At 72.0% G+C, this 57671-nt stretch carries 46 protein-coding genes (2 of these 46 cut by a window edge); 27 read left to right on the top strand and 19 right to left on the bottom strand.

Features of this window, described 5'->3' with window-relative positions; all coding sequences use genetic code 11:
• The 4 genes from ABZ823_RS21125 to ABZ823_RS21140 all read left to right on the top strand — a co-directional run.
• Window positions 1-1159, top strand: partial view of a radical SAM protein gene (locus ABZ823_RS21125; protein WP_361662363.1) — the 3' portion only. 212 nt of this gene lie to the left of the window's left edge; 1159 of the gene's 1371 nt are visible here — the last part of the coding sequence; its start codon lies off the left edge, out of view; the stop codon is at window positions 1157-1159.
• Between the two features lie 228 nt (window positions 1160-1387).
• Window positions 1388-2881 (top strand): cellulose binding domain-containing protein, encoded by a 1494-nt coding sequence (locus tag ABZ823_RS21130; RefSeq protein ID WP_361662366.1) that lies wholly within the window; start codon window positions 1388-1390, stop codon window positions 2879-2881.
• Window positions 2882-3402: 521 nt separating this feature from the next.
• On the top strand, window positions 3403-4512 hold the full coding sequence (rsgA, locus tag ABZ823_RS21135) for a ribosome small subunit-dependent GTPase A (RefSeq protein WP_361662369.1): 1110 nt from the start codon (window positions 3403-3405) through the stop codon (window positions 4510-4512).
• A 264-nt stretch (window positions 4513-4776) separates the two neighbouring features.
• Window positions 4777-5991, top strand: a complete 1215-nt coding sequence (locus ABZ823_RS21140; RefSeq protein WP_361662372.1) for an SGNH/GDSL hydrolase family protein — start codon at window positions 4777-4779, stop codon at window positions 5989-5991.
• A 188-nt stretch (window positions 5992-6179) separates the two neighbouring features.
• On the opposite strand, the gene ABZ823_RS21145 is transcribed toward ABZ823_RS21140, so the two are convergent.
• A complete protein-coding gene (locus ABZ823_RS21145) occupies window positions 6180-7160 on the bottom strand; it encodes a helix-turn-helix transcriptional regulator (protein ID WP_361662375.1) in 981 nt (326 codons plus the stop codon).
• Window positions 7161-7723: 563 nt separating this feature from the next.
• On the opposite strand from ABZ823_RS21145, the gene ABZ823_RS21150 reads away from it, so the two are divergent.
• Window positions 7724-9580, top strand: a complete 1857-nt coding sequence (locus tag ABZ823_RS21150) for a protein phosphatase 2C domain-containing protein (protein WP_361662378.1) — start codon at window positions 7724-7726, stop codon at window positions 9578-9580.
• A gap of 54 nt (window positions 9581-9634) precedes the next feature.
• Entirely contained in the window at window positions 9635-11377 is a 1743-nt protein-coding gene (locus ABZ823_RS21155) for a pyruvate dehydrogenase (protein WP_361662380.1), read from the top strand.
• Window positions 11378-11414: 37 nt separating this feature from the next.
• Here ABZ823_RS21155 and ABZ823_RS21160 read toward each other — a convergent pair whose 3' ends face one another.
• Window positions 11415-12083, bottom strand: coding sequence for a hypothetical protein (locus ABZ823_RS21160; RefSeq protein ID WP_361662383.1), 669 nt, complete (start codon window positions 12081-12083; stop codon window positions 11415-11417).
• Window positions 12084-12635: 552 nt separating this feature from the next.
• On the opposite strand from ABZ823_RS21160, the gene ABZ823_RS21165 reads away from it, so the two are divergent.
• Entirely contained in the window at window positions 12636-13118 is a 483-nt protein-coding gene (locus ABZ823_RS21165; RefSeq protein WP_361662386.1) for an ATP-binding protein, read from the top strand.
• Between the two features lie 56 nt (window positions 13119-13174).
• Here ABZ823_RS21165 and ABZ823_RS21170 read toward each other — a convergent pair whose 3' ends face one another.
• Together ABZ823_RS21170 and ABZ823_RS21175 are read right to left on the bottom strand one after the other, a co-directional pair.
• Complete coding sequence (locus tag ABZ823_RS21170; RefSeq protein WP_361662388.1) at window positions 13175-14221, bottom strand: DUF2637 domain-containing protein; 1047 nt, start codon at window positions 14219-14221, stop codon at window positions 13175-13177.
• A 326-nt stretch (window positions 14222-14547) separates the two neighbouring features.
• Entirely contained in the window at window positions 14548-15390 is an 843-nt protein-coding gene (locus tag ABZ823_RS21175; RefSeq protein WP_361662391.1) for a (2Fe-2S)-binding protein, read from the bottom strand.
• A gap of 239 nt (window positions 15391-15629) precedes the next feature.
• Between ABZ823_RS21175 and ABZ823_RS21180 the strand changes: the two genes are divergently transcribed.
• Both ABZ823_RS21180 and ABZ823_RS21185 read left to right on the top strand, forming a co-directional pair.
• Window positions 15630-16490: a GntR family transcriptional regulator gene (locus ABZ823_RS21180; protein WP_361662606.1), complete on the top strand. Its 861-nt coding sequence runs from the start codon at window positions 15630-15632 to the stop codon at window positions 16488-16490.
• A 207-nt stretch (window positions 16491-16697) separates the two neighbouring features.
• Window positions 16698-16928, top strand: coding sequence for a hypothetical protein (locus ABZ823_RS21185; RefSeq protein ID WP_361662394.1), 231 nt, complete (start codon window positions 16698-16700; stop codon window positions 16926-16928).
• 203 nt (window positions 16929-17131) lie between these two features.
• Here ABZ823_RS21185 and ABZ823_RS21190 read toward each other — a convergent pair whose 3' ends face one another.
• On the bottom strand, window positions 17132-17920 hold the full coding sequence (locus ABZ823_RS21190; protein ID WP_361662396.1) for a hypothetical protein: 789 nt from the start codon (window positions 17918-17920) through the stop codon (window positions 17132-17134).
• A 152-nt stretch (window positions 17921-18072) separates the two neighbouring features.
• Window positions 18073-19770: a PucR family transcriptional regulator ligand-binding domain-containing protein gene (locus tag ABZ823_RS21195; protein ID WP_361662399.1), complete on the bottom strand. Its 1698-nt coding sequence runs from the start codon at window positions 19768-19770 to the stop codon at window positions 18073-18075.
• A 451-nt stretch (window positions 19771-20221) separates the two neighbouring features.
• On the opposite strand from ABZ823_RS21195, the gene ABZ823_RS21200 reads away from it, so the two are divergent.
• The 5 genes from ABZ823_RS21200 (at window position 20222) to ABZ823_RS21220 (ending at window position 26902) form a co-directional block, all read left to right on the top strand.
• On the top strand, window positions 20222-21112 hold the full coding sequence (locus ABZ823_RS21200) for a xanthine dehydrogenase family protein subunit M (protein ID WP_361662402.1): 891 nt from the start codon (window positions 20222-20224) through the stop codon (window positions 21110-21112).
• The gene (locus tag ABZ823_RS21205; protein ID WP_361662405.1) at window positions 21112-21693 is read left to right on the top strand and encodes a (2Fe-2S)-binding protein; all 582 of its coding nucleotides are present in this window, start codon (window positions 21112-21114) and stop codon (window positions 21691-21693) included. Before ABZ823_RS21200 ends, ABZ823_RS21205 begins: the two co-directional genes overlap by 1 nt.
• Before the next feature lie 2 nt (window positions 21694-21695).
• On the top strand, window positions 21696-24077 hold the full coding sequence (locus ABZ823_RS21210) for a molybdopterin cofactor-binding domain-containing protein (protein ID WP_361662408.1): 2382 nt from the start codon (window positions 21696-21698) through the stop codon (window positions 24075-24077).
• Window positions 24078-24250: 173 nt separating this feature from the next.
• Window positions 24251-25708 carry an NCS2 family permease gene (locus ABZ823_RS21215; protein ID WP_361662411.1) on the top strand — a complete coding sequence of 486 codons (1458 nt, stop codon included), beginning with the start codon at window positions 24251-24253 and terminating at the stop codon, window positions 25706-25708.
• Window positions 25709-25753: 45 nt separating this feature from the next.
• Window positions 25754-26902, top strand: a complete 1149-nt coding sequence (locus tag ABZ823_RS21220; protein WP_361662414.1) for an XdhC/CoxI family protein — start codon at window positions 25754-25756, stop codon at window positions 26900-26902.
• Between the two features lie 3 nt (window positions 26903-26905).
• On the opposite strand, the gene eccCb is transcribed toward ABZ823_RS21220, so the two are convergent.
• The 5 genes from eccCb to ABZ823_RS21245 all read right to left on the bottom strand — a co-directional run bounded on the left by eccCb (window position 26906) and on the right by ABZ823_RS21245 (window position 33826).
• Window positions 26906-31222: a type VII secretion protein EccCb gene (eccCb, locus tag ABZ823_RS21225; protein WP_361662417.1), complete on the bottom strand. Its 4317-nt coding sequence runs from the start codon at window positions 31220-31222 to the stop codon at window positions 26906-26908.
• Window positions 31185-31649, bottom strand: coding sequence for a hypothetical protein (locus ABZ823_RS21230; RefSeq protein WP_361662420.1), 465 nt, complete (start codon window positions 31647-31649; stop codon window positions 31185-31187). Before ABZ823_RS21230 ends, eccCb begins: the two co-directional genes overlap by 38 nt.
• Window positions 31650-31808: 159 nt before the next feature.
• A complete protein-coding gene (locus tag ABZ823_RS21235) occupies window positions 31809-31955 on the bottom strand; it encodes a hypothetical protein (protein ID WP_361662424.1) in 147 nt (48 codons plus the stop codon).
• Window positions 31952-32419 carry an SRPBCC family protein gene (locus ABZ823_RS21240; RefSeq protein WP_361662427.1) on the bottom strand — a complete coding sequence of 156 codons (468 nt, stop codon included), beginning with the start codon at window positions 32417-32419 and terminating at the stop codon, window positions 31952-31954. The genes ABZ823_RS21235 and ABZ823_RS21240 overlap by 4 nt, the downstream gene beginning before the upstream one ends.
• Before the next feature lie 246 nt (window positions 32420-32665).
• Window positions 32666-33826, bottom strand: coding sequence for a magnesium and cobalt transport protein CorA (locus ABZ823_RS21245; protein WP_361662429.1), 1161 nt, complete (start codon window positions 33824-33826; stop codon window positions 32666-32668).
• 146 nt (window positions 33827-33972) lie between these two features.
• Here ABZ823_RS21245 and ABZ823_RS21250 point away from each other — a divergent pair, with 146 nt between their 5' ends.
• The gene (locus tag ABZ823_RS21250; protein ID WP_361662432.1) at window positions 33973-35145 is read left to right on the top strand and encodes a winged helix DNA-binding domain-containing protein; all 1173 of its coding nucleotides are present in this window, start codon (window positions 33973-33975) and stop codon (window positions 35143-35145) included.
• 200 nt (window positions 35146-35345) lie between these two features.
• Here the strand turns inward: ABZ823_RS21250 and ABZ823_RS21255 are convergent, their stop codons facing one another.
• From ABZ823_RS21255 to ABZ823_RS21265, 3 genes are all read right to left on the bottom strand, one after another.
• Window positions 35346-36137 carry a serine protease gene (locus tag ABZ823_RS21255; protein WP_361662435.1) on the bottom strand — a complete coding sequence of 264 codons (792 nt, stop codon included), beginning with the start codon at window positions 36135-36137 and terminating at the stop codon, window positions 35346-35348.
• A 257-nt stretch (window positions 36138-36394) separates the two neighbouring features.
• Entirely contained in the window at window positions 36395-39199 is a 2805-nt protein-coding gene (locus tag ABZ823_RS21260; RefSeq protein WP_361662437.1) for an AAA family ATPase, read from the bottom strand.
• Window positions 39200-39464: 265 nt separating this feature from the next.
• Window positions 39465-40301, bottom strand: a complete 837-nt coding sequence (locus ABZ823_RS21265; protein ID WP_361662440.1) for a LuxR C-terminal-related transcriptional regulator — start codon at window positions 40299-40301, stop codon at window positions 39465-39467.
• 101 nt (window positions 40302-40402) lie between these two features.
• On the opposite strand from ABZ823_RS21265, the gene ABZ823_RS21270 reads away from it, so the two are divergent.
• Both ABZ823_RS21270 and ABZ823_RS21275 read left to right on the top strand, forming a co-directional pair.
• On the top strand, window positions 40403-42082 hold the full coding sequence (locus ABZ823_RS21270) for an AMP-binding protein (RefSeq protein WP_361662443.1): 1680 nt from the start codon (window positions 40403-40405) through the stop codon (window positions 42080-42082).
• Window positions 42079-43692 (top strand): AMP-binding protein, encoded by a 1614-nt coding sequence (locus ABZ823_RS21275; RefSeq protein WP_361662446.1) that lies wholly within the window; start codon window positions 42079-42081, stop codon window positions 43690-43692. Before ABZ823_RS21270 ends, ABZ823_RS21275 begins: the two co-directional genes overlap by 4 nt.
• Window positions 43693-43730: 38 nt before the next feature.
• Here the strand turns inward: ABZ823_RS21275 and ABZ823_RS21280 are convergent, their stop codons facing one another.
• Window positions 43731-44441: a hypothetical protein gene (locus tag ABZ823_RS21280; RefSeq protein ID WP_361662449.1), complete on the bottom strand. Its 711-nt coding sequence runs from the start codon at window positions 44439-44441 to the stop codon at window positions 43731-43733.
• A gap of 249 nt (window positions 44442-44690) precedes the next feature.
• Between ABZ823_RS21280 and gcl the strand changes: the two genes are divergently transcribed.
• The 3 genes from gcl (at window position 44691) to ABZ823_RS21295 (ending at window position 48194) form a co-directional block, all read left to right on the top strand.
• On the top strand, window positions 44691-46430 hold the full coding sequence (gcl, locus tag ABZ823_RS21285) for a glyoxylate carboligase (protein WP_361662452.1): 1740 nt from the start codon (window positions 44691-44693) through the stop codon (window positions 46428-46430).
• Window positions 46431-46650: 220 nt separating this feature from the next.
• On the top strand, window positions 46651-47787 hold the full coding sequence (locus tag ABZ823_RS21290) for a molybdopterin-dependent oxidoreductase (RefSeq protein WP_361662455.1): 1137 nt from the start codon (window positions 46651-46653) through the stop codon (window positions 47785-47787).
• Window positions 47784-48194, top strand: a complete 411-nt coding sequence (locus ABZ823_RS21295) for a hypothetical protein (protein ID WP_361662458.1) — start codon at window positions 47784-47786, stop codon at window positions 48192-48194. The genes ABZ823_RS21290 and ABZ823_RS21295 overlap by 4 nt, the downstream gene beginning before the upstream one ends.
• A gap of 389 nt (window positions 48195-48583) precedes the next feature.
• On the opposite strand, the gene ABZ823_RS21300 is transcribed toward ABZ823_RS21295, so the two are convergent.
• From ABZ823_RS21300 to ABZ823_RS21310, 3 genes are all read right to left on the bottom strand, one after another.
• On the bottom strand, window positions 48584-48829 hold the full coding sequence (locus tag ABZ823_RS21300; RefSeq protein ID WP_361662461.1) for a hypothetical protein: 246 nt from the start codon (window positions 48827-48829) through the stop codon (window positions 48584-48586).
• Between the two features lie 508 nt (window positions 48830-49337).
• Entirely contained in the window at window positions 49338-50255 is a 918-nt protein-coding gene (locus ABZ823_RS21305; RefSeq protein ID WP_361662464.1) for a 2-hydroxy-3-oxopropionate reductase, read from the bottom strand.
• A gap of 43 nt (window positions 50256-50298) precedes the next feature.
• The gene (locus tag ABZ823_RS21310) at window positions 50299-51138 is read right to left on the bottom strand and encodes a TIM barrel protein (protein ID WP_361662467.1); all 840 of its coding nucleotides are present in this window, start codon (window positions 51136-51138) and stop codon (window positions 50299-50301) included.
• Window positions 51139-51397: 259 nt separating this feature from the next.
• On the opposite strand from ABZ823_RS21310, the gene ABZ823_RS21315 reads away from it, so the two are divergent.
• From ABZ823_RS21315 to ABZ823_RS21345, 7 genes are all read left to right on the top strand, one after another.
• Complete coding sequence (locus ABZ823_RS21315; protein WP_361662469.1) at window positions 51398-51649, top strand: hypothetical protein; 252 nt, start codon at window positions 51398-51400, stop codon at window positions 51647-51649.
• On the top strand, window positions 51646-52014 hold the full coding sequence (locus ABZ823_RS21320) for a helix-turn-helix domain-containing protein (protein ID WP_361662472.1): 369 nt from the start codon (window positions 51646-51648) through the stop codon (window positions 52012-52014). Before ABZ823_RS21315 ends, ABZ823_RS21320 begins: the two co-directional genes overlap by 4 nt.
• A gap of 162 nt (window positions 52015-52176) precedes the next feature.
• The gene (uraD, locus tag ABZ823_RS21325) at window positions 52177-52686 is read left to right on the top strand and encodes a 2-oxo-4-hydroxy-4-carboxy-5-ureidoimidazoline decarboxylase (protein WP_361662475.1); all 510 of its coding nucleotides are present in this window, start codon (window positions 52177-52179) and stop codon (window positions 52684-52686) included.
• Between the two features lie 12 nt (window positions 52687-52698).
• Complete coding sequence (gene uraH / locus ABZ823_RS21330) at window positions 52699-53106, top strand: hydroxyisourate hydrolase (RefSeq protein ID WP_361662479.1); 408 nt, start codon at window positions 52699-52701, stop codon at window positions 53104-53106.
• A 4-nt stretch (window positions 53107-53110) separates the two neighbouring features.
• Window positions 53111-54040 carry a factor-independent urate hydroxylase gene (gene pucL / locus ABZ823_RS21335; protein WP_361662482.1) on the top strand — a complete coding sequence of 310 codons (930 nt, stop codon included), beginning with the start codon at window positions 53111-53113 and terminating at the stop codon, window positions 54038-54040.
• Window positions 54041-54173: 133 nt separating this feature from the next.
• Entirely contained in the window at window positions 54174-55553 is a 1380-nt protein-coding gene (locus ABZ823_RS21340) for an 8-oxoguanine deaminase (RefSeq protein ID WP_361662485.1), read from the top strand.
• A gap of 222 nt (window positions 55554-55775) precedes the next feature.
• Window positions 55776-57194 carry a nucleobase:cation symporter-2 family protein gene (locus ABZ823_RS21345; RefSeq protein ID WP_361662488.1) on the top strand — a complete coding sequence of 473 codons (1419 nt, stop codon included), beginning with the start codon at window positions 55776-55778 and terminating at the stop codon, window positions 57192-57194.
• A gap of 158 nt (window positions 57195-57352) precedes the next feature.
• Here ABZ823_RS21345 and ABZ823_RS21350 read toward each other — a convergent pair whose 3' ends face one another.
• Window positions 57353-57671, bottom strand: the 3' portion of a protein-coding gene (locus ABZ823_RS21350; RefSeq protein ID WP_361662491.1) for a hypothetical protein. 311 nt of this gene lie beyond the right edge of the window; the window shows 319 of its 630 coding nt (coding positions 312-630); the start codon falls outside the window, past its right edge — the gene reads right to left on this strand; the stop codon is at window positions 57353-57355.

Here is a 57671-nt window from a genome sequence, read left to right on the forward strand (position 1 = left end):
GCGGCGCCCGCCCGAGGAGATCATCCTCACCGGGGGCCCCTACGACCTGCGGCGGACGGTCGTCTCCGTACGCGTCAATCCGTCCTCGCCCTACCGTGTGGCCGCGGACGAGCAGGGGCTGCTCGGGCTCTACCTCGACGGGCGGCGGATCGCGGACGTCGGCGTGCCGCCCATGCCCGAGTACTACCGCCACACCCTGTCCAACGGGAAGTCCGTGATGGAGGTGGCCCCGACCATCCAGTGGGGCTACCTGATCTACCTCACCGTCTTCCGCGTGTGCCAGTACTTCGGCGCCAAGGAGGAGTGCCAGTACTGCGACATCAACCACAACTGGCGCCAGCACAAGGCGGCCGGGCGGCCCTACACCGGCGTCAAGGACGTCGAGGAGGTCCTCGAGGCGCTGGAGATCATCGACCGGTACGACACCCAGAAGGCGTCCACCGCCTACACCCTCACCGGCGGCGCGATCACCTCCAAGGTCGCGGGCCGGGACGAGGCGGACTTCTACGGGCACTACGCCAAGGCCATCGAGGACCGCTTCCCGGGCCGCTGGATCGGCAAGGTCGTCGCCCAGGCGCTGCCCAAGGCCGATGTGCAGCGCTTCAAGGACTACGGCGTGCAGATCTACCACCCCAACTTCGAGGTGTGGGACCGGCGTCTGTTCGAGCTGTACTGCCCGGGCAAGGAGCGGTACGTCGGCCGGGACGAGTGGCACCGGCGGATCCTCGACTCCGCGGACGTCTTCGGTGCGCGCAACGTGATCCCCAACTTCGTGGCGGGCGTCGAGATGGCCGAGCCCTTCGGCTTCACCACCGTCGACGAGGCGATCGCCTCCACCACCGAGGGCCTGCGCTTCTTCATGTCGCACGGCATCACGCCCCGCTTCACCACATGGTGCCCCGAACCGACGACCCCGCTCGGCAAGGCCAACCCTCAGGGAGCCCCGCTGGAGTACCACATCCGGCTGCTGGAGGCCTACCGCGCCACGATGGACGACTTCGGGCTGTCCTCGCCGCCCGGCTACGGCCCGCCCGGACCCGGCCGCGCGGTGTTCTCCGTCAGTTCCTTCATGGACAGCCTCCCGGCGGAGGAAGCGGCCGAGGAGCCCTCCAGCGCGGAGCGTGCGTTCGGGGACTCCCTCCCGGCGCAGCACACGTAACGAAGGCATCACGGGCCCCGCACGCTGAGTCGCGACGGGGCCCGTATCCGTACAACTCGACATGGTGCGAGCTCCGCAACACCTGGCAACGGCAATTGAATACGCCGCTTGTCAGTTGTGTGGGAGGCGTGAAAAGCTCTGGGCCTGTCGTGAGACGGCCCCCCCAACCCCCTTGTATTCCAGGCGAGTTGGCTTTGCTTGCGGAAGCAGTTGATGCAGGAGCTCTCCATGCCCGACCTGCCGACCCCCCAGGACGCCGCCGAGGCGGCGCTGTTCTCGGAGTGCTGGGACGCGGTCCTGTCGTATGCCGACCTGTGCACCTCGGGTTCCGCCTCCGGCAGGCAGCTGGCCACCGAGGCGTTCAGCCGCGGCATCGGCGAGGCACGGGAGGCCGAGGGCCAGGAGAGGACCACCGGGCGCCGCACCCCGCGGCTGCCCCGGATCCCCCTGCTGCTCACCGCGGTCCGCACCACGGCCGCCGCCTGGGAGGCGGAGGGCAAGGGACACCGGCTCGACCCGGAACTGCGGCTGTGGCTGAACTCCGAGAAGGCCGCCCGCTACACCGGGCCGCCCCTTAGCCGCCCGCTGGCCCTGCGCGGACTGAAGGACATGCAGGAGCCGGACGCGGCGCTGCTGTGGCTGGCCGAAGTGGAGGCGCTGCCCCTGCCCGACGTGGCCCGTCGGCTGGGCCTGGACCCCGCGACCGCCACGCAGGAACTCGTCCAGGTGCGGGCGCTGTTCCGGGACCGCTGCCGGCGCAACCACCTCGACACGCCGATGGGTGCCGACTGCCGCAGCTACGCCCGGCTCCTCGACGCGGTCACCCGCTCCCCGGGCGCCGAGACACCGGAGGACGTCTCACGGCACCTCGCCACCTGCGCCGAGTGCGCGGAGGCCGCGGCCTGTCTGCGGCTGCACGGCGGTGGCACGCCCGCCGCACTGGCGAGCGGAGTGATCGGCTGGGGCGGACTCGCCTATCTGGAGCGGCGGCGCCGGGCCGCGGAGGCGGGGCTGAGCGGCGGGCGCGCGGACGCGGGCACGGACCGGGGCGTCGCGGTGGGCGCCGTGACACGGCCCCGGTTCGGCCGGGCCGGGATCCTGGCCGCGGCCGTGATCGTGTCCGCGCTGGCGCTGACGGTCTCGCTGATGCAACTCGGCGATCCGGGCGGCCGGGCGAGCGCGAGCGGCGACTCGGCGGACGGGGCCATCGCCGTCTCGACGCCCTCCCTGCCGCCCCTCGGCACCACCCCGGGCCGCGCCCGGACCGGCGCACCCCCGACCTCGCGTCCGGCCGCCCCGGCCGGTACGGCCAGCAGCGGTGACTCGGACACCGAACCGCAGGGCAGGTCGACGAGCCCGGTCGACGACCCGTCCACCGCGTCGGCCCCCGCCTCGCGCACGCCGTCGACCTGCCGGGTCACATACCACGTCGTCGACGAGTGGCCGAGCGGCTTCCAGGCCACCGTCACGGTCACCTCGACCCGGGCGCTCGACGACTGGAGCATCGGCTGGACCTTCGGCGACGGCCAGCGCATCACCCAGATGTGGGACGGCACCTTCGGCCAGGACGGCCCCCAAGTCACCGCGAAGGCCGCCGAGTACAACAAGAAGGTCGCCGCGAACGGCACCTTCGCCGTCGGATTCATCGCCTCCCGGCACGGCGACAACACCGCACCGCACGCCTTCACGGTGAACGGGGCCGGTTGCTCGACGACCGGATGAGCCAGGGGGTTTCGCTCAGCGAGGCGCGCTTGCGGACAACCGAGCCCGCGGGCCTCGGCCGTCTTGCCCCATGCTCCGGCCCCAGCCACCCCCGCTCCGCCCGCCTGTCGGGGCGAGGCCCGTGCGGTGGCCGTGAGCGGGTGATGGCGAGTGCGGTCCAGTGGTGTTCCCGGAGTCGCGGAAGCCGATGCCGGAGGGGCGGCGGTGACCGCGAATCACCAGCCACGCTCTGCACGAAGGGCCTCAGAGCGCCGAACGCGTGCGAGGTCGTGCAGGTGACACGGACGGAAATTCGGTGGCGCCTGAGTGTGGGCGTCTCTATGTTGGGCGTGCTTTCTCGTGGCGGCTGTTGGCTGCCGCCGTCGGCCGAGTAAGGAACGGGAGGTGTGACCGATGGCTGTCTTTGTGATGGGCGCTGCCCGCAACCAGAAGATCATCCACTCCACCTCCGTGGCCTCCGGCTGACCTTTCCCACAGCGCACACCGCGCGCAGCCGGGGCCGCCCTTGTGAAGGGTTTCCCTTGAACCTCTCTTTTCCTTCGGCGTCTTCGGCTTCCTCTCACCCACTCGCCACGTACGGCTGGGACGCGGGCTGGGAGTCGGAGTTCGCCCCATACGCCGAGCAAGGGCTCCTGCCCGGCCGTGTCGTACGGGTCGACCGCGGCCAATGCGACGTGGTCACCGCCGAAGGGGTGCTCCGCGCCGACACCGCCTTCGTCACCCCGCACGATCCCCTCCGTGTCGTGTGCACGGGCGACTGGGTCGCCGTCGACCCCGCGGGCAACCCCCGCTATGTGCGCACGTATCTGCCGCGCCGCACCGCCTTCGTGCGCTCCACCTCCTCCAAGCGGTCCGAGGGACAGATCCTCGCGGCCAACGTCGACCACGCGATCGTCGCCGTCTCGCTAGCGGTCGAACTGGACCTCACACGGATCGAACGCTTCCTCGCACTGGCCTGGGAGTCCGGGGCGCAGCCGGTCGTGGTGCTCACCAAGGCCGACCTGGTGCCGGACGCGGTGACGCTCTCGTACATCGTCGAGGACGTGGAGACGACGGCCCCCGGAGTGCCGGTGCTGCCGCTCAGCGCCCGGCTGGGCGAGGGACTCGACGTCCTCGCCGCCGTCCTGTCCGGCGGTACGTCCGTGCTGCTCGGGCAGTCCGGCGCCGGGAAGTCGACCCTCGCCAACGCGCTGCTCGGCGACGACGTCATGACCGTACAGGCCACCAGGGACATGGACGGCAAGGGCCGCCACACCACCACCACGCGCAATCTGCTCCTGCTGCCGGGCGGGGGAGTCGTCATCGACACCCCCGGGCTGCGCGGGGTGGGGCTCTGGGACGCCGGGACCGGCGTGGGCCAGGTGTTCTCCGAGATCGAGGAACTGGCCGCGGAGTGCCGTTTCCACGACTGCGCGCACGGCGCGGAACCCGGGTGCGCGGTGCGCGCGGCGCTCGAGGCCGGGGAACTGTCCGAGCGACGGCTGGAGAGCTACCGCAAACTGCTGCGGGAAAACCAGCGGATCGTCGCCAAGACGGACGCCCGGGTGCGGGCCGAGCTGCGACGCGAGTGGAAGCGGAAGGGAGCCGAGGGGAAGGCGGCGATGGAGGCCAAGCGGGGGCGGTGGCACTAGACGGTGTCCGGCCGGGCCCGGGGGCGGGACCCCGGGCCCGGCCGGACAGGCGCCGTTCAGCCGTCTCCAGGCTCCGGGCTCCTGTACGAGGCCGGGGCCGGGGGAACGGCCGAGGGTCAGCCGTCCGGGGGGCGGGGTTGCTCCGTACGTGTGACAGGGGGTATCGCGCCGATCCGTCCCGGGAAGCCATCGAGCGCTTCCCGGCCCCCGCGACCGGGGCCACCGGTACGGAAAGGGCACGTCCGTATGATCCGTCTGCCTTGGATGACCGGAACACGGCGCCGCTGCTTCGTCGTGCTCGCGCTCACCGTCCTGTCGGCCGCGCCCCCCTATCCGGATGCCGTCGGCCGGGCCGAGACGGCACCGCGGTGGACCGGCACCTGGGAGGCCGCCGCCTCCGGAACCGCCCCGGCACTCCCCGGCACCTCGATCCGCAACGTCGTGCACACCAGCGTCGGCGGCAGCGCCACCCGGATCCGGCTCTCCAACCGTCTGGGCACCGCCCCGCTCCGCCTCGACACCGTCACCGTCGCGTTGCAGCGGGCCCACGACCCCGCCGGCCCCGAGGCGGTGCCCGGCTCCCTGCGCACCGCCACCTTCGCCGGCGCCACCTCCGTGACCGTCCCGCCGGGAGAGGACCGGGTCACCGACCCCGTCCGCCTCGCCGTTCCGGCGGACGCCGACCTGCTCGTCACCGTGCACACCTCCGCCGACTGCGGCCCGGCGACCTACCACCGCACCTCCCTGCAACCCACCTTCCTCGCCAGGAACGGCAACCGCGCGGCAGACCCCGGCGCCGCCGCGTACACGGACAGGGTGTCCCACTGGTACTACGTGACCGGCGTCGACGTACTGCGTCCGGCCGCCCCCGACAGCGTCGTCGCGCTCGGGGACTCCCTCACCGACGGCAACGGGTCCTCGTACGGCACCAACCGCCGCTGGCCCGACCTGCTGTCCCGGCGGCTGAGTGCCCTGCCCGCCGGGCGGCGGCCCGGTGTCCTGAACGCCGGGATCTCCGGCAACCGCCTTCTGCGCGAGGGGGTCGGCCCGAGCGCACTGAGCCGTCTCGACGCCGACGTCCTCTCCCGCACCGGGGTGCGCACGCTGATCGTCCTGGAGGGCGTCAACGACCTCAAGGGCACTCCGCCCCAGACCGATCCGGGCGCCTTCGTCCGCGCGTACCGCCGGATCGTGGCCCGCGCGCACGCCCACGGCATCCGCGTCATCGGGGCCACCCTCACTCCGTTCGGCGGCCACAGCGCCTGGACACCGGCGCGTGAGCGCCTGCGCCACGCCATCAACGCCCTCATCCGCGGCGAGGTCTTCGACGCGGTCGCGGACTTCGACGCGGCCGTCCGCGACCCCGCGCGTCCCGACCGCATCCGGCCGGCCTACGACTCGGGCGACCACCTCCACTTCGGCGACGCGGGGATGGCGGCGTTGGCCGGAACCGTCGACTCGGCGGTTCTCGGCAGATGACGGGCATCAGGCCGGCATGCCCCAGCGGGCAGCGGGCGCCTTCGGCGTGACGGGGGCGATCACGAGGTCCGGGCGGTCGCCCCCCCGCCGTGATGAGCACCGACTCGCCCTTGCGGGCTTCCTGGGTGCGGACGGCCCGCGTCGGCGTGCCGGGCTCGGCGTAGGGAGCCGATGTGTTGCGGTGTCGGTCAGTGCCGCGCCACCCAGCCCCGTTCATAGGCCTGCCAGCCGAGTTGCAGCCGGGTCGTCACCCCGGTCAGCTCCATCAGCCTCTTCACCCGGCGCTGTACGGTCCGCAGGCCCAGGTCGAGCTGCTTGGCGACGCTCGCGTCGGTCAGGCCGGCGAGCAACAGCGACAGGACTTCGAGGTCGGTGCCGTCGGGGCCGTCGGGAGCCTGCTCGGTGGCGCCGGACGGGCCGAGGCGCAGCGGCAGGGCGTCCCGCCACACCGACTCGAACAGGCCGGACAGCAGCTCCAGCAGTCCGCTGGCGTGCACCACCAACGCGGCCGGCTCCGCCGTGTGCGCGGTGAGCGGAACCATGGCCAGGGTCCCGTCGGCGACCACCAGCTTGGTCGGCACCGTGTCCACGACCCGCACCTGCTCGTCGCGGCTCAGCGCGGCGGTCAGCTCGGCGATGCCGTCGGGCCGGTCGAGCACCGCCCGCTCGACGACCACCCGGTAGCGGACGCCGCGGCCGGCGGCCTGCTCCTCCGCCTCGTTCTCCATCCCCGTCACGGCGACCGGGGTCCCGGTGACAAGGGCGCACACCTCCTCCGTCGCGCCGAGCTGGAGCTGCAAAAAGCGCTGGGTGACCGCGGGCGCGCCGATCACCACCTCGACCAGATCGTGGACCGCGGGCTCGGAGGCCGCCGCCCGGTACTCCTCGGCGAGCAGCGCGGCCGCCAGCTCCGCCTTCTCCAGGTCGTGTCGCCGCTGCGTGAGCAGCGCCCCCAACGCCACCCCGGGCGGCGCCGCCACCCAGCGGCCGGGGCGGGCCGACGACTGGGCCGCGAGGCCGTGGCGCTCCAGGCGGCGCAGCAGACGCTCGGTGTCCCGCTCGCCGAGTACCAGCCGCCGTGCAAGATCGGGCACGTCGGCGGCGCCCACCGACACCAGTGCCCGGTACGCAGACTCGTGCGTCCCGTCCAGCCCTATCGCTGCCAGCATCAGCCGTCGTCCCTCCCCTGAGCCAAGACCCCGCGGTGCGGTGCGTGGCGGAAAACAGCCACGGCGCAAATCCGCCTCGGAACATCATCGCCGTACCCCCGGTCCGTCTGCCAAGGTGGCGCCACCGAAGCGGCAACCACCGCCCGTATCGCCGTCCGGGACCACTCGGCCTGTGCGGACGCGGCTCGAGGGAGCCTTGGGGAGGGGACCTGAGGAGGCTGTGCCGCCGGTCGCCGCATACAGCGGTCCGGCGGGTCACGGCGAAACCTCGGGAAGGCGGGTGGCACTCGGCCCCACCGGGCCGGGAGCGACCCGGCCCTCGAAGACGTGACGGAGCACCGGAGGCGTGCCGGGCCCGTCACCACGGCGCCGCCGGGCGGTCCCCCTGTGGGGGGTGGGATCGTCCGGCGGCTCGCCTCACCCTGGCCGGCTTCGCATCACCGTTCGAGGCATCATCCGACACACCGTCAGACTGCCTGTCACACCGTCAGGCACCCTGTGCCGCGGGAGGATTTTCCCGATGCCCCGTTTCCATACGCCGCATGCGGTGGACAATTGGGGGCATGAGCCAGCAGGGGGAGAGGCCCATCGGCCACGACGACGACTGGTGGGGGCAGTTGTACGACGACTCCACCGGGGACACCGGTCCGGCCCCCGGGGCCGACAGCCTGGACGACCGCTTCGCCTCCGCGGCGGGCACGGTCGGCCGGGGAACCCCCGGGGACGGGACCGAGCCGCCGCTCCCACCCGAGCCGCCGCTTCCGCCCGAGCCCGCGCTTCCGCCCCAGCCCGCGCTCCGACCCCAGCCCGCGCTCCGACCCGAGCCCGCGCTCCCACCCGAGCCCGCGCTCCCACCCGAGCCGCCACCGGTCTTCCCGGAACGGCGCGGGACCGGGCGGCCCAGCTCCGCCGCACCCTGGTGGACCACAACCGCAGCGCCCACGGGGGCGGCCGGGCCCAGCGCCGCGCCGGGCGCGGACGACCCCCCGCGCGATGACGGGGCCGCGCCGTTCGGGGGATCGGATTCCGGCCGGCCCGGCGACCCCACGGCGGACGGTGCCCTGCCCGGGTCCCGGGAGGCCCGGCAGCCCACCGGCCCGCGTTCCGGGCCTGTCCCGTGGGACCCCCCGTCCGCTCGTCCGCAGGGCCCGGTGACCTTCCCGCCCGGCCCGAAGCCACCGGGGTTCCGGGCGGCGGCTCCCGCCGCCGGCGCCCCGTCGCAGCCGCCACCCGCCACGGTTGCGCCCCCGGACCGCCCTTCGGCCGACGTGCCGCAGCCGCCCGACCGCGTCCCGAGCGCCGTACCGCCACCCCCCGACCGCCCGCCGGCCCTCCCCACCGACGCCGATACCGCCCCGCCCGGGCCCGCTCCCGTGGCCGCGCCCCCGCCCGGGTCCGGCGAGGTTCCCTCCCACGCCCGTCCGCCCGCGCAGGAGGTCGTCCCCCGCACCCCGCTCCCGGTCGACTACGTCGGCTCCGGCCCGCCCACCTACGACGCCGAGCCCACCGCCCTCCCGCTCGCCGACCCGGACGCCCTGGAGGACCTCGTCCCCGACACCGTGCTGGACGGGGCGCGCTACGGGACCCTTACGCTGCGCGCGGCCTCCGTACGCGGTGACTCGGCGCGCTTCCGGGGCGAGCCGCGCCGGGACTGCCTGCTCACCGCCCGATTCGGCACGGGCGACAAGGCCCTCGTCCTCGTCGCGATGGCGACAGGCGCGCGGGGCACCCCCGGGGCGCACCGGGCCGCCGCCCAGGTGTGCCGGTGGATCGGACGGGCCGTCGGCCGCAGCTACGTCCGTCTCGGCGAGGACATCCGGGCCGCCCGGCGCGGCGACCTGAAGTCGGGCCTGCACCGGCTGACCGACCGCAGCCTCGGCAAGCTCCGCGCGAGCGCCGTCGAACAGGGTGTCGACCCCGAGGAGTACACCGCCGCCCTGCGCTGTCTGCTGCTGCCCGCCGACCCGGCCTGCCGCACACGGGTGTTCTTCGGCGTCGGCGAGGGCGGCCTGTTCCGGCTGCGGGGAGGCGAGTGGCAGGACATCGAGCCCCGTGTCACCGAGACGGCGGGCGAGCCGGTGGTCGGGTTCGGCGCGCTGCCGTCCGAGACCCCCGAGGGCGACCGCCTCACCATGGACCTGGGCGTCACAACACCCCCCAGCCCGTACGAAAGGGCACCGGAGCCACCCCGGGACCCCTTCCGCTTCCGCGCCTCCATCGCCCACCCGGGTGACACGCTCCTGCTGTGCACCCCCGGCCTGGCCGACCCGCTGCGCGGTGAGCCGCAGCTCGCCGAGCACCTGACGGTTCGCTGGTCGGCGGGGGGGCCGCCCGCTCTCACCACGTTTCTCGCGGACACCCGGGTGAGGGTGAAGGGCTACGCCGACGACCGTACGGCGGCCGCCGTCTGGGAGGCGTGATCGCGACCCCTGTGGATTGATGGACCCAAGGAGACCGAAGGGGTGCATGGATCCATGGCCAAGCAGAACGTCGCCGACCAGTTCGTCGACATCCTCGCCCGGGCGGGAGTCAAACGCCTGTACGGGGTGGTCGGCGACAGCCTCAACCCGATCGTGGACGCCGTCCGCCGCAACTCCGCCCTCGACTGGGTCCATGTGCGCCACGAGGAGACCGCCGCCTTCGCGGCCGGCGCCGAGGCGCAGATCACCGGGAAGCTGACCGCCTGCGCGGGTTCCTGCGGCCCCGGAAATCTGCATCTCATCAACGGCCTGTACGACGCACACCGCTCCATGGCCCCGGTGCTCGCACTCGCCTCTCACATCCCGTCCAGCGAGATCGGTCTCGGCTACTTCCAGGAGACCCACCCCGACCGGCTGTTCAGCGAGTGCAGCCACTACAGCGAGCTGATCTCCAACCCGAAGCAGATGCCCCGGCTGCTCCAGACGGCGATCCAGAACGCGATCGGCCGCAGCGGCGTCAGCGTCGTCTCGCTCCCCGGTGACATCGCCGACGAGCCCGCTCCCGACCGGCCGGCCCAGACCGCCCTGGTCACGGCACGCCCCACCGTCCGTCCCGGCGACGCCGAGATCGACCGGCTGGTGGCGATGATCGACGAGGCGGAGAAGGTCACCCTCTTCTGCGGCAGCGGCACTCGCGGTGCGCACGCCGAGGTCATGGAGTTCGCCGGGAAGATCAAGGCCCCGGTGGGACACGCCCTGCGCGGCAAGGAGTGGATCCAGTACGACAACCCGTACGACGTCGGAATGAGCGGCCTGCTCGGCTACGGCGCCGCGTACGAGGCCACCCACGAGTGCGACCTGCTGATCCTGCTGGGCACCGACTTCCCGTACAACGCCTTCCTGCCGGACGACGTGCTGATCGCCCAGGTCGATGTGCGGCCGGAGAACCTGGGCCGCCGTTCCAGGCTGGACCTCGCGGTGTGGGGCGATGTGAAGGAGACCCTGCGCTGTCTCATCCCGCGTGTGCGGGCCAAGGACAACCGCCGCTTCCTGGACAGGATGCTGAAGAAGCACGCGGACGCGCTCGAAGGCGTGGTGAAGGCGTACACCCGGAAGGTCGACAAGCACATCCCGATCCACCCCGAGTACGTGGCCGCGGTCCTCGACGAGATCGCCGACGACGACACGGTCTTCACCGTCGACACCGGGATGTGCAACGTATGGGCAGCCCGGTACATCTCCCCGAACGGCCGCCGTCGCGTCATCGGCTCCTTCTCCCACGGCTCGATGGCGAACGCGCTGCCGATGGCGATCGGAGCGCAGTTCACCGACCGTGGGCGGCAGGTCGTGTCGATGTCCGGTGACGGCGGCTTCTCCATGCTGATGGGCGACTTCCTGACCCTTGTGCAGTACGACCTGCCGGTGAAGGTGGTGCTGTTCAACAACTCCTCGCTCGGCATGGTGGAGCTGGAGATGATGGTCGCCGGACTGCCGGCGTACGGCACCAGCGCCAAGAACCCCGACTTCGCGGCCGTGGCCCAGGCGTGCGGGGCCTACGGCGTCCGGGTCGAGAAGCCCAAGCAGCTCGCGGGCGCCCTGAAGGATGCCTTCCGGCACAAGGGGCCCGCGCTGGTGGATGTCGTCACCGACCCGAACGCGCTGTCGATCCCGCCCAGGATCAGCCGGGAGATGGTGACGGGCTTCGCGCTCTCCGCCTCGAAGATCGTGCTGGACGGCGGTGTCGGACGCATGCTCCAGATGGCCCGCTCCAATCTGCGGAATGTGCCCCGGTTCTAGGGCCTGTTTCGTCCCGACGGGACTTTCGACACGCGCCCTAGTCCTCTGAGTCAGGAGTTGCTGCGGCCTGGATGTCCCGGTGAATATGGCCCATCAGCTCACCCATGTCCCCGACCTCCGGATCGAGCTCCTCGGCGCGTGGCGCGGTCTCCCGGAGCCACTCCGCAGTGGCCAGTGCGAGTTCGGTGGCGTCATCTCTCCGGCCGTCGCCGAGCAGTTCCTCGATCTTGTAGGCGAGACTGCCGAGGGTCTCGTCGTCGGTTTCCGGCACCAGGTAATCGTGAAGACCGCGTGGATAGGGCGTCCGCTCCCGGGATTCACGCAGAGCGGTGACAACCGCGGGATTCGCGCTGAATCGATCGAGAAGTCCCATGAACACGTACAACCGTGCCGTCAGTCGCGGCAGGCCCGGGTGCCGGTCCAGCCAGGCCATCAGCTCGCGCTGACCACCGAGGTGGTCGACGACCTGCGTCATCGTCTCGGTGAGCTTGTTGGGCAGGGCCCAGTGGACCGGCATGAGCCGTGCGACCTGGCCGGCGAGCGCGGCCTCGCCCCGGGCGTCCAGCGTGCCGGCGACGAAGTCGCTGACCAGCACCGGATCCAACGTGAAACCGGAAGGCACGGACCGTTCTCGTGAGGTGCGCGACAAGTCGTGGCGCAGACGCAAAAGCTCGTCGGTGATTTTGTTCAGCAGTTTCTCGTGCACGGGCCCTCCCAGCACGCTATGAATTGCGTTTCAGGACTCTCCAGCGCTTCTCGGTCCTCTCATTCCCAGGCTAGAAGAAGGTCCGTGCGGCGACCCGGCGGACGGGCGGTGACACTGGGGGCAGCGGCGCCTGAAGATATGAGTGGCCCATGCATATCGCTGAGGAAACGATCGAGATCGCGGTACCCGTACGCACCGCGTGCTGCCGGCACTGGCCGGTGAGGTGAAAGGGTTGAGGTCCCCCAGTTCGACCGGAAGGTCACGGACGGCGCGTACAGGGAGTGGGCGGGAGAAGCGGTGGGGGATTTCGGGACCTTCGGTGTCGTGGGAACTCCGGTCGTCTGGAGTGACGACGAAGTGATTTCCGTCGTGAAGGACGAAGGCGGTCCTGCGATCACCCCGGGGGAGTTCCTGGCGCAGCTCCGGCGCCGAGTCTCACCGAGACCGGACGGTTGTTGACGATTCCACAGGACTGGCGCCTGTCGGACGGGGCATGGATCCCCTGACGGGTTCGGACAGGAGGGGATCCGACAATCACGTACGGGGCGGGTCATGAAGAGGCGAGCACGAGGAGGCGGTCCCGTGACCATCGGGGCCTTCTCGGCGAAGCAGGCGGAGGAAAAGACCGACGGCGCGACGGACCGCTCGGCGGGTCCCCAGCTCAGCCGCAGGCTGGGACGGGCGGACTTACGGGCCGTGCCCGAGGCACGCAGGGCACTGCGGGAACTGCTGACGCACTGGGGGAAGCCGGGACGATCCGAGATAGCCGAACTGCTCACCAGCGAACTGGTCACCAACGCGCTCGTCCACACCGACCGCGACGCGGTCCTGACGGCCACCGTCTCACGCCGCGGACTCCACGTGGAGGTCCGGGACTTCGTCCGGCGCAGACCGCATCTGCGGATGCCGACCACTGACGACGGCACCCACGGCAGGGGACTGGTCCTCGTACAGTCCCTGTCGGACGCCTGGGGTGTACGGGCGCACGGGGTGGGGAAGGCCGTGTGGTTCGACCTCGACGCGGAGGCCGCCTGACACCGGAAGGGGGCGCGGCAGCCCGCCGCGCCCCCTTCCGGTGAAGACGTCCGGTCTCAGCCGAACTGCTGCTCGAGGTCTTTGAGCTTGCGCTCCAGGGAGTCCAGCCGCGGCAGGGCCATGGTGTCGTCCTCCGCGGTGAGGTCGACCCTGATCGGGTCAGCGGAGGAGTTCCGGACGGGCTGGAGCGAGGGACGGGTGGTGGACGAGGGCAGCTCACCCGCGGGTAGGGCAGGCTCCGAAGGGATTGGTGCGGACGCCCGTTCCACGGTGGGCACCTCGACCTGGCGGCCGCCGTTGCCGCCGCTCAGCGCACGGTGGCCCCGGCTGAGCGCCTTGAGCTGAGCCCGCTCCATACGCTGCTGCTCGCGCCGGCGCGCCCGGCTCTGCTCCTTCTGGCGCCGGTCCTCGCGGACCTCCTCGACAGCCTCGTCCAGGCTGCGCACGCCTTCGAGGAGCATCAGCGACCACGCCCTGTACGTCTCACGGGGCGCCCGCATCCAGCGGACGATGCGGATCTGCGGCAGCGGACGCGGCACCAGCCCCTGCTCGCGCAGTGCGGCACGGCGGGTCTGCTTCAGTGCGCGGTCGAAGAGCACAGCCGCCGACAGCGACATGCCCGCGAAGAACTGCGGCGCGCCCGCGTGGTCGATACCCCTGGGCGCGTGCACCCAGTTGAACCAGGCCGAGGCGGCCGCGAACGTCCACACCAGGATCCGGGAGCCGAGCGCCGCGTCGCCGTGGCTGGCCTCGCGCACCGCGAGCACGGAGCAGAACATGGCCGCGCCGTCCAGGCCGAACGGGACCAAGTACTCCCAGCCGCCCGTGAGGCCGAGGTTCTGCTGGCCGAAGCCGACCAGGCCGTGGAAGGAGAGCGCCGCGGCGACGGCGGCGCAGCAGAAGAGGAGTACGTAGGAGGCCGTGGCGTAGATGGCCTCCTTGCGCCTGCGGCGCTCCTCGGCGCGCTCCCACGAGTCGTCCGCGCTCGCGTTCTCCCCGGAGGAGCGCTTTCCGCGCGCGAGCACCGCCACCGCCGCCACCGCGCCCAGGAGCAATACGGCGCCCGGAAGCAGCCAGTTCAGCGATATGTCGGTCAGTCTCATCTGGGGTCCCTTGCATTGGGATAGGGCGTAACGCCCGCCATAGTGGCCCAATTCCACCGGCCCTCAGGGGGTTTCGGGGCAAGAGGCCGCCAACGAGGTGCAAGGGGATGCCCTGGGCGGCGTTCTGCTCGAACTGCCGCTTGAGGGGCGGGAGTTGAGTTCGAATAAGACTACCCGGACGGATGGTTCCACGGAAAGTTCCCGCGGCAGGTGTGGAAGTTGTGAAACACCTGTCGTCCAGGTGGGGTCTCGTTCGGGTGGATCTTACGGCACGCGGAGCGGTCCCGGCCGCCGGGGCCGGGGCGGACCGTGCCGCTGAGGAACCCTCAACTCGCGACGGGGGACGTCAGCTTGGCCACACGGTCGGCGTCACCGGTGCGCGGGCAGGTGACGCACGTGTCCTCGGGGCGCAGGGTGTAGAAGAGGCAGCAGCTCGCACGGTCCCGGGTGGGCAGCGGCTCGCCGTGCGGACCGGCCAGTTCACGGAACGCGGCCGAGCCGGCGTACGGCTTCGTGGCACCCGGCAGCAGCAGTTCCAGTTCGCGCATCGCGCGCCGCTCCTCGCCGAGCACCCCGGCGACGTACCAGAGGCCTTCGACGACCTCGTCCGTCACCATGCCCCACAGGGCCCGTCCGCGGCGCCGCATGCGCGGCCCGAAACCCGCGAGCACCGGCTCCAGGTGCTCGGCCACGGCCGCCCGCACCTCGGCCCGCAGTGCCTCCTCGTCCGCCACTGCCCGGGCCCCGGGCAGCGTGGCCGCAGGATCGCCCGGCAGACATGCGAACGCGCCGGTCCGCACCGCCATGCGGCCGAGACCGCGGTGGAAGGAGACGTGCTCCACCGGAAGCCGGGGCACCCGGCGCAGCAGGAACCACGGGGCGGTGATCAGCAGACAGGCCGGCCATGCGTACCGGTGGAGCCCGAAGCTCGCCACCACGTCCGGCCGGGCGCGTCGCCCGTAGTCGCGGAGCACCTGCCCCTCGTCCCAGGCCAGGAACGCGTCGAGGGCGGCCCCGCCCTCCGCGAGGCGGGCGGCCGGAAACCAGTCGCCGCCCTCGGGAGCCGCCTCGCCCGGGCCCAGTTCCCTGACGGTCAGGGCCGGGTACGCCTCACCGAGCCGGGTGTACGCATCCGTGAGCGCGGACGGGGGCGGGACGGGGAGGGGCATAGGGACCGCCGTTTCACGAGCCTTCGTAGGTAAGCCTTACCTTATCGAAGGTGAACGGTGGGGGAACCGGAGCGTAAGGTGCCTAAGGTGCTTTACGAGCGGTAACAACCCATGGGGACCGCATACTGCCCCCAGCACCGCCAGGACCGTAGGAGGAGCCCGTGGAGCAGGCCCGTTCGCGCCGGGCGGAGGGCTCCGCCGAGACGAGGGCCGCCGACGCCCGGACCGAGGCCGCCGGAGTGCCGCCGCGCCCGGCGCCCGGGCGTGAGGTCCGTGAGCGGGGCGCCACCGCCGGCTCCACCCGCGGCGAGCACACCCACAGTGAGCCGCCCATCCCACGCCCGCGCGTGGAGGAGCTGCCTTACGGCGGTGACGGGCCGGGGCCCTGTGACGGGGAGCGGCCCGTCCGGGGGGAGCGGCCCGCGGCGAGGCAGGCACACCGTGGCGGGGTGCCGTCCGGTGGCGGCGGACCCGCCGTCGTACAGCGGTCCTCCGTCCGCGGCCAGATCCTGGACGCTCTGCGCACCGCGCTGGTCGCGGGGGAGCTGACGCCTGGCGAGGTCTACTCCGCACCCGCCCTCGCCCAGCGGTTCGGAGTGTCCGCGACCCCCGTACGCGAGGCGATGCAGCAACTGGCGCTCGAGGGCGCCGTCGAGGTCGTGCCCAACCGCGGTTTCCGTGTCGCCGTCCGAGGCGCCCGCGAACTGGCCGAACTCGCCGAGATCCGCGCGCTGATCGAGGTCCCGGTGGTGCTGCGGCTCGCCCGCACGGTGCCCGCCGGCCGCTGGGCGGAACTGCGTCCGCTGGCCGAGGCGACCGTCCGGGCCGCCTCGTCCGGGTGCCGGGCCACGTACGCCGAGTCCGACCGCGCCTTCCATCGCGCGCTGCTCGCCCTGGCGGGCAACGAGCAACTGGTGCGGATCGCGGAGGATCTGCACCGCCGCGCCCAGTGGCCGCTCGTCGGCGGCCCCGTCACGCATGGCCACGCCGACCTGCTCGCCGACGCCGCCGAGCACACGGCCCTGCTCGATGCCCTGGCCGCCCAGGACTTCCCGGTGGTGCAGTCACTGGTGCGGGAGCACTTCGCCGGGGCGGCCTGAGGCAGACGTACGCCCGGAAGACCCGTCCCCGCCATGGGGCGGACGCCACCGGTCCCCGTCGTGACGCGGAACCCACCGTTCCCCGTCGTGACGCGGCCCCCACCGCCCCCCGCCGTGAGGCGGACGCCGTGGAGGGAACTGCTCCGGGCTGCGCCGCGTGCTGCCCGGTGAGGGACGACGACCGTCCCACGGGGGTGAGTGACGACGATGTCCGATACGGGGCGGCAGGCGCGGTGGCAGTGGCGGAGGCGACTCGGCGGCAGGAGCGCCGGCGTCTCCCGGGACCGGGCCCGCGGGGTCCGTCCGAAGCGGTGGGTGACGGCCGTGGACGGCCCGGGCGGACCGCTGGCGTTCGCCGCGCTCGTCGTCGTAGCCGTCCTTCTCGGCCACGACCCCGCATTCCGCACCGCCGTATGGGCGTTCGTCAGGGGCCTGTGAGCGCAGGGCCGCCCGCCGTGGCCGTCGGCGCTCCGGAGAAGCCGTCGCCACCCGCACAGCGCACCGCAGCGGGGCCGGGGGACGACTGTGCGGAGAGCGGTCCGGCGGACGACCGCCACCCGGACGAACGGGCCCCGGCCCACGGCGGCAGCCCGCCCCCGGGCTCGGTGTGCGGACCCACCGGCGGTGGGCCCGCCCGGGTGCTACGAGGCGGCAGGTCCCGCCGCCGGTGTCACCGGAGCCAACTGCCGTGCCAGCCACGTCGGTACGCCGCCCAGCAGGCGGAACAGCCGGCCCGCCTCCGCCCGCAGCCGGGAGGCGTCCGGCTCCGCCTCCGCATCCGCGAGCGACGCCAGCGCCGGGGCCGTACCGACGAGGTAACCCAGTTCCTCGCGGATCCGCAGCGATTCCGCGAAGCCGTGCCGCGCCTCCGCCACCTCGCCGTCGCGCAGGGCGAGTCCGGCGAGGTGCCGCCAGGTGAAGGAGAGCAGCAGCGCGTCGCCGTGCGCTGAGGCGCCCGCGTGCGCGCGCCGGTAGGCGGCACGGGCCGCCTGAGGGGAGCGGGCGAGGTTCTCGGCGAGGAGCCCGCGCCGGAAGTCCAGCAGGGCCCGGCCCGGGGCGCCCGGCGGGATCAGCGCGGCGGCCCGGCCGAGAGCGGCCCGCGCCTCGTCGGCCCGGTCCCGTACGCCGTGCAGCGTAGCCGCGTACGCCAGTTGGCCTCGTTCACAGGCGGCGGCGCCCCGCTCCTCGTCGCTGTGGGCCTGTGCCTCGGCCGTACGCAGCGCGTCCTCGGCCTCCTCCCAGCCCTGCTCCGTGTACAGGCACCGCTCGACGAGCAGCGATGCCCGCTGGAGCGAGGCCTCGGCCGTTTCCGGTGGCAGAAGGGCTGCCGCGTCGCCCCAGCAGGCGCGTGAGCGAAGCCTCCATACCGCGGTCTGGAGGGGATCGTCGCCTGCGGTCGTTCCGGTACCGGACATGGCGGTATGCGCCACGTTGCCCTCCCCGAGCACGCCATTGAGCTGTTGAGTGGTGGCGGCATTCCAACACCAATCGCGGTACCGGGCCAAGGGGCTGGGTGAAGGATTTCACAAAGTCGTGGGACACCGGGGGCCGGTGGTGCCACCGGCGCCCCAGTGCCGTGACCTCAGCTCATGCGCAGTGCGAGGAAGAAGTCGAGCTTGTCCTCCAGGCGCGAAAGGTCACGACTCGTCAACTGCTCGATACGCCCTACCCGGTACCGCAGCGTGTTGACGTGCAGATGCAGCCGGGTCGCGCAGCGGGTCCAGGAGCCGTCGCACTCCAGGAACGCCTCCAGGGTCGGAATCAGCTCGGCGCGGTGCCGGCGGTCGTAGTCGCGCAGGGGGTCGAGGAGACGGGCCGTGAAGGCGCGCCGGACGTCGTCCGGGACGAACGGCAGCAGCAGCACATGCGAGGCCAGTTCGTGGTGGCCGGCCGCGCAGACCCGGCCCGTGCGGGCGGCGGCGACCCGGCGGGCGTGCCGCGCCTCCTCCAGAGCGCCGCGCAGCCCCTCGGCCGAGTGCACTGCGGCGCTGACACCCAGCGTGAGCCGCCCGTCGTCGTCGAGCCCCGCGGACAGCGGGTCCCGTACGGCCTCCAGGAGGGTGTCGGCGAGCAGGCCCGGCTCGGGCCCGTCGTGCTCCGTGGTCACGGCGGGAAGCGGTACGAGCGCGATCGCCTCGTCACCCGTGTGAGCCACCGCGATCCGGTCGGAGTGCTCGGAGCCGGCCGACGGGAGATACTCCCTGCCCGAAGAGATCGAGGGGGAGTCGGCCAGGATCTCCTCCAACAGCGACTGGGCGACCGGCCCGCCCTCGATCTCCCCGCCGTCCCACTCGACCCGGGCCACCACCACCTGCCAGAGCGGCGCCGCGCCCAGTCCGGGCAGCAGCACGGGCGCGGCGACCCGCAGCCGGGCCGCGATCTCGGCGGGCGCGGCCCCCGTCTGCACCAGCTCCAGGACCTCCTGGGCGAGCCGCCGCCGCACGCTGCGGGCCGCGTCCCGCCGGTCCCGCTCCACCGCGATCAGCTGGGTGACGCCATGGAGCAGATCGAGCCGCTCCGCGGGCCAGTCCCCGGCGTCCGCCTCGACGGCGAGCACCCAGTCGGACAGCACCGTCTCGCGCACGTCCCGAGCGGCGCCCCCCGAGCCGCCCGCGCTGCCCCGGACCGGGAACAGCGAGTACGTCGTCGTGCCGGCCGTCACCCGGTGCGGTCCCCGGCGCCCGGTGCGCGCCGCCGCCAGATGCCCGGCGGCCAGCTCCGCGGACACGTCCGCGGTGAGCTCCGGGGCCGGTCCCGCGATCGGCCGGCCGGTGGGGGAGAGCACCCAGGCACGCAGGTCCAGATCGGAGCCCAGCAGGTCCAGGACGACGTCCGGGCCGCCGCCCGCCGGACCCGAGGTCATCATCCGCCGGTGCCGGTCCACCACGGCCGCCAGGTCCCCGGCCCGCTCGCCCGAGACCTGACGCACCACATGCTCGGTGATCGTGGCGAACGCCACGGACTCGTGCACGGCGAACAGCGGCAGCCGGTGCCGGGCACAGGCCACCATCAGATCGTCCGGGATGTCGCCCAGCTCCGCCTCGCCCACCGCGAGCGCCGCGACGCCCGCGCCCGCGAGAATACGCACGAAGGGTTCGCAGTCCGCGGCGTCGTGCCGCCACGCCAGGCCCGTGAGGACCAGTTCACCCCCGGAGAGATAGCGGCTCGGGTCCTTGAGGTCCGTCGTCATCACACCGCGCACGGTGCGGTCCAGCTCGTCCTCGCCGCCGAGCAGCCGCAGCCCCAGCGCGTCGGTGTTCATCAGTGCGCGCAGCCGCATGTTCTCGTCGCCGCCGTTCTTGTCCAGAAATCCACGTTCGGTCAGGGTGAGGGCCCGGCGGGCGGGTCCTCGGGCTCCGCGTGGAGGTTCCCCCTCCGTCCGGAGTACGCGCCCACGGCGTCCGGAGGGGTTTCCCGGCCTCCGAGGGCAGGTCCAGGGCGTTGTCCTGGGCTCAGGGGTCCTCACGGAAGCCGCGCTCGCGATTTCCCCCGGGCGGGCGCCGTGTTTCCAGAGGAAAGCGGAGAGGTTACTGAGGACCTCCGTTCATATGAATCTACAAGATGGTCGGCTTGGCCAGCCAACTCCTTCATGGTTTCGGTGACTGACCGCCGCGACGAGCAGGGCGGTGTACTGAGCCCACCCCCCGTGAACAGGACATGAACGAGCCGGGCCCGCCGCACCCGATCTGGCTCGATCCCCACGCACCACGAGACGAAGAAGAGAGCCGTTCATGGACTTCCTTCGCCCCGCAACCTGGGAGGAGGCGCTCGCCGCAAAGGCGGAGCACCCCACCGCCGTGCCGATTGCGGGTGGCACCGATGTCATGGTCGAGATCAACTTCGACCACCGCCGCCCCGAGTACCTGATGGACCTGAACCGCATCGGCGAACTCCACGAGTGGGAGGCGGACGGCGACAGCGTGCGGCTCGGCGCGTCGGTCCCGTACTCGAGGATCATGGAGCAGCTGCGGACCGAGCTGCCGGGCCTGGCCCTCGCCTCCCACACCGTCGCCTCCCCGCAGATCCGCAACCGCGGCGGGGTCGGCGGCAACCTCGGCACCGCCTCCCCGGCCGGCGACGCCCACCCCGCCCTCCTCGCGGCCGGCGCCGAGGTCGAGGTCGCGTCGGTGCGCGGCTCCCGGCTGATCCCGATCGACGACTTCTACACCGGCGTGAAGCGCAACGCGCTCGCCCCGGACGAGCTGATCAGGGCCGTCCGCGTGAAGAAGGCCGACGGGCCGCAGCAGTACGCGAAGGTCGGCACCCGCAACGCGATGGTGATCGCGGTGTGCGCCTTCGGTCTCGCCCTGCACCCCGAGACCCGCACGGTCCGCACCGGCATCGGCTCCGCCGCCCCGACCCCCGTCCGGGCCCGGGCCGCCGAGGAGTTCCTGAACGCCGCACTCGAGGAGGGCGGCCTCTGGGACAACGGCAAGGTCGTCACCCCCTCGGTCGCCCGGCAGTTCGCGGAGCTGTGCTCGGCCGCCTGCAACCCGATCGACGACGTCCGGGGCACCGCGAACTACCGCCGCCACGCGGTCGGCGTCCTGGCCCGCCGCACCCTGACCTGGACCTGGGAGTCGTACCGCGGCGTCCCCCGCACCTCGAAGGGAGCCGCGTGATGCGCGTCAGTTTCACGGTGAACGGACGTCCGCAGGAAGCCGACGACGTGTGGGAGGGCGAGAGCCTGCTGTACGTCCTGCGCGAGCGCCTCGGCCTGCCGGGCTCCAAGAACGCCTGCGAGCAGGGGGAGTGCGGGTCCTGCACGGTCCGTCTGGACGGCGTGCCGGTGTGTTCCTGCCTGGTCGCCGCGGGGCAGGTCGAGGGCCGCGAGGTCGTCACCGTCGAGGGCCTCGCGGAGTACGCCAAGGAGCGCGCCTGCGGCCCCGGCGGCACCGATGTCCACGGCACCTCCCTCGACGAGGCCAGGCGCTGGGGGGCCAAGGGCACCGGCTCGGGGACCGGCGAGGGCGTCGAGCTGTCCCCGATCCAGCAGGCGTTCATCGACGCGGGCGCCGTCCAGTGCGGCTTCTGCACCCCGGGCCTGCTGGTCGCCGCCGACGAGATGCTGGAGCACAATCCCAACCCCACCGACGCGGACATCCGCGAGGCGCTCTCCGGCAACCTCTGCCGCTGCACCGGCTACGAGAAGATCATGGACGCGGTCCGCCTGGCGGCCGCCCGGCAGTCCGAGGGGGTCTGAGGATGCCGAACGGCGCTCCCACCAAGATCACACAAGGCTCGGGGACCAAGGGCGGCATCGGCGAGTCCACGCTCCGCCCCGACGGCACCCTGAAGGTCACCGGCGAGTTCGCGTACTCGTCCGACATGTGGCACGAGGACATGCTCTGGGGCCAGATCCTGCGCTCCACGGTCGCGCACGCCGAGATCGTCTCCATCGACACGAGCGAGGCCCTCGCCACGCCCGGCGTGTACGCGGTCATGACGTACGACGACCTGCCGACCGAGGTGAGGCACTACGGCCTGGAGATCCAGGACACCCCGGTCCTCGCCCACGGCAAGGTGCGTCACCACGGCGAGCCCGTCGCGATCGTCGCGGCCGACCACCCGGAGACCGCGCGCCGCGCCGCCGCCAGGATCAGGGTCGAGTACCGCGAACTGCCCGTCATCACCGACGAGGCCTCCGCGACCGCTCCGGACGCGATCCTGATCCACGAGAACCGCACCGATGACCATTCCCGCCACGTCCCGCACCCCAACATCGTCCACCGCCAGCCGATCGTCCGCGGCGATGTGGAGGAGGCACGACGGCGGGCCGATGTGATCGTCGAGGGCGAGTACCACTTCGGCATGCAGGACCAGGCGTTCCTCGGGCCCGAGTCCGGTCTCGCCGTGCCCGCGGAGGACGGCGGCGTCGACCTCTACATCGCCACCCAGTGGCTGCACGCCGATCTGCGCCAGATAGCGCCCGTGCTGGGCCTGCCCGAGGACAAGGTCCGGATGACCCTGGCCGGCGTCGGCGGCGCCTTCGGCGGCCGTGAGGACCTGTCGATGCAGATCCACGCCTGTCTGCTCGCGCTGTGTACCGGCAAGCCCGTCAAGATCGTCTACAACCGGTTCGAGTCCTTCTTCGGGCACGTCCACCGCCACCCGGCGAAGCTGTACTACGAGCACGGGGCCACGAGGGACGGCAAGCTGACGCACGTCAGGTGCCGCATCGTCCTCGACGGCGGCGCGTACGCGTCCTCCTCCCCGGCCGTCGTCGGCAACGCGTCCTCGCTCGGGGTGGGCCCGTACATGGTCGACGACGTCGACATCGAGGCCCTCGCGCTCTACACCAACAACCCGCCCTGCGGCGCCATGCGCGGCTTCGGCGCGGTCCAGGCGTGCTTCGCCTACGAGGCCCAGATGGACAAGGTGGCGCGGCGGCTCGGCATGGACCCGGTGGAGTTCCGCCGGCTCAACGCCATGTCCCAGGGCGCGGTCATGCCTACCGGGCAGGTCGTCGACTCACCGGCGCCGGTCGCCGAGCTGCTGCGCCGCGTCAAGGCGAGGCCCATGCCGCCGGAGCGCCAGTGGGAGAGCTCCGAGGGCCCGGACGTACGGCAGCTGCCGGGCGGACTGTCCAACACCACGCACGGCGAGGGCGTCGTCCGCGGCGTCGGCTACGCCGTCGGCATCAAGAACGTCGGCTTCTCCGAGGGCTTCGACGACTACTCCACCGCCAAGGTCCGTATGGAGGCCGTCGCGGGCGAGCCCGTGGCCACCGTGCACACGGCCATGGCGGAGGTCGGCCAGGGCGGCGTCACCGTCCACGCGCAGATCGCCCGCACCGAGCTGGGCGTCAGCCGGGTGACGATCCATCCGGCGGACACACAGGTCGGATCGGCGGGTTCGACGTCCGCCTCCCGCCAGACCTATGTCACGGGGGGCGCCGTCAGGCACGCCTGCGAGCTGGTGCGCGAGAGGGTCCTGGAGATGGGGCGCCGCAGGTTCGGCGCGTACCACCCCGCCTGGGCCACCGCCGAACTGCTCCTGGAGGGCGGCAAGGTCGTCACCGACGGCGGCGAGGTGCTCGCCGACCTGGTGGACGTCCTCGGCGACGAGGCCGTCGAGATCGAGGAGGAGTGGCGGCACCGGCCGACCGAGCCCTTCGACCTGCGTACCGGCCAGGGCAACGGGCACGTCCAGTACTCCTTCGCCGCGCACCGCGCCGTGGTGGAGGTCGACACCGAGCTGGGCCTGGTCAAGGTCATCGAACTGGCCTGCGCCCAGGACGTCGGCAAGGCGCTCAACCCGCTGTCCGTCGTCGGCCAGATCCAGGGCGGTACGACCCAGGGCCTGGGCATCGCGGTCATGGAGGAGATCGTCGTCGACCCCGGGACCGCGAAGGTGAAGAACCCGTCCTTCACCGACTATCTGATCCCCACCATCCTCGACACGCCGACCATCCCCGTCGACGTGCTCGAACTCGCCGACGACCACGCGCCGTACGGGCTGCGCGGCATCGGCGAGGCACCCACCCTGTCCTCGACTCCGGCGGTCCTCGCGGCGATCCGCAACGCGACGGGCCTGGAGCTGAACAGGACTCCTGTGCGGCCCGAACACCTCACCGGCACCGCATAGCCCCCTCGCACCGCCGCCGGGCGACAGCCGTGCCCACGGCCGCCCCGGCGCCGGCGCAGGCGCAGTACCACCCTTCGTCTCGGGCCGTCCCCCGGGTCGTGCATTCCCAAATCCCGTGCGATCGCAGAAGGCGACATGCGCGGGTGCCCCTGTGAACCTTGGGAGATGGCACCATGACCCAGCAGTCCCTGGAGCCCAGGGCCACCGCCGAGGACGCGGGCGCGGGAACCCGCGTCCCGGCCGGCAGGTCCTGGCTCGACCGGTACTTCCACATATCCCGGCGCGGATCCACCGTCGCGCGCGAAGTGCGCGGCGGCGTCACCACCTTCATGGCGATGGCGTACATCCTGCTGCTCAACCCACTGATCCTGTCCGGCCGGGACGCGGCGGGGGACACGCTGGGCCGGCAGGCCCTGATCACCGCGACCGCGTTCGCGGCGGCCCTGACCACGCTGCTGATGGGCTTCGTCGGCAAGGCGCCGCTCGCCCTGGCCGCCGGCCTCTCCGTCTCCGGCGTCCTGTCCTCCCAGGTCGCCCCGCAGATGACATGGCCGCAGGCCATGGGCATGTGCGTGCTGTACGGCGTCATCATCATGCTGCTGGTCGTCACCGGCCTACGCGAGATGATCATGAATGCCATCCCGCTGGCCCTCAAGCACGGCATCACCATGGGCATCGGCCTGTTCATCGCCCTCATCGGCCTCTACAAGTCCGGATTCGTGCACCAGGGCAAGGCCACCCCGCTCAGCCTGGGCCCGGCCGGACAGCTCACCGGATGGCCCGTCCTCCTCTTCGCCGGCACCCTGCTGCTGATCTTCATGCTCCAGGCCCGCAACGTGCCCGGCGCCATCCTCATCGGCATCGTCAGCGGCACGGTCGTCGCCGCGCTCCTCAACGCCGCCGGGGTCATCGAGCCGGGCGCCTGGGCGGGCGGAGCCCCCGTGCTGCACGGCGGTGCGGTCTCGATGCCGGACTTCTCGCTCTTCGGGCACGTCGCCTTCGGCGGCTGGGACGAGGTCGGCGCGATGACCGTCGGCGTGATCGTCTTCACGCTCGTCCTCGCCGGCTTCTTCGACGCGATGGCCACCATCATCGGCGTGGGCACCGAGGCCGGGCTCGCCGACGACAAGGGCCGGATGCCGGGCCTGTCCAAGGCCCTGTTCATCGACGGCGCGGGCGGCGCGATCGGCGGTGTGGCGGGCGGCTCCGGCCAGACCGTGTTCATCGAGTCCTGCACCGGGGTCGGCGAGGGCGCCCGCACGGGCCTCGCCTCGGCCGTCACCGGGCTGTTCTTCGCGGCCTGCCTGTTCCTCACCCCGCTGACGGCGATCGTCCCGCAGGAGGTGGCATCGGCCGCACTGGTGGTCATCGGTGCGATGATGCTTATGAACGCCCGACATGTGGACTGGAGCGACCGCGCCACCGCGATCCCGGTCTTCCTGACCGTCGTCCTCATGCCGTTCACGTACACCATCACCACCGGCGTCGCCGCGGGCGTCGTCGCCTACGTCGCCATCAAGACAGCACAGGGCAAGGCCCGCGAGATCGGCGCCTTCATGTGGGGTCTGACCGTGATCTTCCTGGTCTACTTCGCCCTCCACCCGATCGAGCACTGGCTGGGCGTCCACTAGCGACCCTTCTCCGTCCTCCCCTCACACCGCCAAGGAGACCGACAGATGCTGGACATCGCCGAAGACCTGCACCGGTGGTCCGAGCAGGGACGCGACTTCGCCGTCGCCACCGTGGTGGCGGTCGGCGGCAGCGCCCCCCGCCAGCCGGGCGCCGCCCTCGCGGTGGACGCCGAGGGCACGGCGATCGGCTCGGTCTCCGGCGGCTGTGTGGAGGGCGCGGTCTACGAGCTGTGCCGGCAGGCGCTCGAGGACGGCGGAACCGTCCTCGAGCGCTTCGGGTACAGCGACCAGGACGCCTTCGCCGTGGGCCTGACCTGCGGCGGCGTCATCGATATCCTCGTCACCCCGGTCCGGGCGGCCGATCCGGGCCGCCCGGTCCTCGCCTCGGCGCTGGCCGCCGCCTCCGGCTCGGCCGCGGCCCTCGCGCGGATCGTGACGGGCCCGGCGGAGCTGCTCGGCCGGGCACTGCTCGTCCGCCCCGACGGGGCGTGGGAGGGCGGCTTCGGTGCCCACCCGGAACTGGACCGGACGGTGGCGGCAGAGGCGGGCGCCTTCCTCGACGCGGGCCGCACCGGCACCCTCGAGATCGGAGAGCAGGGCTCACGCTGCGGAGCACCGCTCACGGTCCTGGTCGAGTCGTCCGTCCCGCCGCCCCGCATGATCGTGTTCGGGGCGATCGACTTCGCCTCCGCGCTGGTCCGCATCGGCAAGTTCCTCGGCTACCACGTCACGGTCTGCGACGCCCGCCCGGTCTTCACCACCCGCACCCGCTTCCCGGAGGCCGACGAGATCGTCGTGGAGTGGCCGCACCAGTACCTGGAGCGCACCCGGATCGACGCGCGCACCGTCCTGTGCGTGCTGACCCACGACGCCAAGTTCGACGTACCCCTGCTCAAGCTGGCACTGCGCCTGCCGGTCGCGTACGTCGGCGCGATGGGCTCCCGCCGCACCCACCTGGACCGCAACGAACGCCTGCGCGCTGTCGGCGTCACCGAGATGGAACTGGCCCGTCTGAGGTCACCCATAGGCCTCGACCTCGGCGCCCGCAGCCCCGAGGAGACCGCCCTGTCCATCGCCTCGGAGATCGTGGCGGCCCGCCGCGGCGGCAGCGGCGCCTGCCTCACCGGCGCCCACACCCCGATCCACCACGACGCACCCCGGGCTACGGTGCGGCGGATCGGGTCGGTGGCCTGAGCGTCAGGTGCGCGGCGGAGGCAGGCAGGCGAGCTGTACCCCCCGGTTGGCGCCGCGCCGCACCAGGGTGCCACGCCCCGGCGGCTGACGGCTCGGCTTGACGCCCCCGAGCAGCTGCCCCTCGGAGGGATGGCCCGACAGCACGACCCCCTGCGCCCCCAGGTCGGTCATCTGCTGGAGGAACGGCTCGTACGACGCCCGCGCCGCCCCCAGCGAGCTGCGCGCCACCAGCACCCGCAGGCCGAGGTCTCGGGCGAGCGGAAGGTATTCCAGCAGCGGCATGAGCGGGTTGCCGCTCCGCCCGGCGATCAGGTCGTAGTCGTCGATCAGCAGATAGGCGTCAGGGCCGGTGTACCAGCTGCGGGAGCGCAGCTGCTCGGGCGTCACGTCCTGCCCCGGCACCCGGGCCGCGAGCGCGTCGGACAGCTGCTTCATCATCTCGGTGACCTGACGGCCGGTGGTGCAGTAGGTCAGCAGATGCTCCTCCGGGACCGCCCCGAGCAGGCCCCGCCGGTAGTCGACCAGCATCAGCCTTGCCTGGTCCGGTGTGTACCGACGGCAGATCTGGTGCGCCAGCATGCGCAGCAGCGAGGTCTTGCCGGACGCGGCCTCGCCGAAGGCGACGAACAGCGGGTCGCTCTCGAAGTCGACCAGGGCAGGTGAGAGGTCGGTGTCGTCGATCCCGACGGCGACGGCGTGGTCGGGGAGCTCGCCGGGTCCCGGCAGTTCGTCGACGGACACCAGCTCCGGCAGTGTGCGTACCGCGGGGGCGGGCGGCCCGGACCAGTGCTCGCGCACCTTCTGCACCAGCCGGATCGTCGCGCTCTCCAGGGACTCGCCCTCGATGTCGTCGTCCAGCCTCGGCAGCGCGGTCAGCAGATGCAGTCCGTCCCGGGACAGCCCGCGCCCCGGCATGCCCAGCGGCACGAGCGCGGCCTGCCGGCGGTCGACCTCGGAATCCATCGGTTCGCCGAGCCGCAGCTCGAACCCGTCGTCCAGATACTCCCGCAGCGCGGGGCGGACCTCCACATAGGCTCGTGCGGCCGTGACCAGCAGATGCACGCCGAGCTCCGTGCCCCGGCGGGCGATGGCCAGGACGGACGGTTCGAGTGCCTCGTACTCGCTGCGCAGGGTCCCCCAGCCGTCGATGACCAGGAACACATCGCCCCAGGGCTGCTCCGGCCACTTGCCGGCCGCACGGCCTTCCCGGTAGACGGCCATCGACTCGATCCGGTGGTCGTGGAAGAACCGTTCGCGCTCGTCGAGGATGCGCACCACGTCGGCGACGGTGCGCCGGACCCGGTCCGGGGCCAGCCGGGAGGACACACCGCCCACATGCGGCAGTCCGGCCAGCGCCTCCAGCCGTCCGCCGCCGAAGTCCAGGCAGTAGAACTGCACTTCGGCGGGAGTGTGTGTGAGGGCGAACGAGGTGATGAGCGTGGCCAGGGCGGTCGACTTCCCGGATTGCGGCCCGCCGAGGACGAGGGCATGGCCGGCTTTCCGGGAGACGTTCAGGGCCAGCACGTCCTGTCTCTGCGCGAACGGCCGGTCGACCACGGCGAACGGGGCGCTGAGGGGCCCCGCCGGCCTCGGGACCTGTAGGCCGCGGCCCGGCACGACCTCCGGTGCGCGGCCGAACAGCCTCTGCAACGTGGGAGATTCGGTCAGTGACGGCAGCCAGATACGGTGGGCGGCGGGCCCGGTGGCCGACAACTGGGCGACGACGGTCTCCAGCAGCGACGCCGAGCCGTCGATGTCGTCCACGCCCGCGACGGGACCCGACACATACGCGGCCTTGAAACGGGCCGGCAGGCCCCTGTCCGCCTTCAGGAACCCGGCACCCGGCTCCGGCGGCAGGTAGTGGGCGTCGGGGTGGCCCAGCACCGCCCGGGAGTCGGCCGCGGACGAGGTGCGCAGCGCGATGCGGTACGACAGATGCGTCTCCAGGCCGCGCAGCCTGCCTTCCTCCAGCCGCTGTGAGGCCAACAGCAGGTGGACGCCAAGTGATCGGCCCAGACGGGCGATCATCACGAGCACGTCCACGAAATCCGGTGCCGCGTCGAGCAGTTCCACGAACTCGTCGATCACCACGAGGAGCGACGGGAGCGGTGGCACGTCGGGACGGTCGGTGGCGCGCTGTCTGTCGTACTCGTAGGCGCTGGGCACGCCGTGAGAGCGCAGCAGCTCCTGGCGGCGGTTCAGTTCACCGCTGAGGACATCGCGCAGCCGCGCCACGAGCAGCGGATCGCCCTCCAGATCGGTGATGGCGCCCGCCATGTGGGGCAGCTCCGTCAGACCCGCGAACGTGCTGCTGCCCTTGAAGTCGGCCAGGACGAAGGACAGTTCCTGCGCGGAGTGCCGCAGGGCGAGGCCGAGCACGATCGTACGCAGCAGTTCCGACTTGCCGGAACCGGGCGCCCCGACGCACAGGCCGTGCGGGCCCATCCCCTCCTGCGCCGCCTCCTTGAGGTCGAGCAGCACGGGTTCCCCCGCCTCGCCCACGGCGAAGGGCACCGTCAGCCGTTCCCGGGGCAACCTGCGGTCGCGCAGTGACGAGACGTCCAGCGCGGTCGGGCTGCCGATGCCGAGCAGCCGGAGGAAGGACTCGCCCGATGCGCCGGCGCGGACCTGGGCGCGGTGGCGCGACGAGCCCACGCGCAGGCTGCTCCACCCCCGCCGTACCAGTTCCGCCGTCTCCACCAGCGACTCCCGTGCCGTCACCGGCCCGGTCCCGTCGTCGAAGCGCGGCGCCGCCACCCGGAAGCGTCTGCGCCGGCACAGTGCCCACCCAACCGCGATCCCCGACGCCAGCGCCGCGTCGAAATGGGACTCCTCGGGGGCGTCGAGCGCGAGTTCCAGCCGCGTCCCCAGCAGGCCCAGCAGATCCGCCGAGAAGTCGCTCCAGCGGCGCGCCGTGACCAGCAGGTGGACACCGTAGTTCAGGCCGGTGTTGGCCAGCCGGTGCACAGTGTCGGCGAAGTCCGGGAACTCCCAGCAGAAGTCGAGCCAGCCGTCGACGACGAGAAAGACATCGCTCGCGGCCGCCGCCTCGACGCGGTCGGTGGTGCGCAGTGCGCGGAACGCCTCGATGGAGTCGATGTCGAGGTTGCGGAACAGCGTGCGCCGGGTGGACAGGATGGACTTGACCGAGGTGAGGGCGCCTTGGACCGCGTCATGCTCGTGCGGCGCCGCGATCGTCCGCACATGCGGCAGCGACCGCAGCACCCCGAGCCGGTTGACCGCGCCCTCCAGCAGGTGGAACTCGGCCTCGCGCGGAGTGTGCGTCAGGGCCAGCGACATGATCAGTGAGCGCAGCAGGGTGGTCTTGCCGCTGCCCAGCTTGCCGACGACCGCGGCGTTTCCGTCCCTGCTGGAGAAGTCGACGCACATGAGGTCGTCGGCGGTGCCGTTCTCCAGCCGCCCGATGGGCGCGAAGAGCCGTGACGTGCCCTCCCAGGTGTCGCAGATGAAGCCGCGGTCCACGGTGTCCACGGGGGGCGGCAGGAGCGAACCGAGCGGGAGTTCCTCGGCGACCGCGGGCCGGGCGGCGGGGCCCGCGGCAGGGTCGATCCACGGCGCGTAGGCCAGGGGGACGTTTCCCTCGCACTGGCCGGACTTGGTGGGAGTCTGCTCCGGCCCCGCCTGGTTGACCACCGTGTCGTGGACGTAGGTGTACAGCTCCTCCGGGGTGATCACACCGTCCCGGTTCAGGTCTGCGAGGCCCGTGTTCAGCCCCTCGATCACGGCGGTGGTGAACCGGGGGGCCGACAGGCTGTTGTCCAGCGTCAGCTGGTCGCCCTCGTAGGCGTATTCCAGCGCTGTCGACGCGGTGATGACGAAGGTGCCCCGGCCGACGAGCGCGGCCTCCACGTCCACGGGAGCGGGGGACAGCGGCGCCCCGCGGTGGAAGAGGCCGCTGTAACAGCAGTCCAGCAGCACGATCTTGGTGCGGGCCTCGCACTCGTCGAGGAGGTGGTGGATGAAGGAAGCCGGGATGGCGGTCGCGTGCGGACGCCTCAGCTGCGTGCCCAGCGTGGCGAAGAACAGCCGGTCGGCGTCGTTCCGGATGCCGTGGCAGGCGAAGTAGAGCAGCACGAGGTCGTCGGGCGACCGGTCGCTGAGGACATCCTCGACGGCCGCCTCGATCTCGTGCTTGGGCCGGTTGAGCAGTTCGCGCACCAGGTCGAAGCGCCCGATCGCGGAGTCCCGCAGCAGTGCCCCGAGTTCGCCGGCGCCCCGGGCCGGGGCCCTGAGCTGGTTGAGGCCCGGGTCCTGATAGCCGTCAGTCGCGACCAGCAGCGCGATCCGGCGTCCCGCCATCGCGAACTCCCGGTTCTTCACTGGTGTCCCGGCCCGCGGCGGCGGTCCCCGCACCGATCCGCGCGGTCACCGCCTCGACCAGCGCATGGTGGTCCTCGGCCGACAGGGCCCTGAACGCCCCCTTCGTCCCGTCGATCTCCCACTCCACCGACCGCGCCTTCGACCGCTGGAGGAAGGCCACCACGACGTTGCTCACGGCCTTGACCGTGGCGGCGGAGAAGGCGCCGCTGAGCACGAGCACCGTGAGGTCGTGTCCCGCGCCCGCCATCGAGCCGGGAGGCGGGGGCGCGGTCCCGCGTTCGACGTGCAGGACGCCCAGGGTCTTCAGATCGCCGTACAGGCTGCGCACCTGACGGTCGGTCCGCTCTGCGGTGGCCCCCGGTCCGGAGTCGATCCGCAGTTCCAGCCGCGGGCTCTCCTCGTACACGGTGTCCCCTTCCCCCAGGTGTCCGTAGCGTCGGCGCGTCCCTGTGATCGTATCCGTATCACGCGGGCCGGGGCGTGCCTTCGCACGAGGTTCGTGGGTCTCAGGAGAAGGCGCACGCGCAGAGGAGAAGACGTACGTGCGACCGGGCTCGACCGGACCTCACAGCGGTTTGCGGGCCAGGAGGTATCCCTGCGGGTCCCTCTCGTGCTCCGCCTCGGCGGCTCGCACGAGCCGGGCGAGCTCCTCGGACCCGGCCTGGCCAAGGGTGGTCCAGACGTGCGAGGTCTCGAACTCGGTGTCGGTCATGGACCCGGACTCTGGGGGCCGTTGCCTACACCGGGGTCCGGATCCGGCCCCAGCAGACCGTCCACCACGCGGCCGAACATCCGCCGGGCCGTCCACCCGAGCGGCTGGTCGAACAGGGGCGGCAGCGGACGCACGGACAGATCCTCCCGCCACACGGCGCGCGAGCGCCTCTCGCCGCACGGATGCACCTCGATCTCCGCCCAGCCGGTCACCACCCCGCCGCGCTTCTCCAGGCGGCAGAACGCCGGCGGCCGCCAGACGGTCACCTCCATCGTGTCGTCGAAGGCGAGCGGGCCCACCCCGGAGCGGGCCACGAACACCGTGCCGACGGCCGTCGGCGGCGGGGTGAGAACGGTCACCCGGGTCAACGGCACCGCGGTCGCGTGGCGCGGCCAGTCCGTGAGCCGCCGCCAGGCCTGCTCGGCGGGGAGCGGAACGAGGCGTTCGAGGCGGAAGAGGACCACCGGGGGATCGTACGCAGCGGGCGCCACCCGCGCGGCCCGACGCGCGCGGCGGTGTACGGCCACCGGAGGACATCCCGCGTCCTCGCCGGGCCGACGCCCACGGAGTACGGCGTCAGGTGTTTCGCCGCGAGTCGCGCCTGCTGGCCGAACTCGTCCAGGACGTGCGTCGCACCGACACCGCCCGCTCCCGGATCCTCGCCTCGCTGCTTAGGGTCCGCAGAGCACGCGCTCGTGCCGCCGGTTACTTCAGAGCCAGTCCTTCCGCTTGAAGATGAGGTACAAACTGGTGCATACGACCGCCATCAGGACGACAGCGAAGGGATATCCGAACACCCAGTGCAACTCCGGCATGTGGGAGAAGTTCATGCCGTAGATCGTTCCGACGAGTGTGGGGGCGAACAGGATGGCCGCCCATGAGGAGATCTTCTTGATCTCCTCGTTCTGTTCGAAGCCCGCCTCCGCCAGCGCCCGCATCTCCGCGTTCTGCTGCTGGGTGACGAGTGTCGCGTTGACCGTCAGGATGTCCGCCAGCGCCTGGCGGAAGCCGTCGACGCGTTCGCTGGTGTGCGTGACGTGGTCCGCCACGTCACGCAGGTAGCGCTGGAGCTCCTCGTCCGTGCCGTACTTCGCGAAGCCCGCCATCAGGCCGTGCAGCATGCCCACCAGGGGGCGGGTGGCGCGCTGGAACTCCACCATCTCGCGGGAGAGCTCGTAGATCCGGCGGGAAACCTCGGGGTCGCCGCGGAAGACCTCGGTCTCGATCTCGTCGATGTCGTTCTGCACGCCCGTGACCACGGGCGCGTATCCGTCCACGACCGCGTCCAGGATCGCGTACAGCACCGCCTCGGGGCCCAGCTTCAGCAGCTCGGGCGACTCCTCCATGCGATGACGGACGGCTGAAAGGTCCGGGGCCGCGCCATGGCGGACCGTGATCACGAAGTCCGGGCCCACGAACACATGCAGCTCGCCGAAGTCGACCTCCTCCGGGGCGTCCAGATAGCGGGCGGCGCGCAGGACGACGAACAGCGTGTCGCCGTACCGCTCCAGCTTCGGCCGCTGGTGCGCCTCCATCGCGTCCTCCACCGCGAGCGGGTGCAGGTCGAACTCGGCCGCCAGGGAGAGCAGCTCGGACTCGGTGGGGCGGGCCAGGCCGATCCACGCCATGCTGTCCGGGTCGTCGCGCAGCTCGCGGAAGGTGTCGGCCAGCGATGCGGGCGAGGAGATACGGACGCCGTCCCGGTACAGCGCCGCCTGCACGACGCTGCCCGCCTCCGCGGGCTCCGGCGGCGGCGGGTCGGGCCGGGGCGCCGGGGGGTTCGCGGGCGGCGTCGTGGCCTGGGGCAGGGCCCGGCGCCAGACCGGCTTCCGGCCGTTCCTGGCGGCTGGGCGGGCACGGCGCTCAGTCATCGCGGCTGCCTCCGGCTCGAACGTACGTCTGTCTGATCACGGAGCAGGATATACGGGGCAAACGAGGCGAGTGTATGAGACAGGATCCAGGATCCGGTGAGACTTGCGGACAGAAGCTGTCCGCAAGCCGGGCTAACGTGCACGTCATGACGAAGACGAGCCCCACCACCCGGGAGGCGGCCGGAAGGGCTGCCGCGGCCCCCGCGCCCCGCAAGGCGGCTCCGAGGACGGGCGCGGCCCCCGTTCTCCACGCCCGCGCCCTCAACCGGGCCACCCTCGCCCGTCAGCTCCTGCTGAGCCGGTCGCCGCTGTCCGCGAAGGCGGCCGTGACCCATCTCCTCGGGCTCCAGGCGCAGAACGTCCAGCCCCCTTACTACGCGCTCGCCGCCCGGCTGGAGGGCTTTGCCCCCGAGCACCTCTCGGCACTCATGGCCGACCGAGAGATCGTCCGCATCGTCACCCTGCGCTCCACCCTGCACAGCCACACCGCCGACGACTGCCTGTCCCTGCGCCCCCTGGTCCAGCCCGCCCGCGACCGTGAGCTCGGCCTCTTCCGCACGGGTCTCGCCGGCGTCGATCTCGAGCGCCTCACCGCGCTCGCCCGCGACCTCGTCGAGGCCGAACCCCGCACCATGAAGCAGCTGCGCGAAGCACTGCTCGCCGAGTGGCCGAACGCCGATCCGAGGGCCCTCGCCGTCGCCGCCCGGTGCCGGCTGCCGCTCGTCCAGGTGACCCCGCGCGGACTGTGGGGCACAAGCGGCCAGGTCGCGCTCACCACCGCCGGGCACTGGCTCGGGCGTGCTGCCGGTCCGGCCCCGGTGGAGCAGACCGTGCTGCGCTACCTCGCCGCCTTCGGCCCGGCGTCCGTCAAGGACATGCAGGTCTGGGCCGGGCTGACCCGGCTGCGGGACGTCTTCGCACGTCTCCGCCCCCGGCTCGTCACCTTCCACGACCCCAACGGCGTCGAACTCTTCGACCTCCCCGACGCGCCCAGGCACGACCCGGACACTCCCGCGCCGGCCCGGTTCCTGCCCGAGTTCGACAATCTGCTGCTCTCCCACGCGGACCGCACCCGGGTCGTCCCCGCCGAGCTCAAGGGCCGCGGCCGACACGGCAACCAGGCGCACCGCACGCTCCTCGTCGACGGCTTCCTGGCGGGCGTGTGGAAGCTGGAGGAGAGCGCGCTCGTGATCGAGGCCTTCGGCACCCTCACCAGGACTCAGCGGCAGGAGGTGACCGCCGAGGGGGAGCGGATGCTCGCGGTGATGCATCCCGGGACCGCCCGTGACATCCGGTTCGGGACCGTCGTACGGCGGTGACGGCTCGGTGAAGTCCGGGACGTCGGCCGCACGGGCCGCCGGAGGGAGGCCGACCGCCGAACCACGGGCGCCGTTGGGCCGGGCCCGCCGGGCCCGGCCCAACGGCCGGAGGGTTGGAAAGGGGGCGTTGCGAACCGCTCGTGGAGGCCCGCAACGCCCCCCGGTCATCTGCCTGAGGGTCGCTCAGGAGAACCTTGGGGCTAGGAGTTGACCTGGGCGGTCACCAGGTTCGAGAAGGTGGTCAGCCGGGTGTAGACACCCGGGTAACCCGCCTCGGCACAGCCGTTGCCCCAGGAAGTGATCCCTGCCAGGACGCCCCCGATGAGCAGGGGACCGCCGCTGTCGCCCTGGCAGGTGTCCACGCCGCCGGACGCGTATCCGGCGCAAACCATGTCGGACTGGACGAAGTCCGAACCGTAGGAGCTCCTGCAGCTGGAGTCCGACACGACCGGAACGGTGGCGGTGCGCAGCTGGTTGGAGGAGCTGCCGTTCTCGGAGGTGGTGCCCCAGCCGACGATCCGAGCGGTGGTGCCGGCCGCGTACACGCCCGTCTGGGAGGACGTGACGTAGGAGGCCGTCGTGTACGGCATCGACGTCGACAGCGTCAGTACGGCCACGTCGTCGCCGTTGGTGGCGTCCGTGTAGCTCGGGTTGACCCATATCTTGCTGACTTTGCTGACCGTGCCGTTGGTGCCGTTGAGGTAGGTGCGGCCGCCGACCACGCGGACGCTGCTCGGGGTCTCCCCGACCATGCAGTGCGCCGCGGTGACGACCTTCCTGGCCGCGACCAGGGTGCCGCCGCAGAACTGGCCACCGGACGCGTCCGTGATCTGCATCATGAACGGGTACGCGGTCGTCGTGGTCGTCGTGCCGCCGACGATCGGCTGGGGCGCGGCGACGGCGGTGGTGGCGCCGAGCAGCGCGGTCGTGGTGGCGGCGGCGGTCGCGAGGGCGGCGGCGACGGACTTTCTTGCGCGGTTGAGCCCGAACATGAGTCTCCTCAAGGGGTTGCCGGTGGGGGGTCGCGCGAGTGGGGTGATGCACGTCGGCGCCGGCCTTCCCGTTCGAGTGGACGTCGAGCGGAGTGGGGACCGACCCCGGTGTGCCCGGCGAGCGGCACGCCCTTACGCTAGAAGTCGACCCGGTCCCGCCCCAATGAGGGAACCCCCTAAGGGAGTTGGGCAGGGAAAACCCTCGGTCTGCGCGCGTAAACCGGTGCCTCGGCAAGTCGGCCGAATCCGGTCAGGCTTCAGCGGTGCCCGGCCGCCAGCCGCACGATGTCCACCCGTGACCGGATGCCCAGCTTGCGGTACACCCGGGTGAGGGTCGCCTCCACGGTCTTCACGCTGACGAACAGACGGGCCGCGATCTCGCGGTTGGTCGCTCCCTCCATGACCAGCGCGGCGACCTGCCGTTCCGTCGCGGCCAGGGTGTCCAGGGCCGCCGCGGCCAGGCGTGGCTGGGCGGCTCCCGTGACCGTGGCCGTCTCCACCTGGCGCAGCCACGGCATCGCGCGGCAGCGCCGGAAGAGCCGGGCCGCCTCGTCGTACGGGGTGGGCCCGGGCTTCTGGGTGCGCAGACCCGCCAGCGCGTACGCGGCCCGCGCCTCCTCCAGCCCGTACCCCAGTCTCGCCAGACGGTCCTGAGCCGACGTCAACTGCCGTTCCGCCGCCGCGGTCTCCCCGCGCGAGGAGCGCACCAGCGCCTCGGCCCGGTCCAGCACCGCCAGCACGCTCTCCCGCCCGAGGCGCAGGGCATGGGCGCGGGTCGCGTCGATGACGTCCTGCGCCTCGGCCGGTTCCCCGATGCGCACCAGCGCCTCGGCGAGGTCGCCGTGCCAGCGGCCCCGGGCCGGATCGGTGACCCCGAGCCCCTCCTCCAGCTCCCGGACCCGGCGCAGCGATCCCACCGTCCCGGCCGCGTCCCCGGCCACCAGCTGGGCATGCCCCAGGGCGGCCAGTGCCCGCGACAGATACAGCACGTCGCCGTCTTCCTCGGCGCGTCCCACCGCCTCCCGGGCCAGCGTCAGAGCCCGCTCCACCTCGCCGCCCGCGGCCTCCGCGAGTGAGGTGAGCATGGCGCTCGCCGCCTCTCCGATGCCCGTGTCACGGGCCAGCCGCAGGCTCTCGCGCGCCAGGTCGAGGGCCCGGCCGCAGTGCCCTGACCGCAGTTCGGTCTCCGCGAGTCCGCGCAGGAAGTGCACCTCGGCCTCGACCATCCCGCGCCGCCGCACCTCGCGCAGCAGACCACTGATCGTCTTGCGCGCCTCGACCAGCTGATCGCTCATGATCAGCCAGCGGAACCGCGCGGAACCCGCGCCGTTGTGATCGCACGCCACACGGGGGTCCTGCGGCTCCTTCAGTGCCCGCTTGATGGTGGCGGGCGCGTCCGGATGCCCCATCAGCGTCTCGGCCTGCGCCTGGAAGGCCAGCGCCAGCAGCTCGTTGCGCCGGTCACCGGCCCGCGCCGCCAGATCCGCAGCGAGCGCGCCCTCCTCCCGGGCCCGGTCGAAGTCGCCCTCCACGAGCAGGGCCCGCCAGGCGAGCTGGTAGTGCACGAGGGTGAGCAGCCGCGGGTCGTCGTCCGCGTCCGAGAGCGCCTGCGGGAAGACCGCGTCGACCTCGGCCATAGCGTGCCCGGCGGCGTCGATCACGACCATCCACGCCCGCACCCGGTCCGCCGGTTCGGTCGTCTGCGACAGCACCTCGTCGGCGATGTCCCGCGCGAAGTCCGTCTCACCCGCCGTCAACGCGTCCTCGGCGGCCTGCAACCGCCGTTCGTCCGCGCCCGGCACCGCGCCCGCCGGTGTGTGCCGGGCCGCGAGCAGCCCGAGCTCGGCCGCCACCGACGGCGCGCCCCGGTCCCGGGCGGCGGCCGCGGCCTCGGCGAGCCGCCCGGCCACCCCGGGGTCGGTGCCGGTGCTCGCGAGCGCGAGGTGCCGGGCCCGCTCGATCGGATCGGACGCCGCCGTCGACAGGGCCGCGTGCGCGGCCCGTCGCTCCTGCGCGCTCGCCTGCGCGTACAGCGCGGCCGATATCAGCGGATGGGCGAACCGTACGCCCGGCGCGTCCCGCTCCGTCACCAGCAGCCCGAGCGCGGCGGCCTGCGCGGTCTCCGCCTCCGCGTTCTGCCGTCCCGCGGCGCGCAGCAGGGTCAGTGTGGGCCGTGCCCCGGCGCTGGCCACGAGCAGGGTGCGGCGGGCTTCCGCGGACAGTGCCTCCAGCCGGTTGAGCACCAGCGCGCGCAGCGAGGTCGGCACCGGCAGCGGCTCACCGGGACTCGGTGCTGTCGTGCTCTCGAACAGGGCGCGGCCGAGCTCCAGCGCGAACAGCGGGTTCCCGCCGCTGGTGCGGTGGATGTGCCGGACGGTGGAGCGGGACAGGCCCGTGTAGCCGCGGTGGTCGAGCAGTTCGGCGACCTGGGTGAGGGGGAGCGGGCCGACCCGGACCGCCAGCGTGTCAGGCGGGGCCGCGCTCAGATAGCGGTCGTGCTCCTGCCCCTGCGGCTCGGTGTGCGTGCGCACCGCGCACAGCATCTGCACGGGCGTGCCGCCGAGGCGCCGAGCGGCGAAGCCGAGAAGTTCGGCACTGGCCGGGTCCAGCCACTGCAAGTCGTCTGCGACGATCAGCACGGGCCCCCGGGCCGCGAGTGTGCGCAGGGTGGACAGCACCGCGAGCCGCAGCGCGAGACCGTCCCGTTGCAGAGTGGATTCGCCACGGCCGGTGAGCGCGGACTCCAGCGCGGTGCGCTGTGGCGCGGGCAGCCGGTCGGCGACCTCGTCCACGACGAGGCCCAGCAGGTCCGCGAGGGCCAGGAAGGGCAGATGGGATTCGGACTCGGTCGCCGAGCAGCGCAACACGGTGCGCACCGCCTCGCCGTAATCCGCGGCCAGCGAGCGCAGGACGGTGGACTTTCCTATTCCGGCCGGACCGTGCACCAGCACACTTCCCCCACCGGCAAGTTGCTCGCGCGCTCCCGCGAACAGCTCCTCCCGGCCGATGACCAGGTCGGGGCGGGGTCTGGCAGGCTCCTTGAAGTCCCGTCGCACGGTCACCGCTCCCCTCGTGTGTCGTGTCCTGGCCAATATTAGGCAACGAGCCTTTGAATTTCGGACAGACGGCGAGGTGAGGCAAATGACAAGGCGACGGCACAAGGGAATTCACCGCAGCGCCGAATGAATGGGAACCCGCCGTCACGGGGGTTCGCAAAATGGGCGGGTGCGTGGCAATACGCCGGGAACCCGCGCAGAGCCTGACAGAAGGCGGTCGACACCGCTCAGGCCCCTTCTTGGCGCTGGTGTGCCGTCCAAACGAAACCCCCTAGGGCAACACCCCGGCACGCCGCGCGGCGACCACCGCCTCCCATCGCGTGTGCGCGCCCAACTTCCGCATGGCCGACCGCAGATACCCCTTCACGGTCTCCGGGCGCAGCCCCAGCCGCTCCGCTGCCGCCGCGTTGGTGGAGCCGACCGCCACGCACGACAGGACGTCCACCTCCCGCGGCGACAGTCCCTCGGTCGCCGCCGCGGGAACGGAGGACGCCGCGCCCGCGAGACGCCCGCACGCATCGAGCAGTTCCGCCCGCAGCGCCGGGTCCTCGACCCGCTGGGCCAGCGACCGCAGCATGCCGTGCGCCTCGCGGACCCGCTCCCAGGCCGCACCGGACGGCCCCGCGGGTTCCCGGGCGGCCGCCAGCATGGCCCGCGCCTCGTCCCGCGCGACCAACGCCTGCTCCACGTCGCGCGCCGCGGCCACGGCCGCGCTCAGCGTGCGGTCACCCAGTGGCTGGGCCGTCCGCAGGGCACCGTAGAGCACACCGCGCACCCTGCGCCGTACGACGACCGGCACCGCGACCACGGACCGCAGGCCCTCCGCCGCCACCGCGCCGTCGTACTCATGGCTGATCTGCCTCGAGACCGAGTAGTCGGTCACCGCGCACGGCCGGGCCAGCGCGACCACCTTGCCGCCCAGGCCGCTGCCGGAGACGACGGCGAGCGCGCTGAGCGCCGTCGTCTCGTGGCCGCTCAGTTCGCTGATGCGGATCTGCGGACGCCCGGACTCCACCAGACCGCCGAAGGCGACCGGCAGTCCCGTGGCACGCCGCAGCCGCACCAGCGCGCCGCGTACCTCCACCGCCTCGGCTGCGTCAGCTGCCACGTGCCCGCCCCTTCGTCGCGGCGCACCCCCGTTCGGGGGTGGTGAGACCTGCATCACGGATTACACGATGTTAGGTGGCTGCCCGGCAATAAGGAGGACACGTGACGGCGAACACCGATCCGACGGACGCGTTCCGGACCGCGCGGGACTTCCTGCTCGCGCACCGGGAGGACTACGCCACGGCGTACGCGGGCTTCCACTGGCCGCGTCCGGCGCACTTCAACTGGGCGCTCGACTGGTTCGACGTCATCGCCGAGGGCAACGGCCGCACCGCGCTGCACATCGTCGAGGAGGACGGCCGCGAGACCCGGCTGTCCTTCGCCGAGCTGTCCGTACGCTCCGACCAGGCCGCGAACTGGCTGCGCGGGCGCGGCGTCCGCGCCGAGGACCGCGTCCTCGTCATGCTCGGCAACCAGGCCGAGCTGTGGGTGACGGCACTGGCCGCGATGAAGCTGCGCGCCGTGGTCATCCCGGCCACCCCGCTGCTCGGCCCCGCCGACCTGCGCGACCGGGTCGACCGCGGCCGGGTCCGGCACGTGATCGCACGCGCCGAGGACACCGGCAAGTTCGACGAGGTGCCCGGCGACTACACCCGCATCGCGGTCGGCGGCGCGGGCGCGGGCTGGCAGCCGTTCGAGGACCTGCACGACGCCCCCGCGCTCTTCGTGCCCGACGGCCCCACGCCGGCCGACGACCCGCTGATGCTGTACTTCACCTCGGGCACCACCGCACGTGCCAAGCTGGTGGAACACACCCATGTCTCGTACCCCATCGGCCATCTGGCGACCATGTACTGGATCGGCCTCAAGCCGGGGGACGTCCACCTCAACATCTCCTCCCCGGGCTGGGCCAAGCACGCCTGGTCGAACCTGTTCGCGCCGTGGAACGCGGAGGCGACCGTGTTCCTCCACAACTACGCGCGCTTCGACGCGGCCCGGCTGATGGCCGAGATGCACCGGGCCGGCGTGACCACCTTCTGCGCCCCGCCGACGGTGTGGCGCATGCTCATCCAGGCGGACCTCACCCAGCTGCGCACCCCGCCGCGCGAGGCGGTCGCCGCCGGCGAGCCGCTCAACCCCGAGGTCATCGAGCAGGTGCGGCGGGCCTGGGGCGTGACCGTCCGGGACGGGTTCGGACAGACCGAGACGGCCGTACAGGTCTCCAACAGCCCCGGCCAGCCCATGAAGACGGGTTCGATGGGCCGCCCGAGCCCCGGCTTCCGCATCGAACTGCTGGATCCGGTGACCGGGGCACCGGGGGCGACGGAGGGCGAGATCGCCCTGGACCTGTCCGCCCGGCCCGTCGGTCTGATGACCGGCTACCACGGCGATGCCGACCGCACCGCGGACGTCATGGCGGGCGGCTACTACCGCACGGGGGACATCGGTTCACGGGACGAAGACGGGTATATCACCTATGTCGGGCGGGCCGACGATGTCTTCAAGGCCTCCGACTACAAGATCTCCCCCTTCGAGCTGGAGAGCGCGCTCCTGGAGCACGAGGCGGTGGCCGAGGCCGCCGTGGTGCCCGCGCCGGACGAGCTGCGCCTGGCCGTCCCCAAGGCGTACATCGTGCTCGCCGCGGGCTGGGAGCCCGGGCCGGACACCGCCAAGGTCCTCTTCGAACACTCCCGGGGGGTCCTCGCCCCCTACAAGCGCATCCGGCGCCTGGAGTTCGGCGACCTGCCCAAGACCGTCTCCGGCAAGATCCGCCGCGTCGAACTGCGCGAGGCCACGGCCGCCGGGTCGGGGAGCGAGTACCGCGAGGAGGACTTCCGGTGACCGCACTGTCGTACACACACGGGACCAGCACCACGCCGCTGCTCGGCGACACCATCGGCGCCAATCTCGACCGGGCGATCGCCGCGCACCCCGAACGCGACGCCCTCGTGGACGTGGCCTCCGGACGTCGATGGACCTACGCCGAGTTCGGCGCCGCCGTCGACGAGGTGGCCCTCGGGCTGCTCGCCAAGGACGTGCGCAAGGGCGACCGGGTCGGCATCTGGGCGGTCAACTGCCCCGAGTGGGTGCTGATCCAGTACGCCACCGCCCGCATCGGCGCGATCATGGTGAACATCAACCCCGCCTACCGCGCCCACGAGCTGGCGTACGTGCTCAAACAGTCCGGGGTCTCGCTCCTGGTCGCCTCCCTCGCCCACCGGACGAGCGACTACCGCGCCCTGGTGGAACAGGTCCGCGGCGACTGCCCCGAGTTGCGTGAGACCGTCTACATCGGCGACCCCGGCTGGGAGGCGCTCACCGCGGGCGGGGCCTCGGTGCCACACACGCGACTGGCCGCCGCGGCCGCCGAGTTGAGCTGTGACGACCCGGTCAACATCCAGTACACCTCGGGCACCACCGGTTTCCCCAAGGGGGCCACGCTCTCCCACCACAACATCCTCAACAACGGCTACTGGGTGGGCCGTACGATCGGCTACACGGAGCAGGACCGGGTGTGTCTGCCCGTGCCGTTCTACCACTGCTTCGGCATGGTCATGGGGAACCTGGGAGCCACCTCGCACGGCGCCTGCATCGTGATCCCGGCGCCGTCCTTCGACCCGAGGGCGACCCTGGAGGCGGTGCAGCGGGAACGCTGCACCTCTCTGTACGGCGTGCCCACGATGTTCATCGCCGAGCTGAACCTCCCCGACTTCGCGACGTTCGACCTGTCGTCCCTGAGGACCGGCATCATGGCGGGCTCGCCGTGTCCCGTCGAGGTGATGAAACGGGTGGTCGCCGAGATGCACATGGAGGAGGTGTCCATCTGCTACGGCATGACCGAGACCTCTCCGGTGTCGCTCCAGACGCGGATGGACGACGACCTGGAGCATCGCACCGGAACCGTGGGCCGGGTCCTGCCGCACATCGAGGTGAAGGTCGTCGACCCGGCGTCCGGCGTGACCCTGCCGCGTGGTGCGGCCGGTGAGCTGTGCACCCGCGGCTACGGCGTGATGCTCGGTTACTGGAACGAGCCGGGGAAGACCGCGGAGGCCGTCGACTCCGGCCGCTGGATGCACACCGGCGACCTGGCGAGGATGCGCGACGACGGCTATGTCGAGATCGTCGGCCGCATCAAGGACATGATCATCCGCGGTGGCGAGAACATCTACCCGCGGGAGGTCGAGGAGTTCCTGTACGCGCACCCGAAGATCGCCGACGTCCAGGTGGTCGGCATCCCCCACGAGCGCTACGGCGAGGAGGTCCTCGCCTGTGTGATCCCGCGCGACCCGGCCGATCCGCCGACGCTCGAGGAGGTCCGGGTCTTCTGCGCGGAGCGGCTCGCGCACTACAAGGTCCCGAGCCGGCTGCGGATTCTCGACTCCTTCCCGATGACCGTCTCGGGGAAGGTGCGCAAGGTGGAGCTGCGGGAGACCTACGCGGACGGGGCGTAGGTAACGCGCACCCGCCGCGGGAGGGAAGGGGGAAGGGGTCAGGCTCGGCCTGCGGCCAGTTCGTCGGCGAGGCTGTTCACCGGCTGGGGCTCCCCGGTGAGGTCGAGGACGAACAGGGGGACGCCGAGCCGGTCGGCGACGGAACGGGCGTCGTCCGCATAGCCCGCGAGCGAGAAGTAGACACAGCGGGCGGACTCCGACATGGCGGTGAGCCACAGGCACTCCACGTCCCGCAGCGTGGCCGGCTGCACCGTCGGGTCCACCTGCGCGAGGATCCCGCGTGCGGCGAGCCCGATCCCGCTGGGCTGCCGCTGGTCGGCGCGTCGTATGTCGAGGTAGCCGAGCCAGCGCAGATAGAGGGCGGCTGCGGTGACGGCGTCGCGCGCGGAGCGTATGGCCACGGGCTGGAACGCGGTACGGGACGGCTTCCGGCCGCCGCCCGGAGTCTCGCCCGGGTCCTGCGGTGACCCGGGGCCCGGCTGTGGCCGCACCCCGTCCACCGGGACACGGAGGATCGTCCCGCACGTGCAGCCCAGTTCCGGGTGCGGCCACTCGTCCTCGCGCTCGCACGTACCGCAGCGGACCGTGATCCAGTCGTCGGCCCAGGTGCGGTGGGTGACGACGGAGGGTTCGCCGAGACGGTCCAGGGGTGCGGCGACGGGGGCGCCGCACACGCAGGGATAGCGCGGCGCCGCGTAGAGATGCTCGCGCCGGCAGACCGGACAGCGCACGAGGACGCTCTCGGACATGATCCCCTCCACCCCTCGCGTCGGGACCGCGGTCCCATCCTGCTCCCGTCGGCCCGCGCTTGTCCCCGGCTTCGCGCACCGCACGGCCCCGCCGCCCTCTCTTGACGGCCCGCATCGAGCCACCTAGATTGCTTCCAGATAACAGAAGTTATTTTCCGTGATGCGGAATAGACGGAAAGCAAGGAAGAGAAGTGCTCACCGCGGGGCGCGACGGGAGCGCGAGTCCGACAGCCGAAGCAGGAGTACTCCATGGCTCGTATGACCGCTGCCCGCACGGCAGTCGAGATCCTCAGGCGTGAGGGCGTCAGCCACGCGTTCGGGGTCCCGGGTGCGGCGATCAACCCCTTCTACGCGGCCCTGAAGGCCTCCGGCGGGATCCACCACACCCTCGCCCGCCATGTCGAAGGCGCCTCCCATATGGCGGAGGGCTACACCCGGGCCCGTCCCGGCGCCATCGGTGTGTGCATCGGCACTTCGGGTCCGGCCGGCACTGACATGATCACCGGGCTCTACTCGGCGACCGGTGACTCGATTCCGATCCTCTGTATCACCGGGCAGGCCCCGACCGCGGTGATCCACAAGGAGGACTTCCAGGCCGTCGACATCGCCTCCATCGCGAGGCCGGTCACGAAGATGGCCGTCACCGTCCTGGAGGCCGCCCAGGTGCCGGGCGTCTTCCAGAAGGCCTTCCATCTCATGCGCTCCGGCCGGCCCGGGCCCGTCCTCATCGACCTGCCCGTCGACGTCCAGCTCACCGAGATCGAGTTCGACCCCGAGACATACGAGCCGCTTCCCGTCTACAAGCCCGCCGCCACCCGGGCCCAGATCGAGAAGGCGATGGCACTCCTCAACGCCTCCGAACGCCCGCTGATCGTCGCCGGTGGCGGAGTCATCACCGCCGACGCCGCCGAACTCCTCCTGGAATTCGCCGAGCTGACGGGCATTCCGGTGGTGCCGACCCTGATGGGCTGGGGCGCCATCCCGGACGACCACGAGCTGAACGCCGGCATGGTGGGCCTGCAGACCTCGCACCGATACGGCAACGCGACGTACCTGGAGTCCGACTTCGTCCTCGGCATCGGCAACCGCTGGGCCAATCGGCACACCGGCAGGCTCGACGTCTACACGGCGGGCCGCACGTTCGTCCACGTCGACATCGAGCCCACCCAGATCGGCAGGATCTTCGCCCCGGACTACGGCATCACCTCCGACGCCAAGGCGGCGCTCGAGCTGTTCGTCGACGTCGCACAGGAGTTGAAGGCGGCCGGACGGCTGCCCGGCCGAGGCGACTGGGCGGCCGCCGCTCAGGAGAGAAAGGCCCGCCTCGAGCGCCGTACACACTTCGACGACATCCCGATCAAGCCGCAGCGGGTCTACGAGGAGATGAACAAGGCCTTCGGACCCGAGACCCGGTATGTCTCCACCATCGGTCTCTCCCAGATCGCCGGCGCCCAGTTGCTGCACGTCTTCCGGCCCCGCCACTGGATCAACTGCGGTCAGGCCGGCCCGCTCGGCTGGACCATCCCGGCCGCGCTGGGCGTCGCCACGGCCGACCCGGAGGCGTCCGTCGTCGCCCTCTCCGGCGACTACGACTTCCAGTTCATGATCGAGGAGCTGGCCGTCGGCGCGCAGCACCGGATCCCGTACGTCCACGTCCTGGTGAACAACGCCTATCTCGGCCTGATCCGCCAGGCACAGCGGGCATTCGCCATCGACTTCCAGGTCAACCTGGAGTTCGAGAACATCAACTCGCCCGAGCTGGGCGTCTACGGCGTGGACCACGTCAAGGTCGCCGAGGGCCTCGGCTGCAAGGCGATCCGGGTGACCGAGCCCGCCGAGCTGGGCGCCGCCTTCGAGCAGGCCGCGAAGCTCGCCGCCGAGTACCGGGTGCCGGTCGTCGTCGAGGTGATCCTGGAGCGCGTCACCAACATCGCCATGTCGGTCACCAACGACATCAGCGCCGTGGTCGAGTTCGAGGAGAACGATTAGCGGCTGCGAGGGAATCGGCGCAACGATCCGACACACGCGCAGGTCATGGGGGTCCGCTAGGGCGACCCCGCCCCGCATCCGCCGCCGGACCCGTGCCGGACTCGTGCCGGACCCGTGCCGGCGGAGGGGGCGTGGGGCAGGCCCGCCGCTCGCGGACGTCCCTGTTCCGTAAGGGGCTCGGGCGTTCCGCGGCGGCCTTGCGGCCGCTGTGATGGGAAGCATGAGATCGCGCTTGCTTCCACCGGTGTTCCAAGGCAGGTTGCACGACGCCCGCACCGCGACGTCGATCGGGCGGTGGCTCGGCCTCGCCTTCGCGGTGTGCTTCGTCACCGGTCTGATCAGCCATGTGCTGCAGCATCCGCCGGCCTGGGCGGCCGACGACCTGCCGAGCCGCCCGGTGTCGGGCTACCGGCTCACCCAGGGGCTGCACGTCGCCTCCGGTATCGCGGCGGTTCCCCTGCTGCTGGCCAAGTTGTGGACGGTGTACCCGCGGCTGTTCGCCTGGCCGCCGGTGCGGTCGGTGCGGCACGCGCTGGAGCGGCTGTCGGTGGCCGTGCTGGTGGCGGCGGCCGTCTTCGAGTTGGCAACAGGCCTGCTGAACACCGCGCAGTGGTATCCGTGGCCGTTCTCCTTCGTGCCGGTGCACTACGCCGTGGCCTGGCTGGTGGCCGGATCGCTCACGCTGCACATCGCGGTCAAGGCCCCCGAGATCCGGGCCCACTGGAGTCGACGGTCGCCGGGCACCCTGGCCCTGCCCGAGGAGGACGGGCCCGACCGGCGTTCGCTGCTGGCCGCGGTGGCAGCGGCGGTGGGTACGGTCACCGTGACCACCGTGGGCCAGTCCTTCACCCCACTGAAGGACCTCATCCTGCTCGCACCCCGCCATCCGGACCACGGCCCGCAGGGCCTGCCGGTCAACCGCACGGCTGCTGCGGCCGGAGTCGGGCTGATTCCGGCCGAGCGCTACCGCCTGACGGTCGCCGGGCCGCGGCCGTACACCCTGACGCTGGATGAGCTGCGCGGCCTGCCACAACACGAGGTGGAACTGCCGATCGCCTGCGTGGAGGGATGGAGCAAGTCGGCGCACTGGACGGGCGTGCGCGTCAGGGACCTCCTGGAGCTCGCGGGCGCCCCGCCGCACGCCCGCGTACGGGCGGTGTCCCTCCAGACACGGGGCGGATACCGGGTCTCCGAGATGGGGCATGAGCACGCCCGTGACCCGCTGACCCTGCTCGCCCTGCGTCTGAACGGTCGGGAACTCTCCCCCGACCACGGCTACCCCGCGCGCCTCATCGCACCGAACCGGCCCGGCGTGTTGCAGACCAAGTGGGTCGGCCGACTGGAGGTGCTGTCATGAGGGTGAGCGCGATGCGCCTGCTGGCGGGCGCGGCGGGTCTGGCGCTCATGGGCGTGGGAGGGTCACTGCTGCTGGGCGTGGCGCATCTGACGGGGGTGCTGTTGTGGCTGTCCGCGGCCCTGGTACTGCACGACGCGCTGATCGCGCCACTGGTGCTGCTCGTCGGGCTGGTGCTGGTCCGCGGCGGTGTGCGCGGGCCGGTCCGCGGTGCACTGCTGGTCGCGGGTGCCCTGACAGCGGTCGCCCTGCCGGTGCTGCTGCGCCCGGGCCGGCCGGCCAACTCCTCGGTCCTGCCGCTGGACTACCCGCGCAACTGGCTGCTCGCCCTGGTCGCGGTGGCGACGGCCACCGCGCTCCTGGGGACTGCGCGGGGGCTTCGCCGCGGGCGACGGCGCCCACCTCCGTAAGGGGTCCTTGCACCAAGAGCTCCGAACAAACGGGAGCGCGAGCCGGAAGGGTCGAGGACGTCGCGGCGGAGCGCGTGCCGACGGCGACCGGGACGCCGAAGGTCTGACGCACACAGCGGCGAGGGGCGGCCCTGAGACGGGCCGCCCCTCGCGCTCTTTTCTGCCCCGGAGAGGTCCGGCACGCCGGGACGCCCCCGTCGTCCGCGTCGTGCCCGGTCGGCGCGGATGCGCCGTCCCGACCCCTCCGGTGGGGTCCGCCGCCCCCGTGCCGGCGGGCCCCGTGTGTCGATAATGGGCCCGCAGAGCAGGGGAGTTGAAGCCTTGCGGCCGGTGTTCAGAGGTTGACTTGAGGGTTACGTAGGGCGCCTACGCATGTCTGTGTAGGCGGCCTACTCGATCTCTTCGATGTCGTGCTCCGACAGGCCCGGCCACTCGTCGGGCCCGCCGCCCTGCCACTCGATGAGGTCGCTCTCCTCGACCTCGATCCGGTCCAGGTCGGCCAGGCGCAGGATCTCGACGACGTCGTCGAGGTGGCTGGCGAGCCCGAGGGTCACATCGCCCTCGGTGACCCGCCGGGATCCGTCCAGGGCCGGGGCGTGCACCACGATGTGCGGATGCTGGATTGACTGTTCCATGTCTTCAGCCTCCTTCCCCCGGGCCCGATCTGCACGCCGGACGCACGAAGAGGCCGGACGCGGCCGTTCCCCGTCCGGCGCTCCGGGTCTGGGTGGTGGCCGTCCGGCGGCGCGAGGCCGGGCGCGACGGGACGTTCGCGCCGCCGGACGGAGTTCATGTCGTGGCGGGACCGCGGCGGATGCGACGGTTCCGGTTCGCTCTTCCCTCAGGTCTGGAAGGGACGTCCGGGACCTTCACCACCGCACTGGCTCGCACTCCCCGAGTTCTCGGCTTCGCCGGAACAGGGGGATTCCGCCGCGGTCCTCGCCGGGCCCGCCGTGCCGAACGGCCACCCTTTGTCAGGGTCGCCCGGCGGCGGGCCGTGTGCCCGGGTCCGACTGGTCGTCAGCTACCGGGCACGGCTTGGAGATTCTGATCGGCACAAAGGGTTCCGGGTGGCGCCGGCGCCCGGGCGCGACAGGACTGGTGTCGGCGCCGACGCCACCCGGAGGTCTGGGGGCAGAGGGCTCAGACCCGTGTGCCCGAGAGGCGTTCCACACCCCTCAGCAGGGCGGAGTGGTCCAGGCCGCCGTCACCCTGCGCGCGCAGGGACGCGACCAGTTGGGCCACCACGGCACCCACGGGCAGCGCGGCGCCCACGGTGCGGGCGGCGTCCGTGACGATGCCCATGTCCTTGTGGTGCAGGTCGATGCGGAAGCCCGGCGTGAAGTCGCGGTTCAGGAAGTTGTCCTTCTTGCGGGCAAGGACGGTGGAGCCCGCCAGACCGCCGCCCAGCACCTCCAGGGCCGCCTTCAGATCCACCCCGGACCGCTCCAGGAAGACCACGGCCTCGGCGCACGCCTGGATGTTCACCGCGACGATGAGCTGGTTCGCGGCCTTCACGGTCTGACCCGACCCGTGCGGGCCGCACAGCACGATGGTCTTGCCCAGCGCTTCGAAGAGCGGCCTCGCCGCCTCGAAGTCGGCCTGCTCGCCGCCGACCATGATGGACAGCACGGCCTCGACGGCGCCGGCCTCACCGCCCGACACCGGCGCGTCCAGGACGCGGATGCCCTTCCGCGCGGCGTTCGCGGCCAGGTCGATCGAGGTCCTCGGAGTGATCGACGACATGTCGATCAGCAGGGCCCCGGGCCTCGCGTTCTCCAGGATGCCGTCCGGGCCGTAGGCGATCGCCTCGACCTGGGGAGACGCCGGCACCATGGTGACGATCACGTCGGCGTTCCGTACGGCCTCGGCGACCGAGGAGGCCGCGGTGCCGCCGGCGGCGGTCAGGCGGTCCAGCTTCTCCGGCTCCAGGGTGTACCCGGTGACGTCGTACCCCGCCTTGATCAGGTTCTCCGACATGGGGGAGCCCATGATGCCGAGACCTATCCAGGCGACCGCCGGGCGGGCCGGGTGGGAGGTGTCCGTGGGCGTGCTGCTCATGAGGGTGCCTCTCTGACTGCTCTGCTGCGTCTGCGGGCCGGGCTCAGCGGGCGGCGCGGGCTGTCGGCGGAAGCCACGCGAAGGTGTCCGCGCCGGTCCGGTCGCCCGGCTTGTACTCCAGTCCGATCCACCCCTCGTAACCCGCCTTCGCGAGCCGGTCGAGGAGGTCCGCCAGCGGGAGCGAACCCGTTCCCGGGGCCCCGCGGCCCGGGTCGTCGGCGATCTGGACGTGACCGGTCTTCGGCGTGTACCGCTCGATCACCGAGGGCAGGTCCTCGCCGTTCATGGACAGGTGGTACAGGTCCATCAGGAACTTCGCGTTGCCGAGGCCGGTCGCCTCGTTCACCTTGTCGACGATCCCGATGGCGGCCGGGGCCGACACCAGCGGATACCGCGGGGACTCGGGACCGTTCAGCGCCTCGACGAGGAGGACCGCGCCGATGCGGTCGGCGGCGCGGGCCGCGAGGGCCAGGTTCTCCAGGGCCAGCGCGTCCTGTTCGGCCGGGTCCACGCCGTCGACGCGGTTGCCGTACAAGGCGTTCAGGGCCGTGCAGCCCAGCGCCTCGGCGAAGTCCGCGGCCACCTGGACGTTGGCGCGGAACCTCTCCGACTCCTCGCCGGGGACGGACAGGGCGCCGCGGTCCGGGCCCGGCAGCCGTCCGGCGTAGAAGTTGAGTCCCGTCAGCCGCACACCCGCGTCGTCGACCGCCTTCCGCAGGGCGTCCAGCTCGGACCGCGCGGGGGTGGGCGAGTCGGCCCAGGGCCACCACAGCTCGACCGCGGTGAAGCCCGCCGCGGCGGCGGCCGCGGGGCGTTCCGGGAGCGGGAGCTCGGTGAAGAGGATCGACAGGTTGACGGTGAAGCGCTGGTCGGCGAATCCCATCGGGTGGCGCTCCCTCCTGGTTCTTCTTCCGGCTGGCCTCTATTCCACATTGCGGAATGTAGTTTTTGCTTGATGGAAGGCTGTCGTGGTGTGGCCTGCCTTGTCAAGGGGGTGGAACGGGAGCGGCCGCAACGGTGCGTCGGCTAGGGTCGCCTCGTGGTGGACGGGGGCGGCCCCGTCCCGGTGGAAGCCCCCGACGTGCCCTCGTCATGGGCGATCCGGATGGCAGTACAGGTCACGACCGTGCTTTGGGGGCACAGTGCGACTGAGAGTGGAGTTCACGACCGAACCCTTCGACCTCGACGAGGCGCCCGCCCACGCGCTGGTCGCCCGTGAGGTCATCGAGGCGGCCGAACTGGACGCCGTGGACGTCGGCCCGTTCGGCAACACCGCGGAGGGTCGCGCCGACACGGTGCTGACCGCCGTCGACGCGCTGCTGCGCAAGTCTCTGGAGGCCGGTGCCACCCGGATCTCGTTGCAGGTCAACGTGGTGGGGGAGGACGGCAGATGACCCCGGCGGGGGAGGGGCCCTTCATCGCGGCCGTGAAGCCGCTGGTCGACGCCATGGGGGGCGAGATGCTGCCTCCGGACCAGGCCGGCCCGGACGATGTCGTGCTCGCCTGGGAGGGGGCCGAGGTCGTCGCCGTGCGCCTGCCGCAGCTCGCCGACTCGCTCGATCACATCCTCGCCGCGATGGAGCGCAAGCGCGGCAGGCCACTGGCCGAACTGGACCGCAAGGCCAAACAGGAGATCGTGCGAACCCTCGAGGCGCGCGGCGCGTTCTCCGTGCGTCACGGGGTGGAGACCGTCGCGAGCGCTCTGGGCGTGAGCCGCTTCACCGTCTACAACTACCTCAACCGCGAGAAGGAGTCCTGACCAGGCTCGATGCGCTTGTCGCGCACCGTGTGCGAAGAGCCGCCGCCCGGATACCGGGCGGCGGCTCTCGTTACTCCGGATTTTCAACAAAGTGTTGACGGTCTGTGGTGGAGGGCGTTAGCTGTTCGCAACCCGTTCCGCCCCGAGGCCACGGAGGCACCCGTGACGTCGACTTCCACGCCGCCGGGTCTCGCCCGGTTCAACGCCCTCGAGGAGCCCGTGGCCTTCGCCGCCCTCCACGAGGCCTGCGCCTCCACGGCATGGGCCCGTCGGCTGCTCGCCGCACGCCCCTACCGCACCGCAGACGACCTCTACGCCGCCGGCGACGCCGCCATGGCCGAGCTGACCACGGCGGACCTCGAGGAGGCCATGGCCGGGCACCCGCCGATCGGCCGCCCCAAACCGGGGGACCCCGCGTCGGCCCGGGAGCAGCGCGGCATGGCCGGCGCCTCCGAGCAGCTCAGGGCGGAGATGCTCGAACTGAACCTGGCGTACCAGGAGAAGTTCGGGCACGTCTTCCTGATCTGCGCGACCGGGAAGACCGGCGAGCAGATGCGCGACGCGGTCAGGGAGCGGATCGGCAACGCGCCGGAAGAGGAACGGGAGATCGTCCGCACCGAGTTGGGGAAGATCAACCGTATCCGGCTCGCCCGACTGCTCGACACCGCCTGAAGAGGTAAGCGCATGAGCACCGAGACCACCGCCTCCGTGTCCACGCACATCCTGGACACCAGCGCCGGCCGTCCCGCCCAGGGCGTCGCCGTCCGCCTCTCGGCCCGCCCCGGCCGGGACGCGGACTGGCGGGCGCTCGGCGGCTCCGCGACCGACGCGGACGGCCGGTGCAAGGACCTTCCGGCCCCGCCGGAAGGGACCACCCACGTACGGCTCGACTTCGCCGTCGAGGCGTACTTCGAAAGGTTCGAGAAGAAGCAAGCCGATGCGCAGCAGGACGCCCCCGCGAATCGGGACAGCGGTGTCACCGGAGTGTTCTTCCCGGAGGTGACGGTCACGTTCGCCGTCGTGCCGGGGGAGCACTACCACGTACCGCTGCTGCTCAACCCGTTCGGCTACTCCGTTTACCGAGGGAGCTAGCTACATGGCAGACAATTCCCGCCTCGCCCGCCCCGTGATCCTGGGGCAGAACCAGTACGGCAAGGCCGAGAACCGGGTCGTCAAGATCACGCGGGACGGCGCCACCCATCACATCAAGGACCTCAACGTCTCCATCTCCCTCTCCGGTGACATGGACGAGGTCCACTACTCCGGCTCCAACGCCAACGTCCTGCCGACCGACACCACCAAGAACACGGTGTACGCGTTCGCCAAGGAGCACGGCATCGAGTCCGCCGAGCAGTTCGGCATCCACCTCGCCCGCCACTTCGTGACCTCCCAGGAGCCCATCCACCGGGCCCGGATCCGGATCGAGCAGTACGCCTGGGACCGGATCGAGCACGCGGGACAGGGCGCGCACTCCTTCGTCCGCAAGGGCCAGGAGACCCGCCTGACCCAGATCACCTACGACGGCTCGTCCTGGGAGGTGGTCTCGGGCCTGAAGGACCTGACGGTGATGAACTCGACCGACTCCGAGTTCTGGGGCTACGTCAAGGACAAGTACACGACACTGCCCGAGACGTACGACCGCGTCCTGGCCACGTCCGTGACCGGCCGTTGGCGCTTCAACTGGACCGACGACGCCCAGGAGGCGCCGGACTGGGAGACGTCCTACGAGGACACGAAGAAGCACCTGCTCCAGGCGTTCGCCGAAACCTACTCGCTCTCGCTCCAGCAGACCCTGTACCAGATGGGTGCGCGCATCATCGAGCACCGCGGCGAGATCGACGAGGTCCGTTTCTCGCTCCCGAACAAGCACCACTTCCTGGTGGACCTGGAGCCGTTCGGGCTGAAGAACGACACCGCCGAGGGAGCCGTGTACCTCGCCGCCGACCGTCCGTACGGCCTGATCGAGGCCACCGTGCTGCGGGACGGCTGCGAGGCGAGAATCCCCGTGGACCTCACCAACCTCTGACGCAACCGATTGCCCCCGCCCCTCGGGGGGCACCCTCCTCCTTCGGCACCCGCGGCCGGGACCGACACCGGCCGCGGCACTCAAACTCCCAGGGTCCTGCCGTGCCCTCTCCACAGAGCGAAAAGGACGAACCATGGCAGCAGCCCAGCGCATCGTCGTCGAGAACTGTGCGATCGCGACCGTGGACGCCGACGACACCGAGTACCCCACGGGGCACGTCGTGGTCGCCGGCAACCGCATCGAGGCGGTCGGCGCGGGCAGGGCCCCCGAGGGCCTGGAGAACGTCGTACGCCGTATCGACGCGACCGGGCATCTCGCCACCCCCGGCCTCGTCAACACCCACCACCACTTCTACCAGTGGATCACCCGGGGCCTGGCCACGGACCACAACCTCTTCGACTGGCTCGTCGCGCTCTACCCGACCTGGGCGCGCATCGACGAGCCGATGGTCCGCGCGGCCGCACAGGGCTCGCTCGCCGTGATGGCCCGCGGCGGGGTGACCTGCGCCATGGACCACCACTACGTCTATCCCGAGGGATCCGGTGACCTGTCCGGCGCCATCGTCCGGGCCGCCCGCGAGACGGGTGTCCGCTTCACCCTCGCCCGCGGCTCCATGGACCGCAGCGAGAAGGACGGCGGCCTGCCCCCGGACTTCGCCGTCGAGTCCCTCGAAGGCGCGCTGGCCGCCACCGAGGCCACCATCGACGAGCATCACGACCCCTCCTTCGACGCCATGACCCAGGTGGCCGTGGCGCCCTGCTCCCCCTTCTCGGTCTCGACCGAACTCATGAGGCAGGGCGCCGAACTGGCGCGGCGCAAGGGCGTACGACTGCACACCCATGGCTCGGAGACGGTCGAGGAGGAGAAGTTCTGCCACGAGCTGTTCGGCATGGGCCCCACCGACTACTTCGAGTCGACGGGCTGGCTCGGCGAGGACGTGTGGATGGCGCACTGCGTCCACATGAACGACTCCGACATCGCCGCCTTCGCCCGTACGAGGACGGGGGTCGCCCACTGCCCGTCGTCCAACGCCCGCCTGGCCGCGGGCATCGCACGGGTCCCCGACATGCTCGCCGCCGGCGTCCCGGTCGGCCTCGGTGTCGACGGCACGGCGTCCAACGAGTCCGGCGAACTCCACACCGAACTGCGCAACGCCCTCCTGATCAACCGCCTCGGCGCACACCGCGAGGCCGCCCTGAACGCCCGCCAGGCGCTGCGCCTCGGCACCTACGGGGGCGCCCGGGTCCTCGGCCGTGCGGCGGAGATCGGCTCCCTGGAGCCGGGCAAGCTCGCCGACCTCGTGCTGTGGAAGCTCGACACACTGGCCCACGCCTCGATCGCCGACCCGGTGACCGCGCTGGTCTTCGGCGCGGCGGCCCCGGTCACGCTCTCCCTCGTGAACGGCGAACCGGTGGTCGAGAACGGACGTCTGCTGCACGTCGACGAGGACGCCATCGCCCGCTCCACGCGGGAAGAGGCCCAGCGCCTCGCGCGGATCGCCGCGCAGGGCTGAGCAGCCGAAGGCCCCGGCCGGGAGGGACGGCTCCCGGCCGGAAGCCGTGGACCCGAGCGGGGGCCACGGCAACCGTCTCCGGGGCGCGCAGGGACGTGCGCGCCCCGGGGCGGACTCCGTTCCCCACGAACGACCCCCGTCCCCGGTCCCGCACGACCGACCGCGCACCACCTCCTTGACACCCACGTCAGAGCCGACGTGCCACCGACCGGAGGAGCCGCCGTGACCGCCCACCCAGTCGACGAGAAACTCCCCGCCCTCAAAATGGCGACCAGCGGTCTGCAACACGTGGCCGCCATGTACGCGGGGGTCGTCGCCCCGCCCCTGATCGTCGGCACGGCCGTGGGCCTGACCGGCACCGATCTGACCTTCCTCACCGGGGCCTGCCTGTTCACCGCGGGCCTGGCCACCTTCCTTCAGACACTCGGCATCTGGAAGATCGGCGCCCGGCTCCCGTTCGTCAACGGCGTCACCTTCGCCGGCGTGGCCCCCATGACCGCGGTCGTCGCCTCCGCGCACGACAAGTCGGACGCCCTGCCGGTGATCTTCGGCGCGGTGATCGTCGCGGGTCTCCTCGGCTTCCTGGCGGCCCCCGCCTTCTGCAAGGCGGTCCGCTTCTTCCCGCCGGTCGTCACCGGCACCGTCATCACCCTCATCGGAGTGTCCCTGCTGCCCGTCGCCTTCGGCTGGGCGCAGGGCCCCGACCCCGCCGCGTCCGACTACGGTTCGCCGACGCAGCTCACCCTCGCGGCCATCACCCTCCTCCTCGTCCTGCTCCTGCGCCGGTTCACCCGTGGCTTCGTCAAGCAGATCGCCGTCCTGCTCGGCCTGATCGCCGGCACGCTCGTCGCGATCCCCTTCGGGCTCACCGACTTCCGTCCGGTCGCGGACGCGGACGTGATCGGCTTCCCGACGCCGTTCCACTTCGGCGTGCCGCAGTTCCACCTGGCCGCGATCCTCTCGCTGTGCGTGGTGATGGTCGTCTCGATGACCGAGTCGACCGCGGACATGCTCGCGCTCGGCGAGATCGTGGAACGCCCGGCGGACGAGAGGACCATCGCCGCGGGCCTGCGCGCCGACACCCTCGGCTCGGCCCTCAGCCCCCTCTTCAACGGGTTCATGTGCAGCGCCTTCGCCCAGAACATCGGCCTGGTCGCGATGACCCGCATCCGCAGCCGCTTCGTCGTCGCCACGGGAGGCGGCTTCCTGGTGCTGATGGGTCTGTGCCCGGTGGCGGCCTCGCTGATCGCGGTGGTACCGCGCCCGGTGCTGGGCGGTGCCGGGGTGGTCCTCTTCGGCTCCGTCGCCGCCAGCGGCATCCAGACCCTCGTGAGGGCGGGGCTGGAGAAGGACAACAACGTGCTGATCGTGGCCGTCTCACTGGCCGTCGGCATCATCCCGATCACAGCGCCGCACTTCTACCACGCGTTCCCGCAGACGGCCCGGATCGTCCTGGACTCGGGCATCTCGACGGGCTGCGTGGCGGCGGTCCTGCTGAACCTCGTCTTCAACCACCTCGGCAGGGGCGGCCGGGACGCCCAGGACGTGACCCATCCGATGGAGGCGGGGGAGGAGATCGCCAGGACACGGACGGCGCCCCACCAGGCCCCGGTGCCTGCGCAGGACCGGGCGACGCCATGAGCTCGGCGGAGAGCATCCCGTCCGTCCTGCGGATCGGCTCGGCGACTTGCTCGGCCACAGTGTCCCTCCTCCACGGCGACAGCATCGGACGTACGCGTGCACGTCAGCGTGATGGCGGCCGACTGCGCCTGGTTTCCGGGCAGTTCGATGTGTGCCGTTCATCTGCGCCGCGGTGATGCCAGCACATACCGCTCCCGGGCCCGCGGCTTGGAGTGCTCGCTCACCTGCCAGCCCGCCTTCTCCAGCGTGGCCGCACAGGAACGCAGTGCCGCGAGGTCCGGCTGGTGCACGGCGACCGCCTCCGGCTGCGGGGTCGCCCGCACGCGGTAGCCGTCCTCCTGGTCCCCGGTCGCGGGCCGGTGCCCGGCCGCCTCCAGGGCCAGTGCGGCGGCCCGCACCAGATGGGTCCGCTCCCAGCCGCACGGGCGGTCCGTGGCACCGCCCGGGTTGGTCATCCGGCGCAGCTCCAGCAGCCCC

The organism is Streptomyces sp. NPDC047079, assembly GCF_040643755.1.
In the GTDB taxonomy this organism is placed as follows: domain Bacteria; phylum Actinomycetota; class Actinomycetes; order Streptomycetales; family Streptomycetaceae; genus Streptomyces.

Coding starts and splice junctions, on each gene's coding strand:
- ABZ823_RS21185 (WP_361662394.1), top strand. CDS start 16,698: ATGTCCGATACGGGGCGGCAGGCGCGGTGGCAGTGGCGGAGGCGACTC.
- ABZ823_RS21320 (WP_361662472.1), top strand. CDS start 51,646: ATGACCCCGGCGGGGGAGGGGCCCTTCATCGCGGCCGTGAAGCCGCTG.
- ABZ823_RS21210 (WP_361662408.1), top strand. CDS start 21,696: ATGCCGAACGGCGCTCCCACCAAGATCACACAAGGCTCGGGGACCAAG.
- ABZ823_RS21310 (WP_361662467.1), bottom strand. CDS start 51,138: ATGGGATTCGCCGACCAGCGCTTCACCGTCAACCTGTCGATCCTCTTC.
- ABZ823_RS21150 (WP_361662378.1), top strand. CDS start 7,724: ATGAGCCAGCAGGGGGAGAGGCCCATCGGCCACGACGACGACTGGTGG.
- ABZ823_RS21300 (WP_361662461.1), bottom strand. CDS start 48,829: ATGGAACAGTCAATCCAGCATCCGCACATCGTGGTGCACGCCCCGGCC.
- ABZ823_RS21165 (WP_361662386.1), top strand. CDS start 12,636: ATGAAGAGGCGAGCACGAGGAGGCGGTCCCGTGACCATCGGGGCCTTC.
- ABZ823_RS21305 (WP_361662464.1), bottom strand. CDS start 50,255: ATGAGCAGCACGCCCACGGACACCTCCCACCCGGCCCGCCCGGCGGTC.
- ABZ823_RS21220 (WP_361662414.1), top strand. CDS start 25,754: ATGCTGGACATCGCCGAAGACCTGCACCGGTGGTCCGAGCAGGGACGC.
- ABZ823_RS21155 (WP_361662380.1), top strand. CDS start 9,635: ATGGCCAAGCAGAACGTCGCCGACCAGTTCGTCGACATCCTCGCCCGG.
- ABZ823_RS21280 (WP_361662449.1), bottom strand. CDS start 44,441: ATGTCCGAGAGCGTCCTCGTGCGCTGTCCGGTCTGCCGGCGCGAGCAT.
- ABZ823_RS21245 (WP_361662429.1), bottom strand. CDS start 33,826: ATGACTGAGCGCCGTGCCCGCCCAGCCGCCAGGAACGGCCGGAAGCCG.
- gcl (WP_361662452.1), top strand. CDS start 44,691: ATGGCTCGTATGACCGCTGCCCGCACGGCAGTCGAGATCCTCAGGCGT.
- ABZ823_RS21175 (WP_361662391.1), bottom strand. CDS start 15,390: ATGCCCCTCCCCGTCCCGCCCCCGTCCGCGCTCACGGATGCGTACACC.
- ABZ823_RS21235 (WP_361662424.1), bottom strand. CDS start 31,955: ATGACCGACACCGAGTTCGAGACCTCGCACGTCTGGACCACCCTTGGC.
- ABZ823_RS21215 (WP_361662411.1), top strand. CDS start 24,251: ATGACCCAGCAGTCCCTGGAGCCCAGGGCCACCGCCGAGGACGCGGGC.
- ABZ823_RS21200 (WP_361662402.1), top strand. CDS start 20,222: ATGGACTTCCTTCGCCCCGCAACCTGGGAGGAGGCGCTCGCCGCAAAG.
- ABZ823_RS21255 (WP_361662435.1), bottom strand. CDS start 36,137: ATGTTCGGGCTCAACCGCGCAAGAAAGTCCGTCGCCGCCGCCCTCGCG.
- ABZ823_RS21340 (WP_361662485.1), top strand. CDS start 54,174: ATGGCAGCAGCCCAGCGCATCGTCGTCGAGAACTGTGCGATCGCGACC.
- uraH (WP_361662479.1), top strand. CDS start 52,699: ATGAGCACCGAGACCACCGCCTCCGTGTCCACGCACATCCTGGACACC.
- ABZ823_RS21195 (WP_361662399.1), bottom strand. CDS start 19,770: ATGCGGCTGCGCGCACTGATGAACACCGACGCGCTGGGGCTGCGGCTG.
- ABZ823_RS21295 (WP_361662458.1), top strand. CDS start 47,784: ATGAGGGTGAGCGCGATGCGCCTGCTGGCGGGCGCGGCGGGTCTGGCG.
- ABZ823_RS21250 (WP_361662432.1), top strand. CDS start 33,973: ATGACGAAGACGAGCCCCACCACCCGGGAGGCGGCCGGAAGGGCTGCC.
- ABZ823_RS21205 (WP_361662405.1), top strand. CDS start 21,112: ATGCGCGTCAGTTTCACGGTGAACGGACGTCCGCAGGAAGCCGACGAC.
- ABZ823_RS21145 (WP_361662375.1), bottom strand. CDS start 7,160: ATGCTGGCAGCGATAGGGCTGGACGGGACGCACGAGTCTGCGTACCGG.
- pucL (WP_361662482.1), top strand. CDS start 53,111: ATGGCAGACAATTCCCGCCTCGCCCGCCCCGTGATCCTGGGGCAGAAC.
- eccCb (WP_361662417.1), bottom strand. CDS start 31,222: ATGGCGGGACGCCGGATCGCGCTGCTGGTCGCGACTGACGGCTATCAG.
- ABZ823_RS21130 (WP_361662366.1), top strand. CDS start 1,388: ATGCCCGACCTGCCGACCCCCCAGGACGCCGCCGAGGCGGCGCTGTTC.
- ABZ823_RS21170 (WP_361662388.1), bottom strand. CDS start 14,221: ATGAGACTGACCGACATATCGCTGAACTGGCTGCTTCCGGGCGCCGTA.
- ABZ823_RS21140 (WP_361662372.1), top strand. CDS start 4,777: ATGACCGGAACACGGCGCCGCTGCTTCGTCGTGCTCGCGCTCACCGTC.
- ABZ823_RS21290 (WP_361662455.1), top strand. CDS start 46,651: ATGAGATCGCGCTTGCTTCCACCGGTGTTCCAAGGCAGGTTGCACGAC.